At 66.9% G+C, this 55298-nt stretch carries 58 protein-coding genes, 2 pseudogenes and 1 other annotated feature (2 of these 61 cut by a window edge); of the genes and pseudogenes, 36 read left to right on the forward strand and 24 right to left on the reverse strand.

The window, feature by feature from the left end; genetic code table 11:
• Both A7U43_RS00540 and A7U43_RS00545 read left to right on the forward strand, forming a co-directional pair.
• Positions 1-351, forward strand: partial view of an MSMEG_0565 family glycosyltransferase gene (locus tag A7U43_RS00540; protein WP_067989852.1) — the 3' end only. The gene continues 738 nt to the left of window position 1, outside the view; 351 of the gene's 1089 nt are visible here — the last part of the coding sequence; the start codon falls outside the window, past its left edge; the stop codon is at positions 349-351.
• Between the two features lie 22 nt (positions 352-373).
• Positions 374-1195, forward strand: coding sequence for a thioesterase family protein (locus tag A7U43_RS00545; RefSeq protein WP_067989855.1), 822 nt, complete (start codon positions 374-376; stop codon positions 1193-1195).
• Here the strand turns inward: A7U43_RS00545 and A7U43_RS00550 are convergent.
• Entirely contained in the window at positions 1192-1650 is a 459-nt protein-coding gene (locus A7U43_RS00550; protein WP_067989858.1) for a PPOX class F420-dependent oxidoreductase, read from the reverse strand. The two genes, A7U43_RS00545 and A7U43_RS00550, sit on opposite strands and share 4 nt — an antisense overlap.
• 89 nt (positions 1651-1739) lie before the next feature.
• On the opposite strand from A7U43_RS00550, the gene A7U43_RS00555 reads away from it, so the two are divergent.
• From A7U43_RS00555 to A7U43_RS00565, 3 genes are read left to right on the forward strand one after another with little or no spacing between them, the layout of a single operon-like run.
• Positions 1740-2516: a thioesterase family protein gene (locus A7U43_RS00555; protein WP_067989859.1), complete on the forward strand. Its 777-nt coding sequence runs from the start codon at positions 1740-1742 to the stop codon at positions 2514-2516.
• Positions 2517-2518: 2 nt separating this feature from the next.
• Positions 2519-3430: an alpha/beta hydrolase fold domain-containing protein gene (locus A7U43_RS00560; RefSeq protein WP_067989861.1), complete on the forward strand. Its 912-nt coding sequence runs from the start codon at positions 2519-2521 to the stop codon at positions 3428-3430.
• Positions 3427-3945, forward strand: coding sequence for a hypothetical protein (locus A7U43_RS00565; protein WP_067989864.1), 519 nt, complete (start codon positions 3427-3429; stop codon positions 3943-3945). The genes A7U43_RS00560 and A7U43_RS00565 overlap by 4 nt, the downstream gene beginning before the upstream one ends.
• Here the strand turns inward: A7U43_RS00565 and A7U43_RS00570 are convergent.
• Complete coding sequence (locus tag A7U43_RS00570; RefSeq protein WP_067989866.1) at positions 3939-4772, reverse strand: sulfurtransferase; 834 nt, start codon at positions 4770-4772, stop codon at positions 3939-3941. The two genes, A7U43_RS00565 and A7U43_RS00570, sit on opposite strands and share 7 nt — an antisense overlap.
• A 75-nt stretch (positions 4773-4847) precedes the next feature.
• On the opposite strand from A7U43_RS00570, the gene A7U43_RS00575 reads away from it, so the two are divergent.
• Positions 4848-5270: a nitroreductase family deazaflavin-dependent oxidoreductase gene (locus A7U43_RS00575; RefSeq protein WP_068001644.1), complete on the forward strand. Its 423-nt coding sequence runs from the start codon at positions 4848-4850 to the stop codon at positions 5268-5270.
• 49 nt (positions 5271-5319) lie between these two features.
• On the opposite strand, the gene A7U43_RS00580 is transcribed toward A7U43_RS00575, so the two are convergent.
• From A7U43_RS00580 to A7U43_RS00595, 4 genes and pseudogenes are all read right to left on the reverse strand, one after another.
• Positions 5320-6426 carry an HNH endonuclease signature motif containing protein gene (locus A7U43_RS00580; RefSeq protein ID WP_067989868.1) on the reverse strand — a complete coding sequence of 369 codons (1107 nt, stop codon included), beginning with the start codon at positions 6424-6426 and terminating at the stop codon, positions 5320-5322.
• Between the two features lie 31 nt (positions 6427-6457).
• A protein-coding gene (locus A7U43_RS00585; protein ID WP_156525800.1) for an IS3 family transposase occupies positions 6458-7713 on the reverse strand; the annotation gives its coding sequence in 2 pieces (ribosomal slippage) (positions 6458-7416 and positions 7416-7713; 1257 coding nt in all).
• Positions 7298-7429 (reverse strand) — a sequence feature (AL1L pseudoknot). It overlaps the preceding gene by 132 nt.
• A gap of 53 nt (positions 7714-7766) precedes the next feature.
• Positions 7767-8018: pseudogene (locus tag A7U43_RS28925) on the reverse strand (hypothetical protein); the annotation flags it as partial.
• A gap of 59 nt (positions 8019-8077) precedes the next feature.
• On the reverse strand, positions 8078-9256 hold the full coding sequence (locus A7U43_RS00595; RefSeq protein WP_418287666.1) for an aromatic ring-hydroxylating oxygenase subunit alpha: 1179 nt from the start codon (positions 9254-9256) through the stop codon (positions 8078-8080).
• 54 nt (positions 9257-9310) lie between these two features.
• Here A7U43_RS00595 and A7U43_RS00600 point away from each other — a divergent pair, with 54 nt between their 5' ends.
• The 10 genes from A7U43_RS00600 to A7U43_RS00645 all read left to right on the forward strand — a co-directional run bounded on the left by A7U43_RS00600 (position 9311) and on the right by A7U43_RS00645 (position 20438).
• Entirely contained in the window at positions 9311-9922 is a 612-nt protein-coding gene (locus A7U43_RS00600) for a TetR/AcrR family transcriptional regulator (RefSeq protein WP_067989873.1), read from the forward strand.
• On the forward strand, positions 9916-10917 hold the full coding sequence (locus A7U43_RS00605) for a LacI family DNA-binding transcriptional regulator (protein ID WP_067989875.1): 1002 nt from the start codon (positions 9916-9918) through the stop codon (positions 10915-10917). Before A7U43_RS00600 ends, A7U43_RS00605 begins: the two co-directional genes overlap by 7 nt.
• A 104-nt stretch (positions 10918-11021) precedes the next feature.
• Entirely contained in the window at positions 11022-11348 is a 327-nt protein-coding gene (locus A7U43_RS00610) for an L-rhamnose mutarotase (RefSeq protein ID WP_067989879.1), read from the forward strand.
• A gap of 33 nt (positions 11349-11381) precedes the next feature.
• A complete protein-coding gene (locus A7U43_RS00615; protein ID WP_067989881.1) occupies positions 11382-12698 on the forward strand; it encodes an MFS transporter in 1317 nt (438 codons plus the stop codon).
• 7 nt (positions 12699-12705) lie between these two features.
• Positions 12706-13854: an L-rhamnose isomerase gene (gene rhaI, locus A7U43_RS00620; RefSeq protein ID WP_067989883.1), complete on the forward strand. Its 1149-nt coding sequence runs from the start codon at positions 12706-12708 to the stop codon at positions 13852-13854.
• A gap of 1 nt (position 13855) precedes the next feature.
• On the forward strand, positions 13856-15901 hold the full coding sequence (locus A7U43_RS00625; RefSeq protein ID WP_067989885.1) for a bifunctional rhamnulose-1-phosphate aldolase/short-chain dehydrogenase: 2046 nt from the start codon (positions 13856-13858) through the stop codon (positions 15899-15901).
• A gap of 47 nt (positions 15902-15948) precedes the next feature.
• Positions 15949-17391, forward strand: coding sequence for a rhamnulokinase (locus A7U43_RS00630; protein WP_156526050.1), 1443 nt, complete (start codon positions 15949-15951; stop codon positions 17389-17391).
• On the forward strand, positions 17388-18620 hold the full coding sequence (locus tag A7U43_RS00635) for an alpha-hydroxy acid oxidase (protein ID WP_067989889.1): 1233 nt from the start codon (positions 17388-17390) through the stop codon (positions 18618-18620). Before A7U43_RS00630 ends, A7U43_RS00635 begins: the two co-directional genes overlap by 4 nt.
• Positions 18621-18661: 41 nt before the next feature.
• Positions 18662-19675: an acetamidase/formamidase family protein gene (locus A7U43_RS00640; protein WP_067989891.1), complete on the forward strand. Its 1014-nt coding sequence runs from the start codon at positions 18662-18664 to the stop codon at positions 19673-19675.
• Between the two features lie 10 nt (positions 19676-19685).
• Entirely contained in the window at positions 19686-20438 is a 753-nt protein-coding gene (locus A7U43_RS00645) for an SDR family NAD(P)-dependent oxidoreductase (RefSeq protein WP_067989893.1), read from the forward strand.
• 7 nt (positions 20439-20445) lie between these two features.
• Here A7U43_RS00645 and A7U43_RS00650 read toward each other — a convergent pair whose 3' ends face one another.
• From A7U43_RS00650 to A7U43_RS00685, 9 genes are all read right to left on the reverse strand, one after another.
• Positions 20446-21612: a cytochrome P450 gene (locus A7U43_RS00650; protein WP_067989896.1), complete on the reverse strand. Its 1167-nt coding sequence runs from the start codon at positions 21610-21612 to the stop codon at positions 20446-20448.
• Positions 21609-21821 carry a hypothetical protein gene (locus A7U43_RS00655; RefSeq protein WP_156525801.1) on the reverse strand — a complete coding sequence of 71 codons (213 nt, stop codon included), beginning with the start codon at positions 21819-21821 and terminating at the stop codon, positions 21609-21611. The genes A7U43_RS00650 and A7U43_RS00655 overlap by 4 nt, the downstream gene beginning before the upstream one ends.
• A 1-nt stretch (position 21822) precedes the next feature.
• A complete protein-coding gene (locus A7U43_RS00660) occupies positions 21823-22224 on the reverse strand; it encodes a hypothetical protein (RefSeq protein ID WP_067989901.1) in 402 nt (133 codons plus the stop codon).
• 13 nt (positions 22225-22237) lie between these two features.
• Positions 22238-22927, reverse strand: a complete 690-nt coding sequence (locus A7U43_RS00665; RefSeq protein ID WP_411289556.1) for a hypothetical protein — start codon at positions 22925-22927, stop codon at positions 22238-22240.
• Positions 22924-23055 carry a hypothetical protein gene (locus A7U43_RS30525; protein WP_257747830.1) on the reverse strand — a complete coding sequence of 44 codons (132 nt, stop codon included), beginning with the start codon at positions 23053-23055 and terminating at the stop codon, positions 22924-22926. Before A7U43_RS30525 ends, A7U43_RS00665 begins: the two co-directional genes overlap by 4 nt.
• A gap of 14 nt (positions 23056-23069) precedes the next feature.
• Positions 23070-23855, reverse strand: coding sequence for a CbbQ/NirQ/NorQ/GpvN family protein (locus tag A7U43_RS00670; protein WP_067989905.1), 786 nt, complete (start codon positions 23853-23855; stop codon positions 23070-23072).
• A complete protein-coding gene (locus A7U43_RS00675; RefSeq protein WP_067989907.1) occupies positions 23852-25384 on the reverse strand; it encodes a nitric oxide reductase activation protein NorD in 1533 nt (510 codons plus the stop codon). The genes A7U43_RS00670 and A7U43_RS00675 overlap by 4 nt, the downstream gene beginning before the upstream one ends.
• A gap of 285 nt (positions 25385-25669) precedes the next feature.
• Complete coding sequence (locus tag A7U43_RS00680; protein WP_067989909.1) at positions 25670-26362, reverse strand: hypothetical protein; 693 nt, start codon at positions 26360-26362, stop codon at positions 25670-25672.
• Between the two features lie 68 nt (positions 26363-26430).
• A complete protein-coding gene (locus tag A7U43_RS00685) occupies positions 26431-27033 on the reverse strand; it encodes a TetR/AcrR family transcriptional regulator (protein WP_067989912.1) in 603 nt (200 codons plus the stop codon).
• Positions 27034-27141: 108 nt separating this feature from the next.
• Between A7U43_RS00685 and A7U43_RS00690 the strand changes: the two genes are divergently transcribed.
• Positions 27142-27690 carry a type 1 glutamine amidotransferase domain-containing protein gene (locus tag A7U43_RS00690; RefSeq protein ID WP_067989914.1) on the forward strand — a complete coding sequence of 183 codons (549 nt, stop codon included), beginning with the start codon at positions 27142-27144 and terminating at the stop codon, positions 27688-27690.
• On the opposite strand, the gene A7U43_RS00695 is transcribed toward A7U43_RS00690, so the two are convergent.
• The 3 genes from A7U43_RS00695 to A7U43_RS00705 form a co-directional block, all read right to left on the reverse strand.
• Positions 27668-28282 carry a TenA family protein gene (locus A7U43_RS00695; RefSeq protein ID WP_067989916.1) on the reverse strand — a complete coding sequence of 205 codons (615 nt, stop codon included), beginning with the start codon at positions 28280-28282 and terminating at the stop codon, positions 27668-27670. The genes A7U43_RS00690 and A7U43_RS00695 overlap by 23 nt on opposite strands.
• Positions 28279-28845 (reverse strand): thiaminase II/PqqC family protein, encoded by a 567-nt coding sequence (locus tag A7U43_RS00700; protein ID WP_067989918.1) that lies wholly within the window; start codon positions 28843-28845, stop codon positions 28279-28281. The genes A7U43_RS00695 and A7U43_RS00700 overlap by 4 nt, the downstream gene beginning before the upstream one ends.
• Before the next feature lie 87 nt (positions 28846-28932).
• Positions 28933-29511, reverse strand: a complete 579-nt coding sequence (locus A7U43_RS00705; protein ID WP_068001650.1) for a TetR/AcrR family transcriptional regulator — start codon at positions 29509-29511, stop codon at positions 28933-28935.
• Positions 29512-29591: 80 nt separating this feature from the next.
• Between A7U43_RS00705 and A7U43_RS00710 the strand changes: the two genes are divergently transcribed.
• The 5 genes from A7U43_RS00710 to A7U43_RS00730 all read left to right on the forward strand — a co-directional run bounded on the left by A7U43_RS00710 (position 29592) and on the right by A7U43_RS00730 (position 34208).
• Positions 29592-30422: a mycofactocin-coupled SDR family oxidoreductase gene (locus A7U43_RS00710; RefSeq protein WP_067989922.1), complete on the forward strand. Its 831-nt coding sequence runs from the start codon at positions 29592-29594 to the stop codon at positions 30420-30422.
• Positions 30419-31222 (forward strand): mycofactocin-coupled SDR family oxidoreductase, encoded by an 804-nt coding sequence (locus A7U43_RS00715; RefSeq protein WP_067989925.1) that lies wholly within the window; start codon positions 30419-30421, stop codon positions 31220-31222. Before A7U43_RS00710 ends, A7U43_RS00715 begins: the two co-directional genes overlap by 4 nt.
• A gap of 82 nt (positions 31223-31304) precedes the next feature.
• Positions 31305-32045 (forward strand): carboxymuconolactone decarboxylase family protein, encoded by a 741-nt coding sequence (locus A7U43_RS00720; RefSeq protein WP_231963752.1) that lies wholly within the window; start codon positions 31305-31307, stop codon positions 32043-32045.
• The gene (locus tag A7U43_RS00725) at positions 32042-33484 is read left to right on the forward strand and encodes an aldehyde dehydrogenase family protein (RefSeq protein WP_067989930.1); all 1443 of its coding nucleotides are present in this window, start codon (positions 32042-32044) and stop codon (positions 33482-33484) included. Before A7U43_RS00720 ends, A7U43_RS00725 begins: the two co-directional genes overlap by 4 nt.
• A 97-nt stretch (positions 33485-33581) precedes the next feature.
• Entirely contained in the window at positions 33582-34208 is a 627-nt protein-coding gene (locus tag A7U43_RS00730) for a TetR/AcrR family transcriptional regulator (RefSeq protein ID WP_067989933.1), read from the forward strand.
• A gap of 38 nt (positions 34209-34246) precedes the next feature.
• On the opposite strand, the gene A7U43_RS00735 is transcribed toward A7U43_RS00730, so the two are convergent.
• Both A7U43_RS00735 and A7U43_RS00740 read right to left on the reverse strand, forming a co-directional pair.
• Positions 34247-35527: a cytochrome P450 gene (locus A7U43_RS00735; protein WP_067989936.1), complete on the reverse strand. Its 1281-nt coding sequence runs from the start codon at positions 35525-35527 to the stop codon at positions 34247-34249.
• Entirely contained in the window at positions 35524-35748 is a 225-nt protein-coding gene (locus A7U43_RS00740; RefSeq protein WP_067989939.1) for a ferredoxin, read from the reverse strand. The genes A7U43_RS00735 and A7U43_RS00740 overlap by 4 nt, the downstream gene beginning before the upstream one ends.
• A gap of 209 nt (positions 35749-35957) precedes the next feature.
• Here A7U43_RS00740 and A7U43_RS00745 point away from each other — a divergent pair, with 209 nt between their 5' ends.
• From A7U43_RS00745 to A7U43_RS00790, 10 genes are all read left to right on the forward strand, one after another.
• A complete protein-coding gene (locus A7U43_RS00745; RefSeq protein ID WP_067989942.1) occupies positions 35958-36800 on the forward strand; it encodes a mycofactocin-coupled SDR family oxidoreductase in 843 nt (280 codons plus the stop codon).
• Positions 36801-36888: 88 nt separating this feature from the next.
• Positions 36889-37488 (forward strand): L-lysine exporter, encoded by a 600-nt coding sequence (gene lysE, locus A7U43_RS00750; RefSeq protein ID WP_067989944.1) that lies wholly within the window; start codon positions 36889-36891, stop codon positions 37486-37488.
• Positions 37489-37548: 60 nt separating this feature from the next.
• A complete protein-coding gene (locus tag A7U43_RS00755; protein ID WP_067989947.1) occupies positions 37549-38550 on the forward strand; it encodes a TerC family protein in 1002 nt (333 codons plus the stop codon).
• Positions 38551-38625: 75 nt separating this feature from the next.
• Positions 38626-39510: an IclR family transcriptional regulator gene (locus tag A7U43_RS00760; protein WP_067989950.1), complete on the forward strand. Its 885-nt coding sequence runs from the start codon at positions 38626-38628 to the stop codon at positions 39508-39510.
• Positions 39511-39599: 89 nt separating this feature from the next.
• Complete coding sequence (locus A7U43_RS00765; RefSeq protein ID WP_067989954.1) at positions 39600-41819, forward strand: molybdopterin-dependent oxidoreductase; 2220 nt, start codon at positions 39600-39602, stop codon at positions 41817-41819.
• 104 nt (positions 41820-41923) lie between these two features.
• Entirely contained in the window at positions 41924-44077 is a 2154-nt protein-coding gene (gene glgX, locus A7U43_RS00770) for a glycogen debranching protein GlgX (RefSeq protein ID WP_067989958.1), read from the forward strand.
• A gap of 37 nt (positions 44078-44114) precedes the next feature.
• A complete protein-coding gene (locus A7U43_RS00775; RefSeq protein WP_067989961.1) occupies positions 44115-44921 on the forward strand; it encodes an alpha/beta fold hydrolase in 807 nt (268 codons plus the stop codon).
• Positions 44921-46084, forward strand: coding sequence for a PP2C family protein-serine/threonine phosphatase (locus A7U43_RS00780; RefSeq protein WP_418287705.1), 1164 nt, complete (start codon positions 44921-44923; stop codon positions 46082-46084). The genes A7U43_RS00775 and A7U43_RS00780 overlap by 1 nt, the downstream gene beginning before the upstream one ends.
• A gap of 35 nt (positions 46085-46119) precedes the next feature.
• A complete protein-coding gene (locus A7U43_RS00785) occupies positions 46120-46362 on the forward strand; it encodes a hypothetical protein (RefSeq protein WP_067989967.1) in 243 nt (80 codons plus the stop codon).
• A complete protein-coding gene (locus A7U43_RS00790; protein ID WP_067989971.1) occupies positions 46359-47030 on the forward strand; it encodes an alpha/beta hydrolase in 672 nt (223 codons plus the stop codon). Before A7U43_RS00785 ends, A7U43_RS00790 begins: the two co-directional genes overlap by 4 nt.
• A gap of 64 nt (positions 47031-47094) precedes the next feature.
• Here the strand turns inward: A7U43_RS00790 and treS are convergent, their stop codons facing one another.
• Both treS and A7U43_RS00800 read right to left on the reverse strand, forming a co-directional pair.
• Positions 47095-49377, reverse strand: coding sequence for a maltose alpha-D-glucosyltransferase (gene treS / locus A7U43_RS00795; RefSeq protein ID WP_067989975.1), 2283 nt, complete (start codon positions 49375-49377; stop codon positions 47095-47097).
• 112 nt (positions 49378-49489) lie between these two features.
• Positions 49490-49918, reverse strand: coding sequence for a PPOX class F420-dependent oxidoreductase (locus tag A7U43_RS00800; RefSeq protein WP_067989978.1), 429 nt, complete (start codon positions 49916-49918; stop codon positions 49490-49492).
• Between the two features lie 128 nt (positions 49919-50046).
• Between A7U43_RS00800 and A7U43_RS00805 the strand changes: the two genes are divergently transcribed.
• Positions 50047-50529: an ATP-binding protein gene (locus tag A7U43_RS00805; protein WP_067989981.1), complete on the forward strand. Its 483-nt coding sequence runs from the start codon at positions 50047-50049 to the stop codon at positions 50527-50529.
• A gap of 12 nt (positions 50530-50541) precedes the next feature.
• On the opposite strand, the gene A7U43_RS00810 is transcribed toward A7U43_RS00805, so the two are convergent.
• Positions 50542-50859, reverse strand: coding sequence for a hypothetical protein (locus A7U43_RS00810; RefSeq protein WP_067989984.1), 318 nt, complete (start codon positions 50857-50859; stop codon positions 50542-50544).
• 33 nt (positions 50860-50892) lie between these two features.
• Between A7U43_RS00810 and A7U43_RS00815 the strand changes: the two are divergent.
• The 3 genes and pseudogenes from A7U43_RS00815 to A7U43_RS00825 all read left to right on the forward strand — a co-directional run.
• A pseudogene (locus tag A7U43_RS00815) lies at positions 50893-51282 on the forward strand (DDE-type integrase/transposase/recombinase); the annotation flags it as partial.
• 494 nt (positions 51283-51776) lie between these two features.
• Complete coding sequence (locus A7U43_RS00820) at positions 51777-53675, forward strand: flavin-containing monooxygenase (RefSeq protein WP_067989987.1); 1899 nt, start codon at positions 51777-51779, stop codon at positions 53673-53675.
• Positions 53676-53677: 2 nt separating this feature from the next.
• Positions 53678-54703, forward strand: coding sequence for an alcohol dehydrogenase catalytic domain-containing protein (locus A7U43_RS00825; RefSeq protein WP_067989990.1), 1026 nt, complete (start codon positions 53678-53680; stop codon positions 54701-54703).
• On the opposite strand, the gene A7U43_RS00830 is transcribed toward A7U43_RS00825, so the two are convergent.
• Positions 54700-55298 carry the final stretch of an FAD-dependent monooxygenase gene (locus A7U43_RS00830; protein ID WP_067989995.1) on the reverse strand. 976 nt of this gene lie beyond the right edge of the window, so only the last 599 of its 1575 coding nucleotides appear in the window; the start codon falls outside the window, past its right edge; it ends in the stop codon at positions 54700-54702. The genes A7U43_RS00825 and A7U43_RS00830 overlap by 4 nt on opposite strands.

The following is a 55298-nucleotide window of genomic DNA, read 5'->3' on the forward strand; positions in this document are numbered from 1 at the left end:
CCGGTGATCCTCGGTGCCATCGCCGACGACGACCTGCCGAGCCTGGTCGCGGGGTGCGAGGTGTTCGCGTTTCCCTCCACGAAGGAGGGATTCGGACTGGCCGCGCTGGAGGCGTTGGCGGCGGGCCGGCCGGTGGTCACCCGGAATCTGCCGGTGCTGCGCGAGGTGTTCGGCGACACCGTGCGCTACGCCGATGCTCCCGCGGGGTTCGCCTCCGCGATGGCAGAACTGCTCACCGCGCCGGGCGATCCCGGACCGGGCCGAGCCCTGGCCCGGTCGTTGACGTGGGACGACGCGGCCCACGCCCACCTCGATTTCTATCGCGCACAGCTATCGTTGTTACAACGGTAACTGTGTTTGTAATATCGCCGGTATGACGAGCACGACGGCGACGCCGTTTCTCACCCAGCGCGGCGACGAGTTGGTGCCCAACCCCATCGCCCACGGCGGATGGGGACCCACCCTGGGCGGCCAGGTGGTGGGCGGGTTGCTCGCCCGCGCCATCGAGGCCCAGGTCGACGATGTCGATCTGCACCCCGCCCGGTTGACGGTCGAGATCCTGCGCCGGGTGGCCACCGAGCCGGTCCGGGTCAGCGCCACCGTCGTGCGCGCCGGCGGCCGGATGCGATCCGTGGACGCCGCGATGATCCAGGACGGTCACCTCGTGGCCCGCGCCTCGGCGCTCTATCTGCGCCGCGGCACCCAACCCGACGGCGAGTTCTGGAGCACGGCACTCACCCTTCCGCCGATACCCGCCGAACCCGACGAGATCGGGGACACCGTGCCGATGTTCATCCGGGCCTACGGAGCCACCGCCGACTCGGACAGCCTGGAATTCCCGTGGCAGCACAAGGGGCCGCGGTACGCCTGGGTTCGTGAATTCCGTGACCTGGTGGCGGGCGAGACCCCGACCCCGTTCATCCGGGCGGCGATGGCCGTCGATGTGACCAGCTCGATGACCAACTTCAGCACCGCGGGCCTGGCGTTCATCAACGCCGACTACACGTTGGCGCTCAGCCGGTTACCGGACGGCCCGTACATCGGTCTGGCCGCTCTGAGTCACACCAGCGCCGACGGGATCGCCACCGGGTCGACCGGGCTGTTCGACCGTCTGGGGCCGATCGGTACCGGATTGTCCACCGCGATAAGCAATTCCGGATTCGATCCGTCGGGTAAGTACCGGCGTCCGAGCTAGCGTGGTGGTGGGAAGCCACCGGTGGCCACCGGACCCCACCGGCGAGGTGTGATGCGCAGCAGGCACTTTCCCTGATCGACCATGGCCTGCCGGTACTCGTCCCAATCCGAATGCTCCCCGGCCACCGACCGGAAGTAGTCGACCAGCGGCTCGACCGCATCGGGCAGGTCGATGCGTTCGGCGTCGCCGTCGACCTGGACGTACGGGCCGTAAAACTCCTCGGACAGCACGGTCACGCTGGCCCGCGGGGTGCGCCCGATGTTCACAGATTTGGCACGCTGCGGATAACTCGCGATGACGATGCGCCCCTGCTCGTCCACCCCGCCGGTGACCGGAGAGCTCTGCAGCGATCCGTCGGCGCGGAAGGTGGTCAGCACCATCGCGTGCCGCGGCCGCACGAATTCCAGGAGTTCCTCGAGGGAGACCGCGTCGGCGGTCGCATAGTTCCGGGCCATGACCTCGATCCTAGGCACGCACGCAACGGCAACCTCACGCGACGAACGGTGATTTGGTCCCCGCCCCAGCACCGGACCATCATCGTCGGGTGCATTATTTCGAGCGTGCCGGCGAATCGCGTTTCCGGGCTTCCCGGCACACCCAGGGCGCGTGGAGTCCGGACGAGCAGCACATCGCACCGTCCCTCGGGCTGCTCGCGCACATCGTCGAGCAGGACCGTGACCGCCGGCGCGATGACCGGCTACCGCTGACCCGCTTGTCCTACGACATCCTCGGTACGGTTCCCGTCACCGAGGTCGACGTCTCCGTTCGGGTGCTGCGTCCCGGGCGCAGCATCGAACTGGTCGAAGCGACCATGACCCACGGCGGCCGCCCGGTACTGGTGCTGCGGGCCTGGCTGATGCAGCGCTTCCCGACCGCCCACCTGGCCGGGTCGGCGCTGTCCCCGATACCCGGTGTCGACGAGATGCCGACGTGGGACATGTCCGCCGCCTGGCCGGGTGGATTCATCGCGTCGGCCGAGGTGCGGCGACTCGCGCCGGCTCCGGGGCGCAGCACCGCATGGGTGCGCACCGGCGTCGGGCTGGTCGCGGGGGAAGCAGCGAGTCCCGCCGCCCGTGCGATCGGGCTGCTCGATATCGCCAACGGCCTGGCCGTTCGTGCCGAGCCCAGCGCGGTCGCCTTCCCCAATATCGACCTGACCGCGCATCTGTTCGCCGAGCCGCGCGGCGAGTGGCTGGGCTTCGACACCAGCGTGTCCTTCGGCCCGGACGGACTCGGGTTGACCCACAGCATCATTCACGACGAAACCGGACCGATCGGTTCGTCAGCCCAGATGCTGACGGTGCGGCCCACTACCGTGTGAGGATGGGGAACCCGCGGATCGCGCCGCTGGAGTACGCGCTGGCCTACCTGGCGCAGCAGACCGCGCCGCTGTTGTTCCGGCCGCCCGCCGTCCCGGAACCGACGCACCGTCTCGACGCGCCCGCGGTGGTGCGGGTGCCGACCCGGCACGGCCCGGTCCGGTGTTTCGTCTACCGGCCGCATCCGGCGTCTCCGCTGGGCGGCACGGCCACCCGCCGTCCGCCGCTGCACATCGACATCCACGGCGGCGGCTTCGTGCTGCGCAACACCCACGAGGATGCGCACATCTGCCGGTATCTGGCCTCCGATGTCGGCTGCGTCGTCCTGGCGATCGACTATCACGCCGCCCCTCAGGTGACTTTCCCTGTCGCAGAGGAAGAATGCATCGACGTGCTGCAATGGGCGCTCGATCATGGCGACCAACAGGGCTGGGATGCCGAACGGGTCAGTGTCGGCGGCGCCAGCGCCGGGGCAAAGCTCAGCATGAACCTCGCGCAATACGCCCATGACTCCGCGTTCGCGCTACGGGCCGCGGTGCTGTCCTATGCGGTGGCCGACTGCACCCGCACCGACCGCACGTCACCCAAGGCCAATGCCGCCATTTCGCCGACACTGCAGAAACTGTCGGCCAGACTCTATTTCGTGGACCCCGCCAGCCACACCAGCCCGATGGCCTCGCCCTACCTCGACACCGAGCTGGCCCAGAAGATGCCGCCCACCCTGATTCAGACGGGTGACCTCGACACACTGGGACCGGAGATGGTCGAGATCGCCGCCCGGCTGCGCGACGGTGGTGTCGAGGTCAGGCACACCGCCTACCCCGTCGATCACGCCTTCAACACCCAGGGGAACCGGGAGATCATGGACACCTCGATCCGCGAGATCGGCACGTTTCTGACCGAGCGGCTGGCATGACGCCGTCCCCCGCGACGGACGGTGTCCAGGTCGAGCATGTGGTCGCCGCACTGCGCGAGCGGATGTACGGTGCCATCTCCTGCCTGGCAACGCTGGCCGCCCTCGCCCGTTACACAGATGTCGACACCAACGCCTGGTACCGGGTGATCGACGTGGCGGTGGCCGCGGGCGGCTTGTGGGCGGCGGCGTTGCTGGCCGAGTTCATCGCCCGGCTCAGCGTGGAGGGCAAGGCCCCGCGCGGGCACTCGGCCTGGGCGATGCTGGCCTCCTCCGGTCAGATCCTGCAGGCGGCGGCCGCGCCGGCGGTGATCTTGGCACTGGCCGGTTTCGGCGTGCTCGACACTCCGGACGCGGTGTGGATCGCCATGTGGTTCCTGGTCGCGGAGATGGCACTCATCGCCTTCGCCGCGGTGCACCGCGCCGGGCTGGTGTGGTGGCAGCAGATCGTGGCCGTGTTACTCCTGGCCGGTGCCGGTGCGGCCGTGGTGGCGGTCAAGATGATTGCCCATCACTGATCGCCGGTCTGCACCGGACGACCTTCCGCACTCCACTGCGACCACGATCCGGGAAACAGTGCCGCATCCACGCCGGCCGCGGCCAGGGCCGCCACCAGCACCGATGCCGTCACCCCCGAGCCGCAATACACCCCGACCTGGTCCGAGCCACCGAATGACCAGCCCAGCGCCGCTATCTCGGCATCGGGCAGCAGCGTTCCGGCCGCCGTCAGGACCGCGGTACTGGGCAGGTTCCGAGCTCCCGGGATGTGCCCGGCCAGCGGGTCCATGGGTTCGACATCACCGCGGAATCGTTCCGGTGCGCGGGCGTCGAGCAGGTTCGGGTGCCCGGCGGCCTCGTCCGCGGTCAGCGTCGGCATCGCCCCCGCATACAGGTCCTCGTGCAGCACCACCGCATCGCCGGGTGACGCTACGACCGGACCGGCCTCCAGTGCATGGCCCGCGGCGATCCAGGCGCGCAGGCCGCCGTCGAGGATCCGCACATCCCCGATCCCCGCGGCCCGCAGCACCCACCACGCCCGCGCTGAACCGGCCAGGTTCCAATCGTCGTAGATCACCACGGGTACACCCCGGCGCACGCCCCAGCGGCGCGCCGCCTCCTGCAGGGCCGATCCGGAGGGCAGCGGATGCCTGCCCCGGCCGTCGACCCGGTGATCGGTGAGCTCGTCATCGAGGGAGACGTAGACGGCGCCGGGCAGGTGTCCGCGCTCATGGTCGGCACGGCCGTCCGGCTGGGATAGCTGCCAGCGCACATCGAGCAAGGTCACGGGCTGTTCCGCAGTCAGCAGGTTCGCGAGTTCGGCGGTCGTGATGAAGACATCGGCCATGCTTGCAGCGTCCCAGATCGCGGCGGTTTGGTCGAAGACGGAAACAATCCGCCGGTCCGTGGTGTTCTAGTGCCCATGTCCAACACCCCCGAACTGAGCCCGACCGACTGGGTCCGCGACCAGACCGAACGCATCCTCGCGCAGGGCACCACCGATGGAGTTGAGATCCTCGACCGCCCCGTGGTGCTGTTCACCACCACCGGCGCCAAATCCGGCAAGAAGCGCTACGTGCCGTTGATGCGCGTGGAGGAGAACGGCAAGTACGCGATGGTCGCGTCCAAGGGCGGCGATCCGCAGCACCCGGCGTGGTATCACAACGTCAAGACACACCCACAGGTCACCGCGCAGGACGGCGACAAGGTCATCGAACTGACCGCCCGCGAGGTCGAGGGCGAGGAGCGCGCGCACTGGTGGGAGCTGGCCGTGGCTGCGTACCCGCCCTACGCCGAGTACCAGACCAAGACCGACCGGCTGATCCCGGTGTTCGTGCTGGAGTAGGACCGGTCGGCTGCCTGCTCGGCACTCGGTTTCATCGACGCCCACCGCATCACCGAGGCACTCGCCGACGCACAGGTCCGGATGAGCTGACCTCGTTGGTCGTCGGTGGTGGCGGTTCGAATGGTGTGTACCACCACCATTGGGCGCGTTCACCCTTCGGGCCGGGGCACGGTGGCACCTCGGGTGCCGCCGTGCTGGGTGGGCGGGCCAACGCGGCATTGGTCAGTTCGTCGCCATGCTGGTCGGTGACGTTCAGGGTGTCGGCGGGCCCGGTGAGGGTGATGCCACCCTGGTGATGCAGGCGGTGATGAAACGGGCACTGCAACACCAGATTCCACAGTTCGGTGGGCCCGCCGTCCTCCCAGTGCACCAGATGATGGGCATGCAACCCGCGGGTCGCTCCACACCCGGGCACCACACACGTGCGGTCACGGTGCTCCAACGCCCGGCGCAGCCGCCGCCCCACCGTCCGGGTCGCCCGCCCCGCCCCGAGGGGCCGACCGTGGCGTTCGAACCACACCTCGCAGGTGGTATCACAGAGCAGGTACTGGCGATCGGCCTCCGAGAGCGCCGGACCCAGGTGCAACGCCGCGACCGGGGTGTCCACATCGGCGTGAATCACCACGGTGGTGTGCTGACCGTGCGGGCGCACCGCCACATCGGCATCCCAGCCGGCCTCGATCAGACTCATGAACGCGTCCACGAGGTTCGGCAACGGCGGCGCCTGCACCGAAATCGTGTCGGATCTGTCGACGTCGTACTGATCCCCCTCGCGCGGATCAATCGAGTCTTTGGGGTCGTGGTCGCGTTTCCACTGCGCGATCAGCTTGTCGCGGTGCGACTGCAGGCCGGCCTCGAACGTCGCGGCCTCCACCGTGGGCAGCCGGAGGCGGTAGCTGGTGTAGCCCTCGCCCTCGACCTGCGAAAAGGACCGCTGCGGCTCCACCGCCGGGTCGGGCTCGGGGCGCGGCTCTTGTTCGACCGCGGTACGCAACTGGCTCACCGTGGCGACCGCCACCAACTCCGCGTAATGCTCATCGCAGCCCGGCCCGCCACGCTCGGCGATCACCCCGATCTGATCCAACGACACCCGGCCCTCCCGCAGGCCCGCCGCGCAGCGTCCAAGCTCCGACAACCGGTGCGCCACCGCGACCATGAACCGTCCTGGTCTGGGTGGAGACCTTCGGTTATGCCACCTCTGCTGTGGAGGCGACGGTGTGACGGTACCGGTCCTCGTGCTGGCAGGGCGAGAGATAGTCCAGAGCCGAGTGCAGGCGGGTGGTGTTGTACCAATGCACCCAGGCGGCGGTTTCTCGTTCCACCTCGGCCCGCCCTGTCCAGGACTGGGTGCGATTGATCAGCTCGGTCTTGTAGAGACCGATCGCGGATTCCATCAATGCGTTGTCCAAGGCGTCACCGACCGAACCAATCGATCCCGCGATACCGGAGTCGTGCAATGCATCGGTGAAGGCCAGCGATGTGTACTGACTTCCGGCATCGGAATGGTGCACCAAACCTGTTGTCGTGAAATGGAAATCAGTTCTGCGCCGAGTGAACACAGCCTGCTCGAGGACACTGTGCACCAGCGGTGTCGCCTTGGTCGACATCACCCGCCAGCCCAGTATCCGCCGTGAATACACATCGACGCAGAACGCCGTGTAGACAAACCCTGCCAGCGTCCAGGTGTAGGTGAAATCAGCGACCCACCACTGATCGGGACGCGTGGGCGCACCCCATTGCCGGGCGATCAGATCGGGATGGCGCGCCGCCCCCGGATCAGCGGTAGTGGTGACCGTGGTGCGTCGTCTGCCACGCACCGCACCGCTGATCCCGCAGATGCTCATCAGCCGGCCCACCTGATCACGCCCGATGTCGTGGCCTGCATGTTTCATGGCGTGCCACATCTTGCGGACCCCGTAGAGCCGCCGGTTGTCGACGAACAGCTGGTGCACGGTGTTGGCGGCGTGCGCTTGGTTCCAGGCAGTGTCGCTGACTGGGCCGCGGGCTTTGGCCGCGTAGTAGGTGGACGGGGCGATCTTGACGCCGTAGCTCGAAAGCACGGTGCAGATCGGGTCGACCCCGAACCGGTGACGATGAGCGTCGATGTACTCGACGATCACCGAAGTCGGCGGTCGACCTCCGCCGCCGCGAAAAACGCTGTCGCTGTCTTGAGAATCTCATTAGCCCTGCGCAACTCGGCATTCTCCCGACGCAACGCCGTCAACTCCGCAACCGGGTCACCAGACCCCTGCCCAGCCCCGGGGTCAGTCGAGCCGTAACGGCCCTCCACCCAGTTGCGCAACGTGGCCTCATTGATCCCAAGGATCTCGCCGACATAGCGACGAGCCCCTCGCTTGGAATCCCCGGCCTGACTAATCCGGTCCTGATACATCCGTACCGCCCGCTCACGGGTCTCCGGGTCGAACTTCCTCGGCGCAGCCACAACAACATCCTCCTGGTGCGATCACGATCTCCACCAGACCCAGGACGGTTCACCATGGTCTCGGCCCGGCGCGGGCTCACCCCGGTCTTCCACGCCACCAACCCCGGCAGCGACCGACACCCGGTGGCACCCCACAACGCGTTCCCGTCCTCGCTGCCCGCGCCGCCGATCTCGGCGATGATCTCCACCAACCGGCCATCGATGGCATTGCGCTGCCCGGTCAACTCCGCCATCTCGTCGAACAGCACCTCGATACGCTTGGGCGCGAACCGATCCCGATCCAAAGGCGCTGTCGGAGGCGGCATACCACGATTCTCGCACCCGGGTCCGACAAGCAAACGGGTGGCGACGACCGCCGCCGCGGCTACCCCAGCGCCACCCCGAGTTCCTGGGCGAACACCTTGATCATGTGTTGCACCGCAATTTCGTTGCGTCCGATGATCATATGATCGTGCTGCCCGTGCCTTACGCCCTGCCCGCATTGCGGCAGCATCGCGAAATCCTCATCGCGGACCGCGGCGTGAACCCCTTCGTAGACGGTGTCGTAGAGCGCGCGCATATCGTCATCGGTCGCCGGGATGCGTCCCATCCAGCTGTGCCGGACGGTGCAGCGCGTCGGATCCCCGTCAGGCAGCATGTCGATGATCTCGACCCCGACGGGGCTGTTGGCCAAGATCAGATTGGGGTAGACCCAGTAGATGACGCCCATGTTGGCGCCGGGATCGCGCGTGGCCGACGGGTCGGAGTCGAGATTTTTGATCCAGGTAAACGGAAAACCGATGCGATGGTGCTTGCCGAACTCGTCATAGACGGCTGTGTTGGGCAGCGTGTTCTGCCCGATCAGGCTCTCGCCGTGCACGAAGGGGAAGTGATAGCCCTCCGCGAACGCCTCCAGCGCGCCCTTCCAGGACACCTCGGATGAGAACTCCCGGTCGGTGTGATAGCCGTAGGAGGGGTAGTCCCACAGTGCCAGTTCGTCTTTCAATGGACCCAGATGTGCGTCCAGATCGATGGTGGCGTCTGCGGTGAGCACCGCCCAGATGAATCCGTAGCGTTCCACCGACGGCAGTTCGACCAGTCCGTAGTCCTTGACGTCCATCGAGTCGAAGCCCGCCTTACCGGGCACCATGAACAGCTCGCCGGTGTTCTTGTATGTCCACGCGTGGTACGGGCAGACGAATCTCGCGGAGTTCCCCGAGCCGCAGGCCGGCATGGCACCGCGATGCCGGCAGTAGTTGAGCAGGACGTGGCTCGTGCCGGTCCGGTCGCGGGTGATCAGCAGCGAATCGCCGAGGACCGAGCGCACGACGTAATCGTTGCGTTCCGGGATCTGCGCGGACGGCACGATGGCCAGCGGCACCCGGCGCAGGATCTGTGATTCCTCGATCTCGGTGATCTTCGGGTCACGGTAATAGTGCAGTGGCACTTTGAGTTCACGGTCGGCCATATCCGTGGTGCCGTCGAGGGCATGGCGCAGCGCGCGGCGGGTCAACTCTTCATCGGTGCTGTTCGGCGGGCGGGAGATCATCATCAGACCATACATTCATCGTCGATTGTATTGTCAAGGGTCGAGAGCGGATCGTGCGACGATCGAGGCATGCGCAGGCACGGCTGGTCGGGCAACATCCCGGTCGACGACGAGGAAGCGGTCAACCGCATCCTCGCCACCACCCGTGCGGCGATCGACACGCACGGCACGGTCAGCGTGTCGGAGGTCGCGCAAACCCTCGGTGTCACCCGGCAGACCATCTACCGGTACTTCCCCACCCAGGAAACCCTGCTCTCCGCCACCGCCGTGTCCTCGGTGGCATCCTTCTTGGACCGGCTGGCCGACCGGCTGGGCTCCATCACCGACCCGACCGAGGCAGTTGTCGAGGGGCTGGCGTACACCCTCGAACAACTGCCCCACGACAGATATCTCAGCCTCGTCCTGCAGCCGGGCAAGGCCAGCGCCTTCACCGCGGGAGTCACCTCGGACCTGGCCATCGGATTCGGCCGGTCGATCCTGGAGCGCTTCGATGTCGACTGGGCCGCAGCGGGTTTCGCCGAAGAAGCACTCAACGAGTTGGTCGAGTTCATGCTCCGGACCCTGCAGTCGTTCATCCTCGACCCGGGCAGACCCGCCCGCACCGGCCGCGACCTGCGGGCCTTCCTGAATTCCTGGATCGCCCCCGCGGTCCGGGCCCACGCGAGCGAGCGCACATGGTGAGCATTCGCGAGGTAGCCGCGGCGGCGGCAGTGTCGGTCGGCACGGTGTCCAACGTGCTCAATTCGCCCGACAAGGTGTCCCCGGCCACCGTCGCGCGGGTGCAGGCCGCCATCGACGAACTCGGCTTCGTCCGCAACGACGCAGCCCGCCAGCTCAAGGCCGGCCGGTCCCGCAGCGTCGGCCTGGTCGTCCTCGATGTCGGCAACCCGTTCTTCACCGATATCGCCCGCGGCGCCGGCGCCCGCGCCGCCGAACACAACCTCACCCTGCTGCTGGGCACCTCCGATGACGACCCGCAGCGGGAACGCTCCTACATCGATGCGTTCGACGAACAGCGAGTGTTCGGCCTGCTCGTGTCGCCGGTCGGCGACGACTTCGACCGGCTGACGGCGCTACGCCAGCGCGGCACTCCCGTCGTCCTGGTGGACCGCGACGGATCGGGAACCGATTTCGACTCGGTCGCCGTCGACGACATCGCCGGAGGCACCCTCGCGGTTGAACACCTGGCAGCCATCGGCCGCCGCCGGATCGCCTTCGTCGGCGGGCCACCCGAGCTGCGCCAGGTGCGTGACCGCCTGCAGGGCGCCCGCAACGCACTGGCAGCGGTACCGGATGCGAAGCTGGAGGTCATCTCCACGCCGACGCTGACCGTGCTGGCGGGCCGCGCGGTCGGTGAGCAGATCCGTGACCGACCGGCATCGCGCCGACCCGACGGGATCTTCTGCGCCAACGACCTGGTCGCCATCGGGGTGCTCCAGGCGCTCGCCCTGATGGGCGATGTGATGGTGCCCGGCCATATCGCACTGGTGGGCTATGACGATATCGAGTTCGCCCGCTCCGCCGTGGTCCCGCTGACGTCGATACGCCAGCCCAGTTTCGAGATCGGCAGCACCGCAATCGATTTACTGCTCAGAGCGACCGAGAACGCGGGCCGACATCCTCGCCACGTGTTGTTCCAGCCCGAGCTGGTGACCCGACTGTCCACGCAGGCCTGAACCCGCCCGGCTGCCCGCGGCCAGCGGGCGCTTGACGCACCGGCCGCCGCATGCCTATTGTTGCCCCCATCACAAATTGAAACGTTTCAATAAGGGAGTGGCGAATGGACGACATCCAACGCGTGTGCTTTGTGATGCACCTGAAGCCCGACCGCGTCGACGACTACCTGCAAGCACACACCGAGGTCTGGCCCGAGATGCTCGACGCCCTGCGGACCGCCGGCTGGCACAACTACTCGTTGTTCCTGCGCCCCGACGAGGGCATGGTGGTGGGTTACCTGGAAACCGATGATTTCGCCCGTGCCACCGCCGAGATGAGCCGGACCGCGGTCAACGAGAAGTGGCAGGAACAGATGGCGCAGTACTTCCGCACCGAGGCCCGCCCCGACAGCAGCCTGGAGCTGCTCACCGAGTACTTCCACCTGGCTTGATCACCCCCACCTCTGCACACACCTAGGACACCCATGAAAATCGGAGCGCGCTCCACCACCGGCTGGCGGGCAACCATCGCGGTCGCCATGTCCAACTACATCGAGGCCGGGTCGATCATCGCGATCGCCACCAGCCTCGGGTTCTGGCAGGCCGAATTCGGGATCAGCAACTTCGCCGTCGGACTGCTCGCCGCCCTGAGCGCCAACGCCTTCGGCGCCGCCATCGGAGCCGCGCTCGGCGGCCCACTCTGTGACCGCTTCGGACGCAAGGCGATCTACACCTACGACCTGCTGGTGTACATGGCGGGCGTGCTGCTGGCCGCCTTCGCGATGAACTTCACCATGCTGCTCGCGGCGTTCGTCATCACCGGCATCGCGGTCGGCGCCGGAGTGCCGGCCTCCTGGACCTACATCGCCGAGCAGGCACCGTCGAACGAGCGCGCCAAGCATGTCGGCACCGCCCAGCTCGCCTGGTCGGTCGGGCCGTTCATCGGGTTCGCGCTGGCCGCCGCACTGGCACCGCTGGAACTGCTGGGCTCGCGCATCATCTTCGTGCACCTGTTCGTGGTGGCCGCCATCGTCTGGTGGATCCGGCAGGGCCTGCAGGAATCGCAGATCTGGAAAGACGAGGCTGTCAACGAGTCTCTCGAACTGAGCTCGACGGTCGGAGCCCGCGGCGTGCGCGGCCTGTTCTCCCGCAAGGTCAACATCACCGCCCTGCTGTTCCTCGGCGGCATCTACCTGTTCTGGAACACCGTCGCCGGCCAGGCCGGCATCTTCATGCCGCGTGTCTATGACACCGCCGGCCTGCACAGCCCCGTCCAGCAGAACCTGCTGCAGGTGCTGGTGTGGGGGTGCACCGTGGCCGCCACCTACTTCGGCTTCATGCGCTACGCCGACCGGGTCTCCCAGCGCGCACTCTACGTCTTCGGCGCCGCACTGGGCATCGTCGGCTGGATCGTGCTGGTCGCCTTCACCGACAGCGGTATCTCCACGATGCTGATCTTCGCTGTGCTGTGGGGTATCTCGGCCGGCATCGGCTGCCAGGCCTTCTACAGCCTGTGGGCCAGCGAGCTGTTCGCCACGCCGTACCGGGCCAGCGCCCAGGGCGTGATGTTCTTCGTGGTGCGCACTGCCACCGGCCTGCTCAGCTACTTCTTCCCGACCATGCTCGCCGCGACCGGGCTGACCACCGTCGGCATCCTGCTCGTCGGACTGCTCACCGTGGCCCTGATCATCGGGGCGGTCTGGGCGCCGCGCACCCAGGGTAAATCGTTGCAGCAGATCGAATCCGAGCGCTACGGCGCACCGGTCAGCGCGCCGGCACCTGCCCCCATCACCGCAGTCTGAGGATCACATGAACACCCCGCTCGACAATCTCGCCATCGAACTGCCCTCCTGGGCATTCGGCAACTCCGGCACCCGCTTCAAGGTGTTCGGTACCCCCGGCACCCCACGCACCATCGAGGAGAAGCTGGCCGACGCGGCCACCGTGCACCGCCTCACCGGGTTGGCACCGGCTGTCGCCCTGCACATCCCGTGGGACACGGTCGAGGACTACGCCGCCCTCGGACGCTACGCCGGTGACCTCGGGGTCCGGCTGGGCACCATCAACTCCAACACCTTCCAGGACGACGCCTACAAGTTCGGCAGCCTCACCCACACCGACAAGGCCGTCCGGCAAAAGGCGATCGACCACCACCTGGCCTGCATCGAGGTGATGAACCAGACCGGGTCCCGCGACCTGAAGATCTGGCTGGCCGACGGCACCAACTACCCGGGCCAGGGCGATATCCGCGGCCGCCAAGACCGGCTGGCCGAGTCGTTGGCCGCCATCTATCAACACATCGGCGCCGACCAGCGACTCGTGCTGGAGTACAAGTTCTTCGAGCCCGCCATGTACGCCACCGACGTCCCGGACTGGGGCACGTCCTATGCTCATGTGAGCGCACTCGGCGAACGTGCCAAGGTCTGCCTGGACACCGGGCACCACGCGCCGGGCACCAACATCGAGTTCATCGTGGCGCAGTTGCTGCGGCTGGGGAAGCTCGGCTCGTTCGACTTCAACTCCCGCTTCTACGCCGATGACGATCTGATCGTCGGCGCGGCCGACCCGTTCCAGTTGTTCCGCATCATGTTCGAGGTGATCCGCGGCGGTGGCCTGGAGGACGGTTCAACGGTGGCCCTGATGCTGGATCAGTGCCACAACGTCGAGGAGAAGATCCCCGGCCAGATCCGCTCGGTCCTCAACGTCGCGGAGATGACCGCCCGTGCCGCACTGGTGGACACCGACGCACTGACCGTCGCCCAGGAGGCCGGCGATGTGCTGGGCGCCAACGAGATCTTCATGAACGCCTTCTACACCGACGTCCGGCCGATGCTGGCCGAGCGCCGCGTCGCACAGGGCCTGCCGGCCGACCCGATGGCCGCGTTCCGCGACAGCGGCTACCAGGACACCATCAACGCCGAACGAGTCGGCGGAACTCAATCCTCGTGGGGAGCATAAGATGCCATCACTGACCAAAAGTCCTGTCGCAGCACTGATCGCGCGGTCCAACGCGTTGGGTTCCGATCCGAAGAACACCAACTACGCGGGTGGCAACACCTCGGCCAAGGGCACCGAAACCGACCCGGTGACCGGTGACGACGTCGAGTTGTTGTGGGTCAAGGGATCCGGCGGTGACCTGGGCACCCTCACCGAGAGTGGCCTGGCCGTGTTGCGGCTGGACCGCATGCGCGCACTGGTCGACGTCTACCCCGGCGTGGACCGCGAGGACGAGATGGTCGCCGCCTTCGACTACTGCCTGCACGGTAAGGGCGGCGCGGCGCCGTCCATCGACACCGCCATGCACGGCCTGGTCGACGCCGCGCACGTCGACCACCTGCACCCCGACTCCGGCATCGCGATCGCCACCGCCGCCGACGGCGAGGCGCTGACCCACAAGATCTACGGTGACCGGGTGGCCTGGGTGCCGTGGCGGCGCCCCGGATTCCAGCTCGGCCTGGACATCGCGGAGATCAAGAAGGCCAATCCCCAATCCATCGGCTGCATCCTGGGCGGGCACGGCATCACCGCGTGGGGCGAGACCTCCGATGAGGCCCAGGCCAATTCACTGGAGATCATCCGACTGGCCGAGGAGTACCTGGCCGCCAACGGCAGCGAGCAGCCCTTCGGCGCACCGCTGGACGGCTACGCCCCGCTGCCCGAGGATCGGCGCCGCGCGAAGGCCGCCGCGCTGGCACCGTTCATCCGAGGCCTGGCCTCGGCCGACCGCCCGCAGGTCGGTCATTTCACCGATGTCACGCCGGTACTCGACTTCCTGTCCGCTGCCGAGCATCCGCGGCTGGCCGCGCTGGGCACCAGTTGCCCGGACCACTTCCTACGCACCAAGGTCAAGCCGTTGGTGCTCGATCTGCCCGCCGATGCCGGTATCGAGGAATGCAAGACCCGACTGAGCGAACTGCACGAGCTGTACCGTGCCGACTATCGGGCCTACTACGACCGCTACGCCACCGCCGAGAGCCCCGCGATGCGCGGCGCCGACCCGGCCATCGTGCTGATTCCCGGCGTCGGCATGTTCAGCTACGGCAAGGACAAGCAGACCGCCCGGGTGGCCGGCGAGTTCTATCTGAACGCCATCAACGTGATGCGCGGCGCCGAGTCGGTGTCCAGCTACGCTCCGATCGACGAGTCCGAGAAGTTCCGCATCGAGTACTGGGCGCTGGAGGAGGCCAAGCTGGCCCGCATGCCCAAGTCCAAGCCGCTGGCCACCCGCATCGCGCTGGTGACCGGCGCGGCCTCGGGCATCGGCAAGGCCATCGCGACCCGACTGGCCGCCGAGGGTGCCTGCGTGGTGATCGCCGACCTGGATGCCGAAAAGGCCAGTGCCGCAGCAGCCGAGATCGGCAACACCGACGTCGCCATCGGGATCGCCGCCGATGTCACCGACGAGGACGCGGTACAGGCCGCCGTCGACTCGGCCGCACTGGCCTTCGGCGGCATCGACATCGTCGTCAACAACGCCGGGCTCTCGCTGTCGAAGTCGTTGCTGGACACCACCGCCGCGGACTGGGACCTGCAGCACAAGGTGATGGCCCGCGGCTCCTTCCTGGTCTCCAAGGCCGCCGCGCGCGCCCTGATCGACCAGAAGCTCGGCGGTGACATCATCTACATCTCGAGCAAGAACTCGGTGTTCGCCGGCCCCAACAACATCGCCTACTCGGCCACCAAAGCCGATCAGGCCCACCAGGTTCGGCTGCTGGCAGCCGAACTCGGCGAGCATGGCGTGAAGGTCAACGGCATCAACCCCGATGGGGTGGTCCGTGGTTCCGGGATCTTCGCCGGCGGGTGGGGCGCCAAACGCGCCGCGGTGTACGGGGTGCCCGAGGAGGAGCTCGGCGCCTATTACGCCCAGCGCACCCTGCTCAAACGCGAGGTACTGCCGGAGAACATCGCGAACGCCGCGTTTGCGTTGTGCACCAGCGACTTCTCGCACACCACGGGGCTGCACGTGCCGGTCGACGCCGGCGTCGCCGCAGCCTTTCTCAGGTGAGCGGCCAGGTCGCGGCCATCGATCTCGGCGCCACCAGCGGCCGGGTCATGCTCGCCGATATCGGCCCCGGCCGCCTCGAGCTCGAACAGGTCGCCCGGTTCGCCAACGACCCCGTGCAGCTGTGGAACGGGCACCGCACCGCGCTGCACTGGGATGTGCCAGGCCTCTACCGTGAGGCCTGCGCCGGGCTCGCAGAGGCCGGCCGGCGCTCGGACCGCCTGATCACCATCGGCGTCGACTCCTGGGCCGTCGACTACGGACTGCTGCGTGACGGCGCGCTGCTGTCGCTGCCCTACCACTACCGGGACTCTCGTTGCGAGGACGGTGTGCCCGCGGTGCACCGCAGCATCGACCCCGCCGAGCTGTATGCCCGCAACGGGCTGCAGTTCCTGCCGTTCACCACGATCTACCAGCTGGCGGCCGAAAAGGTTTCCGGGCGAATCGATCTGGCCGACCGTGCGCTGCTCATCCCCGATCTCATCGGATACTGGCTGACCGGCCGCCGGGTGACCGAACGCACCAACGCCTCCACCACCGGCCTGCTGCACACCACCGGGTACTGGGACGATGACCTGGCCGCCCGCGTCGGGCTGCGCGCCGGCCTGTTCCCGGCGCTGGCCGAACCCGGCACCGAGCTGGGACCGCTGCTCGGCGGCGTCGCGGCGCCACTGGGTCTGTCGACCCGCACCACGGTCACCACCGTCGCATCGCATGACACCGCCTCGGCGGTGGTGGCGGTGCCGATGGACTCCGATACCGCGGCCTACATCTCCTGCGGGACATGGTGTTTGGTCGGCGTCGAGGTCTCCGGACCGGTGATCAGCGAGGCGGGCAGGCAGGCGAACTTCACCAACGAGGTCGGTGCCGACGACCGGATCCGCTACCTGCACAACGTGATGGGACTCTGGCTGCTCAGCGAAACCGTGCGGCAGTACCAGCGGGAGGGCTATCGCGCCGACCTGTCGGAGCTGCTCGCCCAGGCCGGCGAGGTGCGCCCGATGTTCGATGTCTTCGACACCGCCGACCCGCGCTTCCTGGCTCCCGGCGACATGCCGGGCCGCATCCGCGACTGGTACGACGAGCGCGGACTGCAGGTGCCGATGACCCGCCCCGAAATCGTGCGGGCCATCGTGGAAAGCCTCGCCGCCGCGTTCGCCGACGGTGTGCAGCGCGCCGCCGAGTTGTCCGGCACGCCGGTGCGCACCGTGCACATCGTCGGCGGCGGGTCGCAGAATCGGCTGCTGTGCCAACTCACCGCGGACCGCACCGGGTTGCCGGTGCTGGCCGGTCCGGTCGAAGCCACCGCGCTGGGCAACGTCCTGATCAGCGCCCGCGCCCACCATCTCGTCGACGGTGACCTGGAGGCCCTGCGCCACCTTGTCGCCACCCGATTCCCGCCGCAGCAATACACGCCCCGGACCCGGCGCACCAGTATCTCGCGTACCGTCGGGGCAGGAAAGGGCAGCACAATGAAAGAGGTTCGGCCATGAAACGCCGCATCCCCAAGGTCGCCGACCTCGCCCCACTGATGCAGTTCAAGAAGCCGGAACTGAATGCGCGTACCCGCCGCCTGGCCGCCGCGCTGACCGTCGAGGACCTGCGCACCATCGCCAAGCGCCGCACCCCCAAGGCCGCGTTCGACTACACCGACGGCTCCGCCGAAGCCGAGCTCTCGCTGTCCCGGGCCCGGCAAGCCTTCCAGGACATCGAGTTCCACCCGGCGATCCTGCGGGACGTGTCCAAGGTGGACACCAGCTGCACGATTCTCGGCGGCCGCTCCGAGCTTCCGTTCGGCATCGCACCCACCGGTTTCACCCGGATGATGCAGACCGAGGGTGAGTACGCGGGTGCCCGGGCCGCCGCTCGCGCCGGCATCCCGTTCTCGTTGTCCACCATGGGCACGGCGTCCATCGAGGACGTCAAGGCCGCCAATCCGCACGGACGCAACTGGTTCCAGCTCTACATGTGGAAGGACCGGGACCGCTCGATGGCCCTGGTCGAGCGGGCCGCCGCGGCCGGCTATGACACCCTGCTGGTCACCGTCGACGTCCCGGTGGCCGGGGCCCGGCTACGCGACAAGCGCAACGGCATGTCCATCCCGCCCGCGCTGACGGCAAAGACGGTGCTCAATGCGCTGCCGCGGCCGCAGTGGTGGATCGACTTCCTGACCACCGAACCGCTGGCCTTCGCCTCGCTGGACCGTTGGTCGGGCACCGTCGCCGAACTGCTCGACACCATGTTCGACCCGACCGTCACCTTCGAGGATCTGGCCTGGATCAAGTCGCAGTGGCCGGGCAAGCTGGTGGTCAAGGGCATTCAGACGGTCGCCGACGCCCGCGCCGTCACCGACCTCGGCGTCGACGGTATCGTGCTGTCCAATCATGGTGGACGCCAGCTCGATCGGGCCCCCATTCCATTTCACCTGCTGCCTCAGGTCGCACCGGCGGTGGGTGACCGGACCGAGATCATCCTGGACACCGGCATCATGTCCGGCGCCGATATCGTCGCCTCCATCGCGTTGGGTGCCCGCTTCACCCTGGTCGGCCGCGCCTACCTGTACGGGCTGATGGCCGGCGGGGAAGCCGGCGTGGACCGGATGATCGCGATCCTCTCCGATCAGATCTCGCGCACCATGCGGCTGCTCGGTGTCGCCTCGCTCGACGAGCTGGAACCGGGGCACGTCACGCAGCTGCAGCGGTTGGTGCCGCGGCAGATCTAGTTTGGGTGGCGGCGGGGAGCCGATGCGACAAGGATGACTTGATGGACCACATCACGTTCGTCCCGTCGCCCGAACAGTTCGCGTTCACCTTCGGCGGCGCCGAGCCGGTGTTACGGATCAAAGCCCCGACGGTGCTCACGTTGTGGACCGAGGACGCCTACGGTGGCCGGATCACCAGCGCCGACGATATCGCCAGCAGCGCGCTGGACACCGAGGACCTCAACCCGCAGACCGGACCGTTCTGGATCGAGGGCGCCGAACCCGGCGACACGCTGGCCGTGCACCTGGTCGATCTCACCCCGGCCCGCGGCTGGGGCGCGTCCACCCTGATCCCGTTCTTCGGCGGGCTGACCAGTGTGCCGGTCAGCCCGACGCTGCAGGATCCGCTGCCCGAGCGGACCTGGATCTACGAATACGACTCGGCGACCAAGACGGTCGGTTTCGCCGCGAAGGGCAGCAATTTAGAGGTGGCGCTGCCGGCGAACCCGATGCTCGGCACGGTCGGGGTCGCGCCCGCCCGCCGGGAGGTCCGCACCTCGCTGGTGCCCGATGTGTTCGGCGGCAACATGGACACCCCGGAGATGACCGCCGGCGCCACCTGCTACCTGCGGGTGAATGTGCCCGGAGCGCTGTTCTCCCTGGGCGACGGCCACTACCGCCAGGGTGAGGGCGAGTCGTGCGGCACCGCGGTCGAGGGCGCCATGAACGTCACGGTGATCATCGAGTTGATCAAGGGCGGCGGACCGGCCTGGCCCCGGCTGGAGACCGACACGCATCTGATGTGCATCGGATCCGGCCGCCCCCTGGAGGAGGCGTGGCGGGCCGGGCAGGTCGAGATGATCACCTGGCTGGGCGAGCTCTACGGGCTGGACCGGCTCGACGCCTACCAGTTGCTCACCCAGATCTCGCTGGCACCGATCGCCAACGTGGTGGACACCAACTACAGCGCGGTCACCAAGATCGACAAACGCCTGCTGCCCGCGGCACCCGCGTACGGCGGTGTGCACACCGAACTCCGCTCGGCGGCCGCATCATTCGGCACCATCACCTATTAGGAAGGCACTCATGGATCTCGGACTCACCGGAAAGCGCTTCGCAGTCACCGGCGGCACCCGCGGTATCGGTCGGGCCGTCGTGGAGGGCCTGATCGCCGAGGGCGCCCAGGTTGCCTTCTGCGCACGCACCTCCGAGGAGGTGGCGCAGGCCCAGCAGGAACTCGGAAGTGCGGCATCGGGTACCGCGGTCGACGTCGGCGCCACCGCCACACTGGCGACGTGGGTGAACTCCACCGCCGAGGCGTTCGGCGGCCTCGACGGTGTGGTCGCCAATGTCAGTGCCCTGGCGATCCCGGAGTCCCCGGAGAACTGGCGCACCACCTTCGAGGTCGACCTGATGGGGACGGTGGGTCTCGTTGACGCCGCGCTGCCGTATCTGGAGGCCTCCGGCGCCGGGTCGATCGTGACGATCTCCAGCGTCTCCGGCCGCGAGATCGACTTCGCGGCCGGGCCGTACGGCACCATGAAGGCGGCGATCATCCACTACACCCAGGGTTTGGCGTTCCGACTGGCCGGAAAGGGTGTGCGCGCCAACACCGTCAGCCCCGGCAACACCTACTTTCCGGGCGGTGTGTGGCCGTCCATCGAAGAGAACGACCCCGAGCTGTTCGCCACGGCCCTCGCGCTCAACCCCACCGGCCGGATGGCTACTCCGAAGGAGGTGGCCAACGCGGTGGTGTTCCTGTCCAGTGCGGCAGCGAGTTTCATCACCGGGACGAACCTGCTGGTCGACGGGGCGCTGACCCGCGGGGTGCAGTTCTAGTCGACGGTCAGCCCAATACCAGCGGTAGCCGCGGCAGCGTGCACGTCGGGGACGGCCAGGTGATCTCCGGGACATAACCGGGTTCCAGCCGGAAATCCGTGATGCGGGCCAGCCATTCGGTGACGACGAGCTTGAGTTCCATCCTGGCCAGGTGCGATCCCAGACACCGGTGCGGTCCCCCGCCGAAACCCCAGTGCTTGTGCAGCTTTCCGTCCAGGACGAAATCGTTGACCGAGTGCTCGTCGCTGCCGTCACGGTTGATCGCAGCGATACACAGCCGGACATCGGCCCCGGCGGGCAACGTGACGCCGGCGACGGTCACCGGCTCAGTGGTGACGCGACCGACGATCGGGGCCGCCGGTTCCAGCCGGATCATCTCCTCGACGAAGACCGCGACCGCGTCGGGGTCGTCCCGCAGCGCCGCACGCAATTCCGGCCTTCGGGCGAGTTCCGCCATTGTCGCCCCGATGGTCGAGGTGACCGTGTCCAGCCCGGCCAGCACGAACACCATGGACAGCCCGACCGCTTCGTCATCGGTGAGCGGCTCCTCGGCATGCAGCAGATCCGACAAGATTCCGGGTCTGCGCTGATTTCGCTGCTGGGCAACTGCTTCGGTGAGGTAGGTGAACATCTCGACAGCGGGGGTGAGGTCCACACTGGACGGGTCATCGGTGAGGCTGAACGCGATGATGGCGTCCTTCCACCCGACGAGTCGGTCTCGGTCTTCCAGCGGCAGCCCGAACAGCGTGAGGAACACCTGTGACGGGTACGGCGTGGCGAGTTCGGTCATCACCTCGCAGGTGTCCTGTTCTGCGATCCCGTCGATGATGTCGACGGCCTGTGCCTGCAGGGACGGCAGCAGTGCATTCAAGGTCTGCGGGCTGAAGAATTGGTGCAGGATGCGCCGGTACCGGGTGTGCTCCGGCGGATCGAAACCCAGTGGCACCAAAGGGACCGGGCTGATCATGTCGTCGTAAGCGATACCGGAGGAGAACACCGCGGGATTGCGCAGCGCGTCGAGCACATCCTCGCGGTGGGTGAGGTAATACCAGCCGTCGCCCCACACGACGGGACCCAACTCACGTAGCGCGGCCCACCCCACTCCGCGGTCCCGCGTCATCGGCAGATCTTCGTAGCGGACGTGCGGCAGCCCGAGCTCCCCGGCAGCGGTCATGGCCGGACCAGTCGGCGCGGGCGGACCACGCCGCGATCGAGATGAGTCACCCAACCGGGTTCGGCGTCGCAGACCGCGGGGATGGTGCCGGCCTCGTGGCACACCGGGGCGCCGACGAGTTCCAGGTCGGGTTGTTCGTGGTCGGCGGCGAGGGCGAGGCTGCCGACATTGCCTGTGGCCCATTGAATGACGCGCAGCGGGGGCGCCATCTCAGCCACCCTGTCCGGCAAGGCGGGCCTGCCGCGCCTCGTACCGGTCGACCAGTTCTCGGAAGCCGAGCCGGTCGTACTGCGGGATGGGCTGGATGCCCCAGATGTCGCGGGCGGTGTCCTTACCCTCGGCACCCTCGGGCGGCCCGAGCGGCGGGTACGGGAACTTGCACTCCAGGGTGTCGTCGGAGTACCGAACCTTGAGCAGTTCGCTGCAGATCTGGGTCAGACTCAGGGTCGGGTAGCCGTAATAAACCGCCATGAAGGGCAGCGTGAAGGCGCCCTCCAGTACGAGTGCGACCAGGCAGACCAACACGGCGCGCTTTATCCATTTGTGCATCCGGGCGTAGTAGGGCGTGGTGCCCGGCGGCAGATCCTCGGTGATCTCTTCGGTGGTTGTCACGATGATGCTCCTTCTAGTCCGTGAAGATTTCGCGGTTCACCGTGTGTAGGTACGGGATCGCCAGGAACGGGGTGATGTAGAAGATGTCGTAGAGCCACCAGCCGACGACCGGGAAGATCACGCCGGCGAAGCGGACGTCGGCGAACATCGTCATGTTGAACACATAGATGCACCAGATCAGCACGCCCATCCAGCAGGTGACGATCATCCATTGGTGGCCCCAGCGTTTCATCTGCAGGAAGCCGATGGCGGCGGCGCAGCGCATGGCGAAGACCGTGATGATCATGCCGAACACCATGGACTTCTCACCGGGTCCGGCGGCACCGCCGACCCAGAGTTCGTTGTAATGCCAGAAGTATCCGGCGTCGAACATGTGCCCCCAGCCGACCATCAGTACCCGGTTGATCAGGGTGTGGTTGGCGACCAGGTCCAGCGCCCAGCCCAGGCTGTTGAGCATGCCGTCGATGAGCGCCAGGTAGCCGATCAGGGTGACGATCATCGGACGTACCGACAATCCGGCGCGCTGCGCCTGGCGCTGCAGCCACACCCCGCGCATGAAGATCGGGAAGCCGATCAGTCCGGGCGCCCACATTCCCATCAGGGCGGCGCCGACGATCATCCATTTGTCCGCGCGGCGCTGCGCAAGTCGGGATTGCCCGCCGTGGTCCTCCAGGCCGACGGAGTCCCCGACGGCCACACTCACAGATACCACCAACCCCGTTCGAAAGACATGTAGAGCTGGATCAGGAACATCGTGAGCAGGTAGCCGTAGATGGCAACCTGAAACACGATGAGCGCCCGCTTACGCTTCTTCTCTTTCTGGTCGACCATGACGAATTCCCCTCCTAGAGTGTGTCGACGGCCAGTAGGCCGGCCGCCGCGATTTCACGCAGACCTTCACTGATCGCGCCGTCGGTGCTCAGCGGCGCCAGGATGCACGCTTCGGCGGCTTCCACTTCGTTGGCGCCGGCGGCGATGAAGTGGGCGGCGGTGACGAGAACCCGGGTGGAGGGCGGCTCGAAGTGAAAGGCCTCCTCGGCGGTCCGGATCGCGATGGCGCACCGCACGAGTCGTTGCGCACAGGCAGGGTCGATGCCCGTCTCTGCGACGATGGCCTGGGCCTCTCTTTCGGGTGGCAGATAGCGCATCGCCACGGTGGCGAACCGCTGTCGGAAGGACGGTTTGAGCTCCTTGAGTGAGCTGCGGTACGCGGGGTTATAGGAACAGACGAGCATGAACTCGTCGGGCGCGGTGATGACTTCGTCGGCGCGGTCCAGATAGAGGGTGCGGCGGTGATCGGTGAGAGAGTGCAGGATGGCCAGCGAGTCGTGCCGGGCTTCGACCACCTCATCGAGGTAGCAGATGGCCCCGGCCTTGACAGCTCGGGTGAGTGGCCCGTCGGTCCAGACGACATCGCCACCGGTGACCATGAACCGGCCGACGAGGTCGGAACTGGTCAGATCGTCATGGCAGCTGATGGTCACCACCGGCCTGCCCAGCAGCGAGCCCATGTGTTCGACGAAGCGGGTCTTGCCGCAACCGGTGGGTCCGGTGAGCATGACCGGGATCTTGCGCGTGTAGGCCTGCTCGAAGAGCTGGACCTCATTGCCGTTGGCGAAGTAATTCGTCATGTGGTGACCAACTCCCTGTGCACATGGGCGAGTACGCGGGGCAATTCTTCGACGCGCCGGATCCGTTGCGAGCGTCTGGGTCCGAACACTTCGGGCAGCGGGTCCACCCGGGTCGGACCGACACCGACGTAGTAGACCGAGACGCCGGCGTCGTTGGCCTCCTGCACCGCGTGCGCGGCGTCCGACCATGCGTAGCGACCTTCATAGCCTTCGTCGGAGATCATGCCGTCGCCGATGATGATGAGCAGTCTGCGCTCCGCCGGCTGGGCCAGCAGCCGGCTGGTCAGGTGCCGGATGGGCGCACCGAGGCGGGTGTAGCCGCCGGTGGTCAGCCCGAGCCCGCTGGGCGGCACGAAGCGTACCTCCGGAAAATCCTTGAGGCACCGCACTTCCACGCGGTGCCGGGTGTTTCCGGTGAACACGAAGATGCCGTGCCGTTCCCGGGCGTGGGTCATCGCCCGCGACAGCGCGTCGGCGCAGGCCAACTCCAGCCGGAAGACCCGGCCGCCATGCACGCCCAGTGACGAGCTGCCGTCCAGCAGCAGTGCGGTGCTCACATCGCGGTTGCTGGGCAGTAGTTCCCGGAACAGCCGCGGCTCTCCTGCCTCGCCGGTGCGCAGGTCCACGTAATGACGGACGTAGGAGTCGATGTCGATATCCGAGCCATCCTCCAACCGGTTGATCATGGCGCGGTGGGTGTTCTCCTGGAACCACTTCCGCAGATCGGCAGACATTGTCGTGGCCGCACCGATCCGGCGGTCGCGGGCGATCTCGACGACGGCCACATGGTCGGGCAGGAACCGCTTCGCCCAGGCATTCCATTCCGGGTACGGGATGCCGGGGCGGTGCTCGGGTGTGACGTCCATATCGTTGTCCTGCGGCCTGCTCGGCGGGGGCAGGTTCGGGTTGCGCACTCCACCGTCGCCGCCGACGGGCACCGAATAGGGCCGCGGCATCCGCTTCTGTGTGGTGGTCCACGGCATCCGGCCGAACTGGCGACGCAACTTGTCGGCCAGCCCGATGGGCGTGGTGTAAACCGCGGGCAGGCTGCCCAGCAGCGGATGACCGCCGAGAGTCTCCGAGGTGCGGGCCAGTTCGATGGCCCGGCTGATCATGGTGTGGGCGTCCATGTGTGGGTCCGCCGGTGCCAGTTCTGGCAGCGCACGTGCGAATTCCGCCATCAGCCCCGGCCAGCGCGCGGCGACCCAGCCCAGTGCCACGCCGGCCTCGACGAGGGTGAGCGCACGTATCTCGCGGGCGGTGAGTTCGTGGACCCGATACTCACCGATCCGGTCTTTGGAGTCCGCGCATTGCAGGGCGATGCCGCAGGTCACCGTGCGCCGGGTCCAGTCCGCGACGCGTGGCGGAAACGGCACGTGCACATCGGTGCGCGAGTAGTTCAGGCCGAAGCCTCGGTGCGCCCCGGTGACCAGCCGAGCACCCGCTCTGCGCCGGTCGCTCAGCGCGACGGCGGTCAGCGCGCAACTACGTTCCAGTGCCATCGCCGTGCTGTCGCCGAGGTCGCCCATCAGTGCCGCGCGCTCAGAAGGTTCCGATATTGGAGAACATCCAATACCAGAACCAGATGACCAGGCCGGTGCCGCCCCACGCCGCGACGTAGCGCAGCACTTCCCACAGGTAGTCCACGGTGGAATCTCCTTGTCGAGGTGGCCACAACGGCGAAAGCGCCCGCACAGGAGCCCGTTTGACGCGGACAACGGCGCACCGTTCGGCTCATGATGCTCTGTTTCTATCGGAGTTACTGACTTGAGTCAATAGAATGACCGCGCGTCGCCTGACGAGATCGGGCAAGGTCAATCGGTGAAGATCTCGCGATTGACGGTGTGTAGATAGGGAATCGCCAGGAACGGGGTGATGTAGAAGATGTCGTAGAGCCACCAACCCACGACGGGGAAGATGGTTCCCGCGAACCGGACATCGGCGAACATCGTCATGTTGAAGACGTACAGCACCCAGATCAGCACACCCATCCAGCAGGTGACGATCATCCACTGCTGACCCCAGCGCTTCATCTGCAGGAAGCCGATCGCGGCGGCGATCCGCATGGTGAATACCGTGAGGATCATTCCCACTTCCATGGCTTTTTCGCCCGGTCCCGCCGCACCACCGATCCAGAGTTCGTTGAAATGCCAGAAGTATCCGGCGTCGAACATGTGACCCCAGCCGTTGAGCAACACCCGCGCCAACAGGGTGTGGCTGCCGATCAGGTCCAGCGCCCATCCGACGGTGTTGATGGCCGCGTCGATGATGACCAGGTACCCGATCAGGGTGACGATCATCGGGCGCACCGACAATCCGTTGAGGTGCGCGCGACGCAGCAGCCACACCCCGCGCAGGAACAGCGGGAGGCCGAAAATTCCCAGTGCCGCAGTGCCGATCAGGATGCTACCGCTGATCAACCACTTGTCCGCCTGGCGTTGAGCCAGCCGCGACTGCTCGGCGTGTTCGTCGAAGGACAGGGTCGCCGAGGAGGCGGGCGTACGCATGGTGACTGACTCTAGTCATTCAAATCGCCCGCCGACAAGACCCCTGCCGCTGAGAGACCGTCGCGCGCTCAGCCCGCAACGACGACGCTGCGCATGGTGCGCTTGACCAGATCCTCGAGCAGGTCGCGTCGCATCGGGTCATTGGTGGTGATCGCCAGCGCGTAGAGGCACAACAGGAAGAACACCGCACTGTTCATCGGCTGAACATCGGGATCCACTTCGCCTTTGGACCTCGCCTGCTCGATGCGCTGAGCCAACAAGAGCACCAGCGAGTGATCGCCGCCGTCCTCCGATTCCGGACGGGTCTGCGAGAAATGCAGCGCCAGAAAGTCTTTGAAGAGAAGGTCACCGAGCCGGCGCTCCAGTCCCAGAACCAGACGGACCGCTTCGGTCAGTGCCGATTCCAGATCGTGTCCTTTGTCGAGATAGCGGCCGAACTGCTTGGCCATCCGGTCTTCTTCACGCTTCTCCAGCTCGAGGAGAACGTGCTCCTTGGTGGGGAAATGAAAGAAGAAGGTGCCGTGCGCGACACCGGCCGCGGCCACGATCGCTGCGACGTCGGCCTCGGCCATCCCGGAGCGCTTGAACTCGGCCACCGCGGCACCCATCAGGCGCTCCCGCGTCTGCAGGCGCTTCGTCTCGCGCGCAGACAGGCCATTCGCCACCGCCATACCCGCTCCGTTTCTGTCCACGCCCCGGTTCGCTTCGACCCTATCGCCTCGGCGCCGCACGGTCGGCGCGATGTTTCGCTGACCCGCGGTCGCGGGAATCCCCCCTCGATGACTGACAACACCCTCACCTCGCGGAAGATCGCCATCCTGGCCACCGACGGGGTCGAACGCGCGGAGCTCGCGGAGCCGCGCCGGGCGATCGACGAGGCCGGCGGAACCACCGAACTGCTGTCCTTGCAGACCGGCGAGATCAGCGCGCGCGAGCACGACCTGGAACCGGCCGGCAGCTTCACTGTGCAACGGCTGGTCAAAGACGCGACGGTCGACGAGTTCGACGCACTCATCGTCCCCGGCGGCACCGTCAACGCGGACAAGCTGCGCTCCGATGGCGATGCCGTCGGCTTCGTCCGCGAGTTCGTCAACTCCGGGCGCCCGGTGGCGGTCATCTGCCACGGTCCCTGGACGCTGGTCGAGGCGGGTGTGGCGAAGGGGCGGACGCTGACGTCCTACCCGAGTCTGCGCACCGACCTCCGCAACGCCGGAGCCACCGTCGTCGACGAGGAGGTCGTGGTGGACGGCAACCTCATCACCAGCCGTAACCCCGATGATCTACCGGCGTTCAACGCCGCGATCATCACGGCGTTAGCGCGGCAGTGAAGAAGGCCAACTCCAGACGCATCGCCCGACGGTAGGCGTCCCGGACGGCCGGGCTGTCCTCCCCGTGTCGGTCGAGCAGCCGTTCCAACAGCGCGGCGACCTCCTCGAATCCGGGGTCGGCGTAGGTCTGTACCCATTGGGCGTACGGACCGGCGCTCGCTTCGTCCAATGTCGAGCCGATATGCGCGTAGAGGCGCATGCACGGGGTCATCGCCGCACACACCACCCCCAGCCCGCCGGTGGCCGCCGTGGCGAGCAGGAACTCGGTGTAGGCCAGTGTCGCCGCGGCCGGTTTCACACCGGCCATATCGATGCCCCAGGAGGCGGCGTATCCCGCGTGCAGTCCCAGCTCCTCACGCACACCCGCCAGCAGATCGGCGAAGGCCAGCAGGGTGGCGGTGTCGTCACTGCGCGCCAGCGCCAAAGCGTATGCACGGGCGAAGGATTCGAGGAAAAAGGCGTCCTGGGCGAGGTAGCCGGCGAACAGCTCCCGCTCCAGGGTTCCGTCCCCGATGCCGCGGACGAAAGGGTTGGCCAGGACGTCGGCGACGAGATCGGCGTTCTCCGACCACAGTTGAGCGGACAGCGTCATGCCCGAGCCTCGGTGGCCATGTTCCAGAAGTCCACTTCCAGACGCAGCACCTCATCGACCAGTCCCTGATGGGCGTCCGGGGCGGCGAGGGCCTCGAGGGCGTCCACGTAGGCCGCGAAGTCCGGAACCGTCCAGTGCTCGATGAACTCGCCGAACGGCGAGGTCGGTGAGATCGCCGAGGTCCAGCCGAGCAGATAGACCCGCTCGATGACCCACAGCGCGGTGACCGCGGCCGGGTAGGGCTCACCGTCGAGGCGTTGCAGCAGTTGGCGGTATCGCAGCGTGGTCGGCAGCGCCGGGACGTCGAGATCGATGCCACGTCGGGCGGCCTGCTCTTCGAACCAGTCCAGTTCGGCGACCAGTGCGGCGCACCCGCCGACGATGGCGCCCTGGGCGTGGCGCGGCGCGCGGGCCAGCAGCCGGGACTGGAAGATCAACAGGTCGGCGACGAACAGCGCATCTTGGCACAACCATCGATCGAAGGCTTCGTCGGTGATGGTGCCGTCGCGCACCGCGTCGAGAAATGGGTGCTGGGTGGCAGCCGTCCAGAGGTCATCGGGCACACGCGCAAGGGTATCGGCGGGCGGGAGCGCAGCGACCCAGGGGATCGGTTCAGCCCAGCATGGGCCGCTGGGCTGAGGCACACCGCGTCACTCGACCCGTCCGCCCTGTTTGGTCGACTCGTAGCCGGCGGTGAGCCAGTACACCGCACGGTCCAGTGTCGGCAGGATGTCGGTGGTTTCGATCTCACCGGCCACGAATCGGCCCAGTAGGCCGTAGACCACGCTGGAGAGCACATCGTTGAGATCGGCGACGAAGTCCTCGTCGACGTCGGCCATCAACTCCAGACCGGCCGGAGCCACGATATTGAGGCCCCGGTGCAGCAGACGCTGGCCCCGCGGCGAGGATCGGGCCCGGAAGTAGGCCGTCAACATGCCGGGGTGTTTCTCCCAGGGCTCGAAGATGGTCCTGAAGAGGTCCATCAACGCTTCGTGCAGCGACTGTCCCTGCGCCCGCCGATGTGCCCTGACCTCGGAGTAGCGATGCTCATCCAGCCATGCCTCCAGCCCGGCCAGGATCAGGTCTTCGCGGGTCGCGTAGCGCTTGTAGATGGTGGCCAGCGATGATTGCGCGCGCCGAGCGACCTCGCGCAACTGGACCGCGTCATAGCCTTCGGTTTCCAGGATCTCCACGACGACGGCGAGCAGCCGGTCATCGATCTCCGCCATCGCCACCCCTTGCCGGTCCACAGTAACTCGGTTACCGTACCGGATGTAACACGGTTACTCACGCAGTGAAGCGAGGATTCATGGGCTCATTGGACGGCAAGGTCGCCTTCATCACCGGCGTGGCACGCGGCCAGGGGCGAAGCCACGCACTACGACTGGCCGGCGAGGGCGCCGACATCATCGGTATCGACATCTGCGCCGACATCCCGGCCAACGGATATCCGATGGCCAGCCGCGACGAACTGAACGAGACGATCGCACTGGTGGAAGCCGCCGGCGCCACGATGCTCGGCACCGTGGCCGATGTGCGGGACTTCCAGGCGGTGCGAGCGGCCGTCGACGACGGCGTGGCGCGATTCGGCCGACTCGACATCGTCTGCGCCAACGCGGGTATCGCCCCGACAGCCTTCCGCGAGACAAGCATCGAAGAGGACCTCGCCATGTGGTCGGCGGCGATCGATGTCAACCTCGTCGGCTCCTTCCACACCGCCAAGGCCGCCATCGGGCACCTGATCGCCGGTGAGCGCGGCGGCGCGATCGTGTTCACCAGCTCCACCGCCGGACTGAAGGGCTTCGGTGGATCCCAGGGCGGCGGCCTGGGCTACGCGGCTTCCAAGCACGGTGTTGTCGGCCTGATGCGGACTTTGGCCAACGCGCTTGCGCCGTACAGCATCCGGGTCAACACCGTACATCCCACCGCGGTCAACACCATGATGGCGGTGAACCCGGCGATGACGGCCTTCCTGGAGAACTACCCCGACGGCGGACCCCACTTGCAGAACCCGATGCCGGTCTCCCTGCTGGAGCCCGAGGACATCAGCGCCGCGGTGCAGTACCTGGTCTCCGACGCAGCCAAATACGTCACCGGGGTCACGTTCCCGGTCGACGCCGGCTTCTGCAACAAGCTATGAGCGGCCGGATCGCGGGCAAACGCGTACTCATCACCGGCGCGGCCCGCGGAATGGGTCGCAGCCATGCGGTGCGGTTGGCGCAGGAGGGCGCCGATCTGATCCTGATCGACATCTGCACCTCGCTGCCCGAGCTGGAGTACCCGCTGTCCACCGCAGCTGATCTGACTGAAACCGCGCGTCTGGTCACCGAACTCGGCCGCCGGGTGATCACCCACATTGTCGATGTCCGCGATGCGGAAGCCCTCGCGGCCGCGGTCGATGCCGGGGTGGCCGAACTCGGCGGCCTGGACGCATCGGTGGCCAATGCCGGGGTCCTCACCGCGGGCACCTGGGATACCACCACATCCGCTCAGTGGCGCACCGTGGTGGACGTCAATCTGATCGGCGTCTGGAACACGTGTGCCGCCGCCCTGCCGCACCTGGTCGACCGTGGTGGCAGCCTGATCAACATCAGCTCGGCGGCGGGCATCAAGGGCAGCCCGCTGCACACCCCCTACACCGCCGCCAAGCACGGCGTCGTCGGCATGAGCAAGGCGCTGGCCAATGAGCTTGCGGCGGTCAATGTCCGGGTCAACACCGTCCATCCGACCGGCGTCGAGACCGGCATGCAACCGGCGTCGCTGCACACCCTGCTGGTGGAGACGCGAGCCGACCTGGGGCCGATCTTCCAGAACGCGCTGCCCATCGTGATGGCCGAGGCCATCGATATCAGCAATGCGGTGTTGTTCCTGGTCTCCGACGAAGCGCGGTACGTGACCGGGCTGGAATTCAAGGTCGATGCCGGAGTCACCATCAGATGACCGGCCGCTCGGAAGGAAAACGCTTGTGACGCTGACCGATACCGACCGCCTGGAACGCGGCCGGCAGGCATTCGCCGAGGTGATGACTACTCCGGCGCCGGAGGACACGGACCCCACCACCACCAGCATGCTCGACTTCGTGTTCGCCGAGGTCTGGAAGCGGCCGGGTCTGAGCCGCCGAGACCGCAGATTCGTCACGCTGGCGTGTGTGGCCGACGCCGACGCCGAGGCCCCGCTGCGCGATCACGTGTACGCCGCACTGAACAGCGGGGACGTGAGCATCGTCGAAATGCAGGAGGCTGTACTGCATTTCGCGGTGTACGCCGGGTGGCCGAAAGCCTCCCGCTTCAACATCATCGTCGACGAACAATGGGCCCGCATTCACCGCGAGCGCGGTGAGCAAGTCCCACCCCCGCAACCGTTGCTGCCGCTGCCCACGCCCAGTGATCCGGAGACCCGCCTGGCTCTGGGAGCGCGGTCTTTCAAGGACATCAACTGCCTGGAGTTCGCACCGAATCGGGACAACCCGTTCCAGGGCGCCGGGATCCTGAACTTCGTGTTCGGCGAGATGTGGTTGCGACCCGGACTCGGCATGAAGGAACGCCGCCTCATCACCGTCGCGTGCGTGGCGTTTCAGGACGCCCCCTACCCCATCGTCAGCCACGTCTACGCAGCGCTGAAGAGCCGTGAGGTGTCCTTCGACGAGATGGACGAGTTGGCATTGCACTTCGCGGCCTACTACGGATGGCCGAAGGGCTCGCACCTCAATCAGGTGATCGGTGAACAGAAACAACGGGTCGCCCACGAGTGGGGAGCGCAATGACCGGTGCACCAGTCGGACTGTTGATCGGCGGGGACCGGATCACCTCGACCGGGCACACGCACGAGCACATCTTTCCGGCAACCGGACTCCCGAATGCGACCGTCGCGATGGCCGGTGCCGCCGACGTCGACCGCGCCGTCGACGCCGCACGCGCAGCCCAACGCGAGTGGATGGCGCAGACAGTCGATATGCGTCGCGACCGACTGATCGACCTCGCCGACGCCGTCCACCAACACCTGGACGAACTTGCCACGCTGAACGTGCAGGACTACGCGGTACCGATATCGTTCGCCGGAACCGCGCACATGCTTGAGGGCTTCCTGCGCCATTTCGCCGGCTACGCCGACAAGATCGCCGGGTCGAGCACCCCGGTAAGTGGATCGTTCGACGTCAACCTCGTCGAGCGGGAACCCTACGGTGTAGTCGGGGTAATCGCCCCGTGGAACGGCGCACTGGCGGTCGCCGGTTCCTGTGTCGCACCGGCGCTTGCCGCCGGGAACGCCGTTATCTTCAAGCCCTCCGAGCTGGCGCCCCTGGCCGCCCTGCGCTTCGGCGAGTTGTGTCTGGAAGCCGGACTGCCTCCCGGTCTGGTGAACATCCTGCCCGCCGGCGCTGAGGGGGGTGACGCCCTCGTGCGGCATCCGGGAATTCGCAAGGTCCACTTCACCGGTGGCGGAACCACCGCGCGCGCTGTGATCCGCGCGGCGGCCGAGAACCTGACACCGGTGGTCGCCGAACTGGGCGGGAAGTCGGGCAACATCATCTTCGACGATGCGGACCTGGACCGCGCGGCGATGCTGTCGGCGCATCAAGGGCCGCTGATGCAATCGGGCCAGAGCTGCGCGTGCGCAAGTCGGTTGCTCGTACATGCATCGGTCTATGACACGTTCGTCGAGAAGTTCCTCGCAGTGCTCGACTCCGCCCCGGCCGGCGACCCGTTCGACCCGTTGGTCAGGTTCGGACCGGTCATCTCCGAGAGCGCCCTCACCCGCATTCTCGACACCGTGGATCTTGCGGTGAGCGCCGGTGCCGGTGAGCTCCTCACCGGCGGCAAGAGGATGGGGGGTCCACTGGCGCAAGGCTTCTACATCGAACCCACGGTGTTCGCGGATGTGGACAACTCGTCACCGCTGGCGCAGACCGAGACCTTCGGCCCGGTCGTCTCGATCAGCAGGTTCACCGATGACGACCAGGCCGTGCGAACCGCCAACGACACGCGCTACGGATTGAACGCGTTCGTCCACACCCGAGACCTGCGGCGCGCGCACCGGGTGTCTCGGGCACTGGAATCCGGCTCGGTATGGATCAATTCGACCAGTAGGATCTCGCCGCAGGGCCCGTACGGCGGATACAAGCAGAGTGGCTTCGGGCGCACCGGCGGATGGGAAGGCCTGCTGGAATTCCTGCAGACCAAGACCATCCGCATCGGTCTCGACTGAGCGGCGCGACCAAGGACTGATCGATCGACCGACCGCACTGTTAGAATGCGCCATGCCCTATATGGTGCACCGCAACCCGCTGGCGCGGGGCAACTGAGTGGCAGCCGCCCGCACACCGAAGTCACCCGACACGGGCGCCCGGTTCCGGCTCATCGAGGCCACTGCGAAGCTCATGCGGGACGAGGGTTACGCGGCCGCCACGTCACGTCGGGTGGCCGCGGAAGCAGGTGTCAAGCAGGCGCTCGTCTACTACTACTTCCCCACCATGGACGACCTGTTCGTCGAGGTGCTGCGCGCCGGTGCCGATGCCTCGCTCGAGCGGATGCGTGCCGCACTGACCGACGCGGACCCGCTGCGGGCGCTGTGGGAGATGAACAGCGACTCCCGGCTGACCGGCCTCAACACCGAATTCATGGCACTTGCCAACCATCGCAAGACAATCCGTACTGAGCTTCGCGCGTACGCGGAACGCGTCCGCGATATCGAGACCGCTGCCGTCACCGTCGCGTTGCGTGCCGGCGGCGTGGACCTCGACATGTTCCCGCCGGTGGCGGTGTCCATGCTCATCGCCCAGATCGCACGCAGCCTGTGCAACGAGGAGGCGGTCGGCGTCACGCTCGGTCATCGCGAGATGCGCGCCTTCGTCGATGCCCAACTCGCCATGCTCGCCCGGGCATCGGGAGGCGCCTCCTCGGACGGTGCGCAACACGCCGACAGCGGGTAACTACTGGCTCGCGCCCCGGTGTGTACGCAACGCGCCCCTCATGCCGACCGGGTGTACTCGATGCGCAGTTGCGTCAACCCGCGCAGCAGGAACGTGGGCTCATAGGTGTAGCTGCGGTGCCCGGCCGGTCCGTGCACCGACTCGTCGATCCGAATGTCGCTCATGCGTTCAAGCATGCGGCGCACGGTGATCTGCCCTTCGACACGGGCCAGCGGCGCCCCGGCACAGGTGTGGATGCCGCGCCCGAACGCGATGTGCTCACGCACGTTCTTGCGGTCGGGCCGGAACTCATGTGGATCCTCGAACTTGAGCGGATCCCGGTTCGCGGCCCCCAGGCAGAGCATGACGATCGTGCCTGCCGGCAGGTGCACGCCGCCGAGTGTGGTGGTCCTGCGCACGAGCCGGAAGTCGATCTTCGTCGGGGAGTGCATCCGCAGGGCCTCCTCGATGAAGGTCGGAATGCGCCCCGGATTGTCACGGAGCATCTGCTGATATTCCGGTCGGTCGCCGAGCGTTTGCACCGCGGCGCTGAGCAACTTGGTGACGGTCTCCTGTCCGGCGGCGAACAGGAAGGTGGCCGGCTTTGCCACCTCGATCAGTTCCGGCGTCGATCCGTCCGGGTACACCGCGGTCGCCATGCCGGACAGCACATCGTCTTGGGGGGCCCGGCGCCGTTCGGCGAGGTACCCGACGAACTTGTCGTCAAGGTACTGCAGCGGGTCCAGACCCACCGGCTCGCCGTCGAGGGCGCCCACCCGATTGCCTTCCGGGCGTTCGGCTCCCAGCGCGGCCAGGAACTCCGGGCGGTCCCCGACAGGGACCCCGAGCAGGTCGATGATCGCCGAGGTGGCGAACGGCTTGGCGTACTCGGTCAGGAACTCACAACGTCCCTTGTCGATGATGGCGTCGATGGAGCTGTCCACCAGCTTCCACATGTATTCTTCGTTCTCCTTGAGCCGCCGCGGCGTGAGCAGCTTGCTCAGCAGCGAACGCGCCTTGTCATGGGCGGGCGGATCCATCACCACCATGTGCTCGTAAATCGGGAACAGGTGCCGGTGCGCCTCGATCTGGGCACTGATGTCATCGCCTTCGGGCGTGAACGGCAACGGTGGGAACGGCCCGCCGATGGCATTGACGGCGGAGAACGACTGATGGTCCTTGAAGGCGGCCATCACCTCCTGGTAGCCGGTGACGGCGACGACACCGTAGTGCGGCTCCCGGGTCACCGGTCCCTGCTGCCGCAGGTAATCCCAGTATTCGTAGGGATCCTGGCTCACGGCCGGATCGGAGAAGAAGTCCACGGCGGCGAGATCGGTCATGGGGCGGGTTGTCCTTTCGGGTCATCGGTGAGGCTGATCGCCCCGCGTGGGCAGGCGTCGATGGCGGCGCTGACCTGGGCCAGAAGTTCCTCGGCGGGCTCGGCGACGCATTCGGCGACGTCATCGCCGGACAGACCGAAGACCTCGGGCGCGGTGTCCAGGCACAGCGCATGCCCCTCGCACAGCCGCGGATCGACCCACAGTCGCTTGCGCGCGGTCATGTTCCGAAAGCTCGCTGCACCAGGATCCACCTAACTTGATCGATCGACCAAACACACGGACTGGCCACACCTAATCACGGTGCGCAAGGTTCGTCAATGACCCATGGGCTCCGCGCATCGCCAGGCTGTTGACAGTCCCATCGATCGGTGCCAGGCTCCCTGATCGATCGACAAACCAATTCGGTCGATGGAACAGAATCGAGGGCCACATGGGTACAGGGCGGGTCGAGGGCAAGGTCGCTTTCGTCACAGGCGCGGCACGCGGGCAGGGGCGCAGCCACGCGGTCCGGCTGGCCGAGGAAGGCGCCGACATCATCGCGGTCGACATCTGCGCCCCGATCAGCGAGGACGCCCAGATCGCACCGTCCACGCCCGACGATCTGGCGCAGACCGCCGAGCTGGTCAAGGCCCTGAACCGGCGCATCGTCACCACCGAGGTCGACGTGCGGGACTACCAGGCCCTCAAGGCGGCCGTGGACAGCGGCGTGGAACAGCTCGGACGTCTCGACATCATCGTTGCCAACGCCGGTATCGGCAACGGCGGCCAAACGTTGGACAAGACCAGCGAGGCCGATTGGGACGAGATGATCGACATCAACCTCACGGGTGTCTGGAAGTCGGTCAAAGCCGCTGTCCCCCACATGCTCTCCGGCGGCAACGGTGGATCGATCGTGCTCACCAGCTCGGTCGGCGGCCTCAAGGCCTACCCTCACACCGGTCACTACATCGCCGCCAAGCACGGTGTCATCGGTCTCATGCGCACCTTCGCAGTGGAACTGGGCCAGCATGGCATCCGGGTCAATGCCGTCTGCCCCACCAACGTGAACACGCCGATGTTCATGAACGAGGGCACCATGCGGCTGTTCCGCCCAGACCTGGAGAACCCCGGACCGGACGATATGGCCGTCGTCGCCCAGATGATGCACGTGCTGCCGATCGGCTGGGTGGAACCCGTCGACATCAGCAACGCCGTGCTGTTCCTGGCTTCCGACGAATCACGTTACGTCACAGGCCTTCCCGTGACGGTAGATGCCGGCAGCATGCTCAAGTAGCCCGGGCCTGCGCATGACATTAATTGCGCTAATGACAAGTAAGAATCATTAGCTGTACTTGACTGCCGCGTCGACCTAGCGTGATCGCATGGCTTCACCCGTCCTCGTCGGATTCCTCACCACCATGGCGTTGATCGCCGCCATCGGCGCACAGAATGCCTTCGTCCTGCGTCAGGGCATCCGCGGCGAGCATGTGATCCCGGTGATCGCGTTGTGCACGGTGTCGGACCTGATCCTCATCGCCGCCGGCATCGCCGGGGTGGGGGCGCTTGTCACCACACACCCCACCGCGGTGACGGTGGCGAAGATCGGTGGCGCAGCCTTCTTGATCGGCTACGGCGCGCTGGCCGCCCGGCGCGCACTGCGACCCGGGGCGCTCAACCCATCGGAAGAGACACCGGCCCGGCTGGTCGAGGTGCTGCTCACCGCCGCGGCACTGACCTGGCTGAACCCGCATGTCTACCTCGACACCGTCGTCCTGCTCGGATCGTTGGCCAACGAGCATCGGGAGCAGCGTTGGCTCTTCGGCGCCGGGGCGGTCGCAGCGAGCGCCCTGTGGTTCACCGGTCTGGGACTCGGTGCCCGACGACTGGCCGGCCTGTTCGCCAAACCGTCCACGTGGCGCGTCCTGGACGGGGTGATCGCCGCCGTGATGGTGGCGCTCGGTGTCTGGATGGCGGTCTCGTGAGGACGACGCCCCCCAAAAATTCTTAGCAGAGCGAACATTCTGTGTCGCTACCCTGATGCCATGCTCGAGATAAGTGCCGTGACGTGGGGAGTAACGATCGCCGTGATCGTCGGCCTCTTGGCCGTCGACCTCATCCTGGCGGCGGTCCGCCCGCACCGGGTGGGTTTCCGCGAGGCCACCGCGTGGTCGGTGTTCTACATCCTGGTGGCCATCGCGTTCGGTGTGTGGTTCGCGGTGACCTACGGCGGGGACTTCGGCACGCAGTACTTCGCCGGCTACATCGTCGAGAAGAGCCTGTCGGTCGACAACCTGTTCGTCTTCGTGATCATCATGACGACATTCGCGGTACCCGAACAGCACCAGCACAAGGTGCTGACGTTCGGCATCATTCTGGCGCTGATCATGCGCGCCATCTTCATCGCGCTCGGCGCCACCCTGCTGGCGTTGTTCTCGTTCATGTTCCTGATCTTCGGACTGCTGTTGATCTACACCGCGATACAGCTCTTCCGGCACCGCAACGAAGATCCCGATGTCGAGAACAACATCATGATCCGGGCCACCCGCAAGATCCTGCCGATCAGCGATGACTACGACGGCGGCAAGCTGCTGACCCGCCGCGACGGTCGGCGGATGGCCACCCCGCTGCTGGCGGTGCTCATCGCCATCGGCAGCGTGGACCTGTTGTTCGCGCTCGATTCGATCCCGGCGGTCTTCGGGGTGACCAGCGAGCCCTATATCGTCTTCACCGCAAACGCTTTCGCACTGTTGGGACTGCGGGCGCTGTTCTTCCTGGTGAAGGGTTTGCTGGACCGGCTGGTGTATCTGTCGACCGGCCTGTCGATCATCCTTGCCTTCATCGGCGCGAAGCTGATCCTGCACTGGGGACACGTGGATATCGACCCCCGGATCCCGGAGATCAACACCTACCTCAGCTTGGTGGTGATCATCGGCATCCTGGTGATCGTCACCGTCGCCAGCCTGGCCAAGACCCGAAAGGATCCGTCGGCGAAGGCGCACGCCGGTTCGCTGCGCGCCTCCCGCAAGGATCCGCAGGAGGAGTGACTCTGCTGCGCCGCACCGCTTTCCGCCGCGGCGGTGGGTGATCCATGGCGGGATTAGTGCAAAGATCGCCTCGACATGGCCCGCAGATCCCCGCAGACCGAGCGTCTGGTCGAGATGCTCGAATACCTGGCTGCTGATCCGCAGCGGGAGTACCAACTCACCGAACTGGCAAGACTGGTCAACCTGGACCCCGCCACCTGCTATCCGATGCTGACCGAGCTGACGCGGGTGGGCTGGCTGGTCAAGGATCGGACCCGCAAGACCTACCGACTGGGCCCACGCCTGGTGTCCGTCGGCTCCGCGGCCCGGGCCTCACTGCAGATCGCCACCTACGCCCGCCCGGAGATGCTGAGCCTGAGCGCGGATACCGGCGTGCCGGCATGCCTGTTCATCCCGTCCTCGGAAGACCTCGTGATCGCGGATCTGACGTACCCGGACGGCAGCGACACCGGCCATCTGCCCTTGCAGGCTGGTGACCACATCGAGTTCGGGCCCCCACTCGGGGCGGTGCTCGCTGCGTGGGCGAACCAGTACACCGTCGACACCTGGCTGCGCCGGGTCGAGCCCGAGCCCGACGACCCGGTGCGGGTCTGGCAGATCCTGCGGCTGATCCGGACGCGCCGGTTCTCGGTGGAGTTGTCGCCGGCACCGCAGGCGCAGATGCAGCAGATGACGGATTTCGGGATCGGCGAGGTGCACGGCTCTCGGCGGACCGAACGGATGATCGGTGGGCAGCGGCCCGTCATGACACCCGAACTGATGCTCGGGGACATCGATGAGACGGCGACTTACGTGCCGCTGTCGGTCAGCGCGGCCTGCTTCGATCCCGGCGGCAACCCGGTCGCCGCGCTGTCTGTGCTGACGATGGCCGAGCCCAGGAAGGGCCGGGAGCTGCTCGTACTCGGAGCCAGTGTCCGCGCGGCCGCGGACGCCATCACCGAACGCCTCGGCGCACCCTGACACCTGCATGTTTTGCACTATGCAAAAGCTTGCCCGGCCCGTCGCTCCCCGTTTACGGTGACCGGAGTCACAGCCCACGAGGAGGCCTCTTGACCGTCGAACAGAAGGTCACGTACTGCCGCATCTGCGAGCCGTTGTGCGGGCTGATCGCCACCGTCGAGGACGGCCGCCTGCTCGCGTTGCGACCGGATAAGCAACACCCACTGTCGCAGGGCCGCGCCTGCCCCAAGGGCATCGCATTCACCGACGTGCAGAACGACCCCGACCGCGTGCTCGCCCCGCTGCGCCGCCAACCCGACGGCAGCTTCGCCGAGGTCAGCTGGGAGGCCGCACTGGCCGACATCGCGCACCGACTCCAGGCCGTGCTCGACACCCACGGTGGTGCAGCGGTCGGCGAATATCTGGGTAACCCGTCGGCATTCGGGTACGCAGCCAGCCTGTGGTCGGGTCTGTTCATGAAGCGGATCGGCGCCGGGCACCTGTACTCGGCCGGCTCGCAGGACATCAACAGTCGTTACGTGGCCAGCAAGCTGCTCTACGGCGCGGCCACCCAGATCCCATTCCCGGACCTGCCGCGCACCGACTTTCTGTTCATGCTGGGCGCCAATCCACTGGTGTCACATGGCAGTGCGATGCGGGTGCCGCGGGTCCGCGACGACCTGGCGGCGATCGTCAAACGCGGCGGGCGTGTCCTGGTGGTGGATCCGCGGCGCACCGAGACGGCGGCGGCCTACGAACACGTTGCGGTGCGGCCCGATTCGGATTCCTGGTTGATGCTCTCGCTGCTGCACGTGGTGTTCGCCGAGGGGCTGGAGGACCGGACCGCCATCGCGACGCAGACCACGGGCATCGACACGCTGCGCGCGCTGTGCGCGGACTTTCCGCCGGAGGACACCGCCCTGCGCACCGGGGTGCCCGCCCAGACCGTGCGAGCGCTGGCGCGCGACTTCGCCACCGCCCGAACGGCGGTCGCCTACGGGCGCACCGGCGCCTGCCTCGGACATCACGGCACCCTGGTCAGTTTCCTGATCGACGCGCTGAACGTGGTGACCGGCAACCTCGACCGGCCGGGTGGGGCACTGATGTCGCATCAGGTCATCCCCGTCGAGGACATGGGGGAACGCTCGGGCGCGTTCGGTTACAACAGCAAGCGTTCCCGGATCGGCGATTTCCCAGACGTTTTCGGTTCCTTCCCGGCGGCGCTGATCGCCGATGAGATCACCACACCCGGGCCAGGGCAACTGCGGGCGTTGTTCGTGTTCGCCGGCAATCCGGTGCTGTCGGTGCCCAACAGCGCGGCCCTCGACGCGGCGCTGGGCACGCTGGATCTGATGGTGTCGTTGGACCTATATGTCAACGAGACCAACCGGCACGCCGACTACATCCTGCCGGGCACGACCTTCCTGGAGCGCGACGATATGCCGATGGCGTACGCGGCCTGCTGCCCCACGGTGTTCCTGCAGGCCGCCGAACCGGTGCTGGCACCCTACGGCCAGGCCCGACCGGAGTGGGAGGTGTTCGAAGAGCTCGCTGCGCGGATGGGCCTCTCCCTGATCGCCACCGGCCCGCTGGCCCGGCTCAACCCGGTGCTGCGCTGGCTGGAGGCTCGTGGCCTGCGGTTGACACCGCAGAAGATGATGAACGCGCTGCTGCGTATCGGCCCGTACGGGGACCGATACGGCCTGCGCCGCGGCGGGCTGAACCCGCGCCGGCTGAAGGAGAATCCGCACGGCATCGTGCTGGCCGAACACGCACCCCACGGGGTGCTCGCCGATGTGGTGACCCACAAGGGCGGCAAGGTGCGTCTGGATCCCGGCGAGATCGCCACCGAGGTCGCCCGACTCGGCACCGCCCCCGGCACGAGCCCGCAGTTCCCCTTGGCGGCCATCGGGATCCGTGAGCTCCGCTCCCAGAACAGCTGGATGCACAACAGCCCGACCTTGATGAAAGGCAAGCGCACGCAGCGCGCGCGGATCAATGCCGCCGATGCCGCCGCGGCGGGGATCGTCGACGGCGACGTCGCCCGCGTCGTCTCGGCGACCGGGGCGATCGAAATGCCGGTGACGATCACCGACGAGGTCGGGCCGGGGACCGTCGCCATCCCGCAGGGCTGGGGACACCGCGGCGGCGGCTGGCGGCTGGCCAACTCCAACCCCGGCGTCAACGTCAACGAACTGACCTCCAACCGGCCCGAGGATCTGGAGGCCCTGGCCGGGATGTCGGTGCTCAACGGGGTGGCGGTGCGGTTGGAAGCCGTCACCGCGGTTCCCGCCGACCAGACCGGCACCGCCGGCCTGGCCCGGGCGTGACCGAACTCGCAGCATACGATCAGGTGGTTCCGGGTACTCCCCCAGTCGCCGCTCACCGCCGAGTTGCGAAGCCAGTCGTACGCCGTTGAGCAGTGAGGACCTCCATGCCGGAATCCCCCGATTCGTCGACCACCACGGACCCCGTCCAGGAAGTGTGGCCGGGCAAGGCCTACCCCCTCGGCGCGACCTATGACGGCTCCGGCACCAACTTCGCGCTGTTCAGCGAGGTCGCCGAGAAGGTGGAATTGTGCCTGTTCGACGCCGACGGCACCGAGACCCGCTACCGGCTCCCCGAGGTCGACGGCTTCATCTGGCATGGCTTCCTGCCCACCATCGAGCCCGGCCAGCGCTACGGCTACCGGGTGCACGGTCCTCATGACCCGGCCGAGGGCAACCGGTGCAACCCGAACAAGTTGCTGCTGGATCCATACGCCAAGGCCATCGACGGCACCTTCGCCTGGGATCAGTCGTTGTTCGGTTACAACTTCGGTGATCCCGACAGCCGCAATGACGAGGATTCGGCCGCGAGCATGCCGAAGTCGGTGGTGGTCAACCCGTTCTTCGACTGGGGTGTGGATCGCCCGCCGCAGCGCGAGTACGCCGACAGCTTCATCTACGAGGCGCACGTCAAGGGCCTGACCCAAACCCATCCGGACATCCCGGACGCGATGCGCGGCACCTACAGCGCCATCGCGCACCCGGCGATCATCGACCACCTCAAGGCGCTCGGCGTCACGGCCATCGAGCTGATGCCGGTGCATCACTTCGCCAACGACTCCACGCTGATCGACAAGGGCTTGTCGAACTATTGGGGCTACAACACGATCGGGTTCTTCGCCCCCGACGCCAAGTACTCCAGCAGCACCACCCCCGGCGGGCAGGTCCAGGAGTTCAAGGCGATGGTGCGCACCCTGCACGAGGCCGGTATCGAGGTCATTCTGGACGTCGTCTACAACCACACCGCCGAGGGCAATCATCTCGGCCCGACGGTCTCCATGCGCGGGATCGACAACGCCGCCTACTACCGGCTCGTCGATGACGACAAGCGCTACTACATGGATTACACCGGCACCGGGAACAGCCTCAACGTCGGCCATCCGCACTCGTTGCAGCTGATCATGGATTCACTGCGGTACTGGGTCACCGAGATGCACGTCGACGGTTTCCGGTTCGACCTGGCCTCCACGCTGGCCCGGGAGTTCTATGACGTGGACAAGCTTTCGACGTTCTTCGAGCTGGTGCAGCAGGATCCGACCGTCAGCCAGGTCAAGCTGATCGCCGAGCCGTGGGATGTCGGTCCCGGCGGCTACCAGGTCGGCAATTTCCCGCCGCAGTGGACGGAATGGAACGGCAAGTACCGCGACACCGTGCGCGACTTCTGGCGCGGCGAGGCCGGCAGTCTGGGTGAGTTCGCCTCCCGGCTCACCGGGTCGGCCGATCTCTACGAGCACACCGCCCGCCGGCCTGTCGCGTCCATCAACTTCGTCATCGCCCACGACGGGTTCACCCTGCGTGACGTGGTGTCCTACAACGACAAACACAACGAGGCCAACGGCGAGGACAACAACGACGGCGAAAGCCACAACCGCTCGTGGAACTGCGGTGTGGAAGGCCCGACCGATGATCCGGAGATCACCGCGCTGCGCGCCCGCCAGGAACGCAATTTCCTGACGACCCTGCTGCTGTCGCAGGGCGTGCCGATGATCTGTCACGGCGACGAGCTCGGCCGCACCCAGGGCGGTAACAACAACGGCTACTGCCAGGACAACGAGATCACCTGGGTGGATTGGGAGAACGCCGACGAGGAACTGGTCGCCTTCGCCTCCAAGCTGTCCGCGCTGCGGGCCGAGCATCCGGTGTTCCGCCGGCGCCGTTTCTTCACCGGTCGTCCGGTCCGCCAGCGCGGCTCCGAGGGGGTACCCGACATCTCGTGGTTCCGGCCCGACGGCTCGGAGATGAACGACGAGGACTGGGACACCGGCTTCGGCAAGTCGGTCGCGGTCTTCCTCAACGGCCACGGCATTCCCGACCTGGACCCCCGCGGCCAACGGGTGATCGACGACTCCTTCGTGATCTGTTTCAACGGCCACCACGAGCCCATCGAGTTCACCTTGCCGCCGGAGGAGTTCGGTGCGGCGTGGCAACCCGTCATCGACACGGCGGCCGACGTGGACGACGACGGCGAAGCGGTGGCCGCGGGCGCGTCGCGCCAGATCGAGGCGCGGTCGGTGCTGGTGTTCCAGCAAGCCGGCAGCTGAGGACGGGCACCGGGCTCGGGGGCCCTATGCTGCAAGCATGGGGGTCGAGGCCCGGAACAACATCCAGGTGGTGGGCGCCGCGGGGGCGCCGGTGCTGCTGTTGTGCCACGGTTTCGGCTGCGACCAGAACATCTGGCGTCCCATCGTCGACCGCCTGAGTTCCCGATTCCAGATCGTGCTGATGGATCATGTTGGGGCCGGCGCGTCCGACCCTGCCGCCTGGGATGCCGGCAAATACTCGCAACTGTCCGGATACGCGTCGGATGTGGTGGAGATCCTCCGTGAGCTGGATCTGCGTGACGTGGTGTTCGTCGGGCATTCGGTGGCGGCGATGATCGGTGCGCTGGCCGCCATCGTCGCGCCCGAGCGGTTCGACAAACTCATCATGGTGACACCGTCACCGCGTTATGTGGACGACGGCGATTATCGGGGCGGCTTCTCCGAGGCCGATATCGACGAGCTGCTGGAATCGCTGGACGCCAACTACCTCGGCTGGTCGCATGCGATGGCGCCGGTCATCATGGGCAACCCGGAGCGCCCGGATCTGCACGCCGTCCTGGACGCCGCGTTCTGCCGGACAGACCCGGCCTGCGCCCGGGTCTTCGCCCGGACCACATTCCTGTCCGACAATCGGTCGGACCTGGCGAAGGTCGGCGTTGCGACCCTGATCATCGAATGCGCCGACGACGTGATCGCCCCGCGGACGGTCGGCGCCTACGTCCACGAGCAGATTCCGGACAGCCGGCTGGTCACCCTCGATGCACAGGGACACTGCCCGCACGTCAGCGATCCGGATGCGACCGCGACCGCCATTGCCGCGTTCGCAGCGCCGGCGCGGCCGTGATCGATCACGCAGACTTCTGGGACAACGCGCCGGCGGGCCATCTGGTCCTGACCACGGACGGCCAGATCGTGGATGTCAACGCCACCTTGGTGGGCTGGCTGGGACGCCCGGCGCAGGCGCTGCGCGGGACATCGTTCGCCGAGCTGCTGACGGTCGGCGGGCGGATCCACTACGAGACCCACTTCGTACCGCTGCTGCGGATGACGGGCTCCCTGAAGGGCGTCACCGTCGACATGCGGACCGCCGACGGGTCCCGACTGCCGATGTTCCTCACCGCCAACGTCAAACGAGCCACTGCCGCCTCGCCGGAGGTATGGCGCGTCACCGCGGTGGACGCCACCGACCGTCGAACCTATGAACGCGAACTGCTCGCACAACGCCGACGGGCCGAGCACGAGCAGGAGCGGGCCCGGGTGTTCGCCAACACCCTGCGCGGTTCGCTGCGCCCGCCGATACTGGCCCCGCCGGAGGGATTGGAAGCCGCCGACTATTACCACACCGCGTCTCCCGACGATGTCGGCGGCGACTTCTACGATCTGTTCCCGCTGTCCCCACATACCTGGGGGTTCTTCCTCGGCGACGTGGCCGGCAAGGGCGTCGACGCCGCCGTGGTGACCGTTCTGACCCGCCATGTCCTGCGCTCGGCCGCGGTCTCCGACGACGACCCGGTGCAGGTCCTGAACAATCTCAACACCGTGCTGCTGCAGCAGATAGGCATCGCTCCCAACAGGTTGTGCACCGTGGTCTACGGCAACCTGACGCGCAGCGGCGACGGCTTCGACGTCGACCTCGCCAGCGCCGGCCACCTGCCGCCCATGCTGCTCGGCGGTGACGGCAACGCGTACTTCGCCGACACCATGGGCGGTCAGGCGGTCGGCATGATCGCCAGACCGCGGTTTTTCAGCACCCGCATTCACCTGGCACCCGGTGACACCCTGGTGCTCTACACCGACGGTTTGACCGAGGCGCGTACCGGAACCGGGACCGAACGCTATGACGACGGCGGTGCGCTGCTGCGGTTCGTGCGCGCACACACGCCGGGCAGCGCGGCCCGGATCGTCGACGCGCTGCGTGGGCTGCTCGAACGCATGGGTGACGGCGTGGAGGACGACGCGGCGGTGCTCGCGTTCGGGTTGCCCCGCCAGGCGCACCACCAGCGGTAGGTTTGCCGGTGCCGCAATGCGGCTACCGTCTCGCCATGTCTACTACGAGTCGCATCGACGATGTCGCCCCCGGTGATGTCGTCACCCTCGACCGCGGCGCCGGCGAGCAGGCGTTCAAGGTCGTGCACAAAGGAGAATCCGAGACCGGCTACCTGGTGACCTTCGAGGGTGACGACGGTGCGACGTTCCAGACCGAGATCGCGGCCGGGGCGCCGGTGCAGCGGTCATTGGAGTCGAAGTGGGAGTCCACCCAGAGTCCGACACCGCACCGGGCGTGACCGTCGAATACGCCCCCGGGCGGCTGGCCGACCTGTACGGCGAGCCGTCCCGGCCGACCGTGCTGTTGTGGCACGGCACCCAAACCGATTCCCGCGCCGCCGTGCGCGTGCTCGCCGAGTCCATCGCCGAACTCGGCGTCGGCGTCATCGCGGCGGACTGGGACTCCCACGCCGCCGACCACGGCCGGGCGGACCTGCTGGCGTCGGTGCGGTTCGCGCAGCGAACCACCGCCGGCGCCGAACTCGTGCTCGTCGGTTGGTCGCTGGGCGGCGTCACCGCAGCCGGATTGACCTTGCACGCGCACGCATTCGGGGTGACCATCGCGCACACGGTCTGTCTGGGCGGGGCGTTCATGGCCGAGGATCCGATCACGGGTGGGCCGGTGCTGGCGGACATCCCGGCGTCCGCGTTCCGGGCGCCGTTCACCCTTCTTGTCGGTACGGCCGACGACGTCATCCCGGTCGGCGCTGCCGAGGACTTCGCCGCCGGGTTGCGCCGGCATGACTGGCCGGTCGAGATCGTCGAGGTGGTCGCCGACCACGGGTCGATCGCCGGGGCCCGGTACGACGCGGCGACCGACCGTTACGAGCCCGACGACTCTGCCGGCACCGCCGTCACCGCTCGGGCGGTGGCGACCCATATCGTCGCGGTGGCGCGGCACGCGTAGCGCCAGGACCGGTGCGCGGACGTTGGCCTCGCGCATCCGGCATCGCGGTGCTGCACCGCTGGATCTACGTATTGTCCGGATCGTCGGGTTCGTCCTCGACGGGCTGCCGCTGCACCAGCAGCGACATGCCGTGGTGTGCCGGCATTTCCACCGCGAAGCTGTGCAGGTCATCGACATGCGCAATGTGCTTGCCGCTGAACATATCCGAGACGATTGCGTCGGGCGGCAGGAATTCCGATCGTACCGTCCCGGCGATATCGGCGTTGGCGAAGTTGAGGACCGTCAGCTGCAGTTGGTGCGGATCCGCCAGCTGATGCACCATCACCAGCATGCCGCGGTGCGACACCTCGGGGATGTCGATCTGGGTGCTGGTCGCGATGCCGAAGTGTGTCCGCACGGCCAAAATCGCCTGCAGCTGGCGCAAGAAGCTGGTCTCCTGCGCAAGTTGATCCGGGATGGATCCGTAAAGACTTGTGCCGCGCGGCATTCCAGCACTGGAGTGGGAGGCACCGGGGTTCACGCCCATCAGGTCGTGCGCGGCGCGGTGAATCCACCGGGTGTCTCCGCCCCGGAGGAGCTCACCGACCTCGGCAGGCGGCAGCGTGAGCATGCCGCACAGGTCCCAGCCCGACAGCGCGAACACCCCGGGCTGCAGGGCGTTGAACATCGCCAGCAGCAAATGGGCGCGCCGGATCCGGTCGATATCGGTGATCTGTTCGAGGTCGGTGATACCGAGCGTCGCCGCGATGACGGTCGCCGTGGTGCACGCGATGCCGTTGGTGGTGAATACCAGGTTGTACGAGGCGTCGGGGCCGGTGAGCGCCTCGATCAGATCGGTGCGGACACTGTGCCCGAGTTCTTCACCGGTGATCTCGTGACCCTTGTAGGTGTAGACGTCGTCGCGGTGACCGGCCGACCAGTGCACCAGTTCGTAGGTCAGCTCATCGTGGTTCTGCAGGGCATGGACCAGTGAGGCCGGGTCGATCTCCGTTTCCAGGGTGGTGCGCAGCGTCAACCGGAGAAATTCGGTGTCGGCGGTGGCCAACGCGTGATGGTACGCGGGCCTGTTGATGAAGTCATAGGACAGATCCGGCCCCGCGATGCTGTTCTCACGGATGTCGTCGATGGTGAGATTCAGTTCCTGGAAGGTGAATCCGCCCAGCTTGCGCACCATGCTGCCGATGAATTGGTTCGCCGCTTGCGACAGCGGGTGGCCCTCGGACCAGCCCACGTCGTCCTCGGTGGACTTCTCGGCGCCCAGGAAGCCGTTGGCGTCCAGCCGCAGCCCGCCGGTGCCGAGATCCGACAATGAATGCAGCGCATCACCGATCACCAGCCGCATTCCGGCGAAACTGGGATCCAGCCAGTTGATCGACGGCTGCCCGTCCTTGAAGTAGTGCAGGTACACCCAGCGCCGCTCGACACCGTCGACGCCGACAATCGGGCGGGTCACACTCCAGTTGGTCTCCTTGATGCCCTCGGCGTAGAAGATGACGCGCTGCAGCCGCCCGATGATGTAGCCGGCCTTGTCGAGCCAATCTTCGGTGGCGGCATCGATATTCACCGAATCCGCGCCGTCCGGGACCTGCGGCAGATGCTCCCAGTCACGGGGATCGATATCGACCATGTGATAGATGCCCGGGTAGTCCGCGTACTTCATCTCCGCCAGCCGGAAGTCTGCGCCTTTGCCGGTGTGCCCGGGGACGATGTCGTCGATGATGGTGCCGCCGTACCAATTGGCGGTTCCACACATCTGGCGGAACTCTTCCTCGGATCCGAAGGCCGGATCGATCTGAGTGCTGATGCGATCGAAGTGGCCATCGACGCTCGGCGTCAGCTGCCAGCCGGAGATCCCGCCCGCCCTCTTCACCGGGCCGGTGTGCACGGCCTGGATGCCTATCTCCGCGAACGCCTTCCACAGGGCTTCATCGGCCATCGCCTTGAGAAACGACTCGTCCGGACGGGTGATCAGCGACAGCGGATAGGCGGTGAACCACACCGACGCGGTCTCGACCGCGGTGCGCGGGTTCGGGCGGGCAAACGGGTTCTGCCACATCGAGCCCTGTCCCGAGAATTGCTGGCTGATCTCATTGGCATCGGCGAGCATCGACTGCGACAGCAGCCACGAGACATAGGCCTGGTTCTCTCCGGTCGGCGGGCCGTCCTGGGCAAGCGATCGCCGCACGAACGGGGTGCGCACACGCGGGCGGAACCGCAGAACTTTGGGGCGCGCCGGGTGCAGATGCTCGTCGAAGGTGATCTCGGCAGGTTCGTTGACCTGGTCTTCGAGTTTGGGGTCCGGTGACGTGGAGGCAGCTTCGGACGGCTCAGCCGCGTGTGTCGACATCTGACTCCTCCCTAAGTCTCGCGCAGCCGCAGGCCGGCCGCTGCTGGTATTGCCGTTATCTGCGGCACGGAAACGTGCTGTCGACAACGCTACAGAGAGTTCCGCTCCGCGGTCAGTCGGCGACGTCGAAGGCGGCGATCACCTTCTGCGGTGTGATGCGGACGACGAGTTCACCGGGGACACCGTTGCGCGCGCCGTACTCGTCGGCGCGGTGGGCGCCCATGTAGCGGGCCGCGATTCGGGTGGCGGTCCCACGCAGATCCGGGTCGTCGACGCTGATTTCCGCTGTGCCCTGCACCTGGACGAAGGAGAACGGTGGGTGCTCGTCATCGACGACGAGCACCACCCGAGGATCACGCTGCAGCGCGCGGCCCTTGGCGGTGTCCAGCCCGGTGTTGAAGACCAGCCGGCCATCCTCGACCAGGAACCAGACGGGGGCGACCAGCGGACGGCCGTCGGCTGCCACATACCCGAGTTTGCCGGTGCGGGTCCCTTCCGACAGGAACCTGATGACATCGTCGCTCAGTGAATCGGTTGCCATCACACCATCATGCGCGTGTCACGCTCGGGCTTGCCTGTGCCGCGCGCACGCGTGTTTGCCAGATCGGGGCGGACCGTTGACCCTGTCCCGGATTGATCGGCGACGAGAATGGGTAAAGTGCACGTGTCATGGATGAGCAAGCGCAACAGCGTGCGACCTTCTCCCGCACCGGGGTGGTTGCCACGATGACGCATGCCGTGCAAATCCGCGACGACTTCGCCGCCTGGCTGACACAGCATCTGGTGCTGGACCCGGAGAAGACCAGCGATATCGTGCTGGCCGTCAACGAAGCCCTGGCCAACGCCGCCGAACACGCCTACATCAGTTCTTCACAGCCCGGGCCGATGCATGCCCGGGCCGAACATGATCCGGAACTGGCCACGCTGACGGTATGGATCACCGACGAAGGCCGCTGGCATGTCAAGGACCCCGCGATCGCCCCGAATCCCGGACGTGGCCGCGGAACAATGTTGATGCGGGCGCTCACGGACCGCAGCGTGGTCGACTCGATGTCAACGGGCACCGAGGTGCGACTGCAGTGGGATCACGTCAGCGCGCGTGTCGACGACACCGCCCAGCATGCGCAGGACGACGACCGCCTGCTGGCGTAACCGCGGACGGCGCTACTGCGTGGGTGTCACGCCGGCGAGCAACGAGCGCGTCTCGGTGAAGAAAGCCCCGACGACGGCGACAGCTCCGATCACCGCGGCCGCCAGGAAGGCCGCGTGCACACCCGGCATGTCCGGGGCTCCGCCCGATGCGGAGGCCCTGGACATGACTGTCACGAACAGCGCCGTGCCCGCCGCTCCCGCGACCTGCTGCAGGGTCGTCATGATGGCGCTGCCGTGGGAGTACAGCCGATCGGGCAGTGCGCTGAGCGCATCGGTCATCAGCGGGGTGAACATCATCGACAGTCCCACCATCATGATCGTCTGCAGCACAACGAGTTCCCACACCGGCGTGGCCGCTGACAGCTCGACTCCCGAATGAAGTCGTCGTTGGCCGTGGCGGCGCTGGACCACGCTGTGGCGCTGCGCTCACCGGTTGCGGCGATTGTCCACTCCGACAGGGGTAGCCAGTTTCGATCGCGAAAGTTCGTCCACGCGCTGTCACACAACGGATTACACGGATCGATGGGCCGTGTCGGTGCCTGCGGAGACAACGCAGCCATGGAGTCGTTCTTCGCCCTGTTGCAACGCAACGTCCTGGACCGACGACGCTGGACAACCCGCGCCGAACTCCGGATGGCGATCGTCATCTGGATCGAGCGGACCTACCACCGCCGCCGGCGCCAACGCGCCCTCGGCAGGCTCACCCCGATAGAGTTCGAACTGCTCCACACACCAGTCGCAACCGCGGCCTGAAATTCACACCCCGCGAGTCAACTGAACTCGGGGCAGTCCCCTCGTTGACGAGAATCCGACCCACGACAGCTGATGACGGTTGTTGGTGCAGTAGTGCTCGCGCTAGATCAAAATCGGGATAGGTCCGGCCGCCGTGGTCACGACGACGACAACACCGCCTATTCTGTCGACAGCACCTCGGAACGAGGACGAACGCACCATGGTGAGTTCCTCGATACGTCGACGTAGCGCTTCGTATTCCGCATAGAGGACGAAGTATTTTATCGGAAAGGTGCGCCCCGCGACGGGCTCTGCAGCGAAGATCTAGACAGCGCGAATAGCGTTCGGCAGAAGCCTTGCGCATCACCAAGGTCGGCTAAGCACTTTCTCATCCATCTGGCGGCGCCGCCATTTTCCGCCATCTCAAATGAGGCACCGCCACGCAGTTTGAGAATCGACACGAGCCCACGCACACCCCTTGCCCTATTCCGCAACGCGCCGTAGCGTAACTATCCGTGACGCGCAGCTTCCACGCCGGCAGCCCGTTCGACACCCCCGACGCCGAGATCGCCGCGGCGTTGGAGCAGGTCAGCATCCCGACGCTGCTGTTGTCGTTGGTGCACATCACCGGCGACCCGCGGTTCATTCGGGACTACAAGCAGGCCGGGCTGTTCCTCAACGAGGTACAGGGATTCATGTCCGAGGAGGACAAGGCCCGCGCCCGCGCCGAGGCGCTGCCGATCATCGCCGGCTACCGCGATGCCGGCTGCCCGGTCCCCGACCCGCTGCCCCCTGAACTGGTCGAGGAAATGCTCGACTGGGCGGCCTGCGAACACGTCGGCGAGGACAACCTGCCACTGGTCCTGGAGGAGTTGGACCTCGACGGCGTCGACCCGCGAAGGCCCACCGCACTCGAAGATCCCGGGGACTTCCATGTCATCGTCATCGGCGCCGGCGAATCCGGGGTGCTGGCCGGCGTGCGGCTCAAGCAGGCCGGTATCAACTTCACCATCCTGGAGAAGAACTCCGGCCCCGGTGGAACCTGGTGGGAGAACAGCTATCCCGGCGCCCGCGTCGATGTCGCGAACCACTTCTACTGTTACAGCTTCGAACCCAGCAACCACTGGGACCACTTCTTCGCCGAACAGCCCGAGCTGCGCCGGTACTTCGCCGATGTGGTGGATCGCCACGAGCTCGGCCCGCACATCCGGTTCAACACCGAGGTGCGCTCCCTGCGCTGGGACGGTGCGGCCTGGACGGTCGACACCGGGAACGGGAGCTTCACCGCCAACGCCGTCATCACCGCCGTCGGCCAGCTCAACCGGCCGAGCATCCCGGAATTCCCGGGCGCGGAAACCTTTACCGGACCGGCCTTTCACTCCGCGGCGTGGGATCACAGCGTCGATGTCACCGGGAAACGCGTCGCGCTCATCGGCGCGGGCGCCAGCGGATTCCAGATCGCCCCGGCCATCGCCGACACGGTCGAGCACCTCACGGTGTTCCAACGCACCGCGCAATGGATGTTCCCCAACCCGATGTACCACGAGCCCGTGGCCGATGGCGTGCGCTGGGCCATGGAGCATCTGCCCTACTACGGCCGCTGGTACCGCTTCCTCCTGCTGTGGCCCGGCGCCGACAAGGGCCTGGACGCCGCGATCGTCGACCCGGACTATGCGGACCAGGGCAACGCGGTCAGCGAGATCAACGCCATCGCGCGGATCATGTTCACCGACTGGATCACCACCCAGGTCGGCGACGATCCCGACCTGCTGGCCAAGGTGCTGCCGGACTATCCCGCGACCGGAAAACGCACCCTGCAGGACAACGGCAGCTGGCTGAACACGCTCAAGCGGGACAATGTCGAGCTGGTCCGCAACCCCATCGAACGGATCACCCCGACCGGGGTCGTCACCGCCGACGGGACCGAATACCCGGCCGATATCATCTTGTACGCCACGGGTTTCCGCGCCACCGAGGTGCTGTTCCCGATGACGGTGACCGGCCGTGACGGCGCCGACCTACACGAGGTCTGGGGCAGCCGACCGTACGCGTACCGCAGCATCACGGTGCCCGGCTTCCCGAACTTCTTCATGACCTACGGCCCGGGTGCGCACCTCGCCCACGGCGGCAGCCTGATCCTGAACTCCGAACTACAGATGCGCTATATCAACCAGTGTCTGGAACGCCTGATCGAGAAGAACCTGCGCACCCTGGAGCCGCGCCCGGAGCCGACCGCCGAATGGCACCGACGCTCGCAGGAGGCGATCCGCAAGACCGTGTGGGCGCACCCGTCGATCACACACTCCTATTTCAAGAACGCCGACGGCGAAATCCACACCGTCAGCCCGTGGCGGCTGAGCACCTATCACGCCGCCGTGTACGAACCCGTCTGGTCGGACTTCCGGGAGGAATGAGCATGCGTTCGGTGATGGTCGATGCCAGCGGGGCAATCAGTGTGCAAGACCGGCCCGATCCGGAACTGCCCGGAGCCGACGGCGCCATCGTGAAAGTCGAGTCCGCCGCCATCTGCGGATCCGACCTGCACTTCCTGGAAGGGCACTATCCCCTCTTCGAGCCGGTCGCCCTCGGGCACGAGGCGATCGGCACGATAGTCGAAACCGGTTCCCAGGTCGTAGGTTTCAGCGTCGGCGACCGGGTACTGGTGTCCTCCGTCGCCGGCTGCGGACGGTGCGCCGGTTGTGCCACCCGTGATCCGATCCGCTGTGTGCACGGCCCGCAGATCTTCGGCTCCGGCGTGCTGGGCGGCGCGCAATCCGAACTGCTCGCGGTTCCGGCCGCGGACTTCCAGCTGCTCGCATTGCCCGACGGGATCAGCACCGAACAGGCGCTGCTGCTCACCGACAATCTGGCCACCGGTTGGGCGGCAGCAAAGCGCGCCGATATCCCGTTGGGCGGGTCGGTCGCGATCGTCGGTCTGGGCGCGGTCGGCATGTGCGCGCTGCGCAGCGCGCTGACCCTCGGCGCGGCCACCGTGTACGCCGTCGACCCGGTGCAGACGCGGCGCGACCGCGCGCAGGCCGCCGGCGCGGTGCCCGTGGCCCCGCCGGGGGCGCAATCCATCCGGGAGGCAACCGGCGGTCTCGGCGTGGACGCCGTCATCGACGCGGTCGGCACCGACACCTCGATCAACGACGCGCTCGACGCCGTGCGCACCGGCGGCACGGTGTCCATCGTCGGTGTGCACGACCTGCAGCCGTATCCGCTGCCTGCGCTGGCCTGCCTGATCCGAAGCCTCACCATCCGGCTGACCACCGCACCGGTGCAGCAGACCTGGCCCGAACTGGTGCCACTGCTACAGTCCGGTCGGTTGAATACCGATGGGATATTCACCACCACAATGCCGTTGGATGACGCCTCCGCCGGGTATGACGCGGCGATGTCGCGAGCTGGGGATCACCTGAAGGTGCAGTTGGTGCCCTAGCGGAACGTCCGCTTCAGATACCCGGTCAGCGAATCGGCTGCTGCCGGGCCGACATAGCCGAGCTGCCCGTCGGGGCGCACCACAAACGCGGTGATCCCGGCGACACCATAGGCCCTGGCGAAATCACCCTCGGCGTCGTGCAGCAGCGGCAGCACCGTTGCGTCGCCGTCGACATCGGGGGCGGCGACCACATAGACATCGATCAACCCGTGCGCCGCGTCCTGCGCGGCCGCGGCCACCACCTCCAGCAGATCGAAATCCGCTGACACATCGGCATACAACACCAACGTATGGCGGGTACCGGCAAGCACGGTGTACAGCCGCACCGGATCGGTTGCGGCCGCCCGGGTCAGTCCGCGGGCATCGGGCGCACGGGCACCGGCACCCTCGGACACGATGGGGCTGTCGGCGTAATCGACCAACAGTTGCGCCTCGCGTCGGATCACGAAAGCGGGATCGTCGGAATCGGCACCGATACCCTCGCGCGCACTGCGGACCGTGCGGCCCACCACTTCCTCACCCACGGGCCGACGTTCGGCGTCATAGCTGCCGAGTAATCCGTCGGCAGCATCGCCGTTGACGGCAAGAGCAAGCT

It is taken from the genome of Mycobacterium adipatum (assembly GCF_001644575.1).
Lineage (GTDB): Bacteria > Actinomycetota > Actinomycetes > Mycobacteriales > Mycobacteriaceae > Mycobacterium > Mycobacterium adipatum.

What these genes read in the sequence shown, in the direction of transcription:
- A7U43_RS00575 (WP_068001644.1), top strand. Translation starts at nt 4,848, where the DNA reads ATGTCCAACACCCCCGAACTGAGCCCGACCGACTGGGTCCGCGACCAG.
- A7U43_RS00635 (WP_067989889.1), top strand. Translation starts at nt 17,388, where the DNA reads ATGAAACGCCGCATCCCCAAGGTCGCCGACCTCGCCCCACTGATGCAG.
- A7U43_RS00690 (WP_067989914.1), top strand. Translation starts at nt 27,142, where the DNA reads ATGACTGACAACACCCTCACCTCGCGGAAGATCGCCATCCTGGCCACC.
- treS (WP_067989975.1), bottom strand. Translation starts at nt 49,377, where the DNA reads ATGTCGACACACGCGGCTGAGCCGTCCGAAGCTGCCTCCACGTCACCG.
- A7U43_RS00680 (WP_067989909.1), bottom strand. Translation starts at nt 26,362, where the DNA reads ATGCGTACGCCCGCCTCCTCGGCGACCCTGTCCTTCGACGAACACGCC.
- A7U43_RS00715 (WP_067989925.1), top strand. Translation starts at nt 30,419, where the DNA reads ATGAGCGGCCGGATCGCGGGCAAACGCGTACTCATCACCGGCGCGGCC.
- A7U43_RS00615 (WP_067989881.1), top strand. Translation starts at nt 11,382, where the DNA reads ATGAAAATCGGAGCGCGCTCCACCACCGGCTGGCGGGCAACCATCGCG.
- A7U43_RS00610 (WP_067989879.1), top strand. Translation starts at nt 11,022, where the DNA reads ATGGACGACATCCAACGCGTGTGCTTTGTGATGCACCTGAAGCCCGAC.
- A7U43_RS00650 (WP_067989896.1), bottom strand. Translation starts at nt 21,612, where the DNA reads ATGACCGCTGCCGGGGAGCTCGGGCTGCCGCACGTCCGCTACGAAGAT.
- A7U43_RS00640 (WP_067989891.1), top strand. Translation starts at nt 18,662, where the DNA reads ATGGACCACATCACGTTCGTCCCGTCGCCCGAACAGTTCGCGTTCACC.
- A7U43_RS00735 (WP_067989936.1), bottom strand. Translation starts at nt 35,527, where the DNA reads ATGACCGATCTCGCCGCCGTGGACTTCTTCTCCGATCCGGCCGTGAGC.
- A7U43_RS00645 (WP_067989893.1), top strand. Translation starts at nt 19,686, where the DNA reads ATGGATCTCGGACTCACCGGAAAGCGCTTCGCAGTCACCGGCGGCACC.
- A7U43_RS00725 (WP_067989930.1), top strand. Translation starts at nt 32,042, where the DNA reads ATGACCGGTGCACCAGTCGGACTGTTGATCGGCGGGGACCGGATCACC.
- A7U43_RS00755 (WP_067989947.1), top strand. Translation starts at nt 37,549, where the DNA reads ATGCTCGAGATAAGTGCCGTGACGTGGGGAGTAACGATCGCCGTGATC.
- A7U43_RS00775 (WP_067989961.1), top strand. Translation starts at nt 44,115, where the DNA reads ATGGGGGTCGAGGCCCGGAACAACATCCAGGTGGTGGGCGCCGCGGGG.
- A7U43_RS00550 (WP_067989858.1), bottom strand. Translation starts at nt 1,650, where the DNA reads ATGGCCCGGAACTATGCGACCGCCGACGCGGTCTCCCTCGAGGAACTC.
- A7U43_RS00605 (WP_067989875.1), top strand. Translation starts at nt 9,916, where the DNA reads ATGGTGAGCATTCGCGAGGTAGCCGCGGCGGCGGCAGTGTCGGTCGGC.
- A7U43_RS00630 (WP_156526050.1), top strand. Translation starts at nt 15,949, where the DNA reads ATGCTCGCCGATATCGGCCCCGGCCGCCTCGAGCTCGAACAGGTCGCC.
- rhaI (WP_067989883.1), top strand. Translation starts at nt 12,706, where the DNA reads ATGAACACCCCGCTCGACAATCTCGCCATCGAACTGCCCTCCTGGGCA.
- A7U43_RS00745 (WP_067989942.1), top strand. Translation starts at nt 35,958, where the DNA reads ATGGGTACAGGGCGGGTCGAGGGCAAGGTCGCTTTCGTCACAGGCGCG.
- glgX (WP_067989958.1), top strand. Translation starts at nt 41,924, where the DNA reads ATGCCGGAATCCCCCGATTCGTCGACCACCACGGACCCCGTCCAGGAA.
- A7U43_RS00670 (WP_067989905.1), bottom strand. Translation starts at nt 23,855, where the DNA reads ATGACGAATTACTTCGCCAACGGCAATGAGGTCCAGCTCTTCGAGCAG.
- A7U43_RS00580 (WP_067989868.1), bottom strand. Translation starts at nt 6,426, where the DNA reads ATGGTCGCGGTGGCGCACCGGTTGTCGGAGCTTGGACGCTGCGCGGCG.
- A7U43_RS00565 (WP_067989864.1), top strand. Translation starts at nt 3,427, where the DNA reads ATGACGCCGTCCCCCGCGACGGACGGTGTCCAGGTCGAGCATGTGGTC.
- A7U43_RS00625 (WP_067989885.1), top strand. Translation starts at nt 13,856, where the DNA reads ATGCCATCACTGACCAAAAGTCCTGTCGCAGCACTGATCGCGCGGTCC.
- A7U43_RS00785 (WP_067989967.1), top strand. Translation starts at nt 46,120, where the DNA reads ATGTCTACTACGAGTCGCATCGACGATGTCGCCCCCGGTGATGTCGTC.
- A7U43_RS00720 (WP_231963752.1), top strand. Translation starts at nt 31,305, where the DNA reads ATGACTACTCCGGCGCCGGAGGACACGGACCCCACCACCACCAGCATG.
- A7U43_RS00805 (WP_067989981.1), top strand. Translation starts at nt 50,047, where the DNA reads ATGGATGAGCAAGCGCAACAGCGTGCGACCTTCTCCCGCACCGGGGTG.
- lysE (WP_067989944.1), top strand. Translation starts at nt 36,889, where the DNA reads ATGGCTTCACCCGTCCTCGTCGGATTCCTCACCACCATGGCGTTGATC.
- A7U43_RS00675 (WP_067989907.1), bottom strand. Translation starts at nt 25,384, where the DNA reads ATGGGCGACCTCGGCGACAGCACGGCGATGGCACTGGAACGTAGTTGC.
- A7U43_RS00560 (WP_067989861.1), top strand. Translation starts at nt 2,519, where the DNA reads ATGGGGAACCCGCGGATCGCGCCGCTGGAGTACGCGCTGGCCTACCTG.
- A7U43_RS00655 (WP_156525801.1), bottom strand. Translation starts at nt 21,821, where the DNA reads ATGGCGCCCCCGCTGCGCGTCATTCAATGGGCCACAGGCAATGTCGGC.
- A7U43_RS00570 (WP_067989866.1), bottom strand. Translation starts at nt 4,772, where the DNA reads ATGGCCGATGTCTTCATCACGACCGCCGAACTCGCGAACCTGCTGACT.
- A7U43_RS00695 (WP_067989916.1), bottom strand. Translation starts at nt 28,282, where the DNA reads ATGACGCTGTCCGCTCAACTGTGGTCGGAGAACGCCGATCTCGTCGCC.
- A7U43_RS00760 (WP_067989950.1), top strand. Translation starts at nt 38,626, where the DNA reads ATGGCCCGCAGATCCCCGCAGACCGAGCGTCTGGTCGAGATGCTCGAA.
- A7U43_RS00710 (WP_067989922.1), top strand. Translation starts at nt 29,592, where the DNA reads ATGGGCTCATTGGACGGCAAGGTCGCCTTCATCACCGGCGTGGCACGC.
- A7U43_RS00705 (WP_068001650.1), bottom strand. Translation starts at nt 29,511, where the DNA reads ATGGCGGAGATCGATGACCGGCTGCTCGCCGTCGTCGTGGAGATCCTG.
- A7U43_RS00800 (WP_067989978.1), bottom strand. Translation starts at nt 49,918, where the DNA reads ATGGCAACCGATTCACTGAGCGACGATGTCATCAGGTTCCTGTCGGAA.
- A7U43_RS00545 (WP_067989855.1), top strand. Translation starts at nt 374, where the DNA reads ATGACGAGCACGACGGCGACGCCGTTTCTCACCCAGCGCGGCGACGAG.
- A7U43_RS30525 (WP_257747830.1), bottom strand. Translation starts at nt 23,055, where the DNA reads ATGGTCGACCAGAAAGAGAAGAAGCGTAAGCGGGCGCTCATCGTGTTT.
- A7U43_RS00595 (WP_418287666.1), bottom strand. Translation starts at nt 9,256, where the DNA reads ATGTATGGTCTGATGATGATCTCCCGCCCGCCGAACAGCACCGATGAA.
- A7U43_RS00600 (WP_067989873.1), top strand. Translation starts at nt 9,311, where the DNA reads ATGCGCAGGCACGGCTGGTCGGGCAACATCCCGGTCGACGACGAGGAA.
- A7U43_RS00825 (WP_067989990.1), top strand. Translation starts at nt 53,678, where the DNA reads ATGCGTTCGGTGATGGTCGATGCCAGCGGGGCAATCAGTGTGCAAGAC.
- A7U43_RS00740 (WP_067989939.1), bottom strand. Translation starts at nt 35,748, where the DNA reads ATGACCGCGCGCAAGCGACTGTGGGTCGATCCGCGGCTGTGCGAGGGG.
- A7U43_RS00685 (WP_067989912.1), bottom strand. Translation starts at nt 27,033, where the DNA reads ATGGCGGTGGCGAATGGCCTGTCTGCGCGCGAGACGAAGCGCCTGCAG.